Source organism: Geomonas anaerohicana (assembly GCF_016458305.1).
GTDB lineage: Bacteria > Desulfobacterota > Desulfuromonadia > Geobacterales > Geobacteraceae > Geomonas > Geomonas anaerohicana.
Genome location: NZ_JAEMHL010000012.1, coordinates 55,452 through 111,777 on the forward strand (window position 1 = coordinate 55,452; position 56,326 = coordinate 111,777).

Genomic DNA, 56,326 nt, shown 5'->3' on the forward strand with positions numbered 1-56,326 from the left:
ATCATGATCCCGGTTTTACGGTTGTCCGCACCAATCTTCCTGCGCCCGGTGAGCTTTGCGGCAGGAAAGGGAGTCACGACTGGGCTGTCATCTTTGCGCCAGCCCCAGGAATAGTACCGGTCGCAGATGGCAACCTCGTGCTCCTGCGGTTTCAAGCATTTCGCTATGCCATAGTTACCGCCGTGCTGTGAGCCCAACAGCAAAGCTCCCTTTTCCGCACAAGCGCCGGCCCAGACCTTAAAGGCCTCGTCGTAGAAGTAGGCATTGGCGGAAAAGACCGCCTTGGGATTGGAAGGATATTGCAAAGCCTCGTCCCGCAGTTCCCCGAAGCCCTCCAGGAAACAGCGCGGGAGGTCGAGCGGAACCACCTCTTGCAGGAAAGCCCTGAAATCGTCACCTGCCGGTAGGTACGACGCCAAGCGTTCACGCAATGTGCTGTCAATCTGGCCGCAGGCCCCTCTGACCGGCTTTCTCCCGACCGGGCGGAACTTACCGCGCGTCTTCAAGAACAGCTGCAGTTCAACGTCCGGAGAGAAGTAAGAACTCTTGTACAGGATTCCCGGCTGGTCCTTGATGGCCGTGCACACCTTCTTAACCGCAAAGTTGGCAGCCTTCAACAAGAAGAGGCGTGGTGTGAGTTTCTCTTTTGACGCCTGCTTAGCGGCCTGCGGTAAGTCCGGAGCCTCCACTGTTGGGAAGTCATGACCTAAAAAGGTGAAGACCCGGCTGTAAAGCTGCAGGTTGAACAGGTCGGTTTTGCAGAGATCGACTGCCTCCATTGTGTCGCGGGGGACAACAAAGGACCGCTCCGACAGGGCGATTGAGATCAGGTCCGGGTGTTGCGCAAAGACGTCCTTAATGCGCACGAACCGGTCCAGGTTGGTATGCACGTAATAGAAAAGCCACGGTCCGATTACGATACGCCAAAAGCGGGGCGAGTGAGACGTGCCGTGGATCTCGTTAAGTGCGTTTGCCAGAGCCGGCAGCAAATCCTCGCAGATCTCGGATGCGCAGGCGTAGTAATGCTCAACTGCAGCCAGTGTTCGGTAGGGACTTGGCGCAACGGTAGCGTTGAGAGTCGCCCAGTGTTCTTTCCGGCTAAAGAGCCGGCACCACTCGCCCAGGAACAGCATCGGCTTTTCCGTGTCCCAGAAAGCTTCCAGCGCGGTCGTTGCCAAAAAGACCTGCGCAGTGGCTTTTATATTGAGATTAGCAACCTCGGCCAGCACTATCCCTTGTACTCCGTGTCGTCTTCTTTAACGCGATAAATGATGTGATGAGCATCTGTATCTGCACGGTGGGCAGTCAAATCAGCAGCGACAGCATCTATTTTCCCGGCAAGACTCGATTCCACCCAGTCCAATTTTTCGGACACCATTTGGTGCCCCTCGACCACAAGATCCAGCTTATGTTGAAACTCCTCGCCTTGAATCCCGAGCCAGCGGTGGAAGTCTTCCGATTGGGATGCCAATTTCTGATCAAAGCTCTCAGACAGGGATGCCAACTTCTGATCAAAACTCTCAGACAGGGACGCCAATCCCGAGTCCAACTTCTGATCGAACTTCTCGGACAAGGATGCCAATCCTGAGTCCAACTTCTGATCGAACTTCTCGGATAAGGATGCCAATCCTGAGTCCAACTTCTGATCTAAGTTTGTTGACAGCGGGCGGAGCTTGGTATCCAAAAGCCTTCCAACCATTTCCTCTATTCGTTGAAAATCTTTCTCATCCATAGATGGTTGCTCTCCTTGAGCTGAATGCGAATACCGGCAGGGCTCGGTGCATTACTGGTGAGAGATCTTAATCAACTGGTCGGCCAGAATAACAGACCCTGTCGAAGTGGCGTCTCCCATGAGAGAAAATGATTTTTGAATCATCTTCTGCATTGCCTCGGGAGAGGCCATCACGTTCCTTATCGCTGCCGCTACATCTGCTGCGCTGATGTCTTCATACCACCCCAGGTTCAGAGTGGCGCCCCTATGACCGACGGCAGTGGTGGTCGCGGCCTGGTTGTCGGCGACGATGAGGGTGATGGAGGGGAGACCGAGAAAGCATCTCTCCCAGGTGGTGCTGCCGCCGGCACCGATGGCCAGATCGGCTGCGGCCATCATCTGGGCCATGTTGTTCACGTTGCAGTGGTACGAGACGCTAGGGAGCTCAGCACATAACTGCTGCAACTGCTCCCGGTGCGGATTGGCCCCACCGACAACGACATCGACCGCTATATCGTTGCGGCCTATCATCCGCCACGCCTCCAGGGCCTTCGCGGTCTCGTTACTGGCATCGCCGCCGCCAAAGGTGATCAGGATGCGCTTCACGGAGCCGTCTCGCTCCCGCAAAGAGCGACGTGCCTGCACAAACTCATCACGTAACAAGGCATAACGAGGTCCGAGAAACTTGGTGCAATGCTCCGGCACGAGACCGTCGTAGCGTGATTCCATGTTCTCGTAGAGGTTCTGGTCGAGAAGCAGATCGCAGTCATGGCGGCGATTGGCGACATCGTCGATCACCATGATTTTCCCGACCAGCGGGCGCAAGGGCGTTTCCCATGATTCGTCCACACCGTAATGGTCAATGACCAGCCAGTCGACGTCCTGCTCCTGCCGCAGGATCTCGGCCGTCCGGGCAATGTCCGCCGGTACATCCAGGGCAAAGGGGACATCAGGAGTAGGATTCTGCTCTACTGGAATGCAGAACACGGCATACCCCGCGGCCTCGACATTGGCGGAGATGTTCCCAGGAAGATCGCGGCTGATAAAAGAGACCGCACACCCGCGCTCGCGCAATGCGGCTGCCAGGGTGAGGCAGCGCATGACGTGGCCGGCACCTATGTCCACTGAGGAGTCAGCCCTGAAGACAACCTTCAAGGTTTTGCTCGATAGGCCGGACATCTCAGCTCCGCCCCGCCTGGTGGATCCGTTCGGGTTCCACTCCCATGCGCAGCAGTTCATCGCGCAGTGCATCGCCGCGCTTCATGGAAGTGATCACGATGTTGTGGTTGCCGGACAAGAGACCGATCGCCGGAGTTACTACCGACTTGTCGAAGAACTTGCGCCCTGCCGCTTCGGCGTCCATCGCCACCGTCAATTCCATTCCCGCTTCTTTTAAGGAGAGATAGGCGATCTCGGCGACTTCGTCGATGCCGCAGAAGGCGACCTGCTTGACGCCGTGCGCCGACATGGACTTGAACAGCTTCAGGTAATCCTGACGGGCAACCGTGTAGAGGCCGGAGAAGTAGCTCAGGTGCTGATAGGCAAGGCGACTTTTTTCGGCGAAGCCTTTGGGAGTGAGGAGGTAGGCGTAGCGATTTTTGGGGAAGTTGTTGACCCGGACGAACCCTTTGGCTACCAGGTTCTTCAGGTAGGAGTTGACCAGCCCCAAGGCGATGCCGAGACGTTTCGCCAGCTCGCGTTGCGAGAGCTGCTGATCACCGGAGATCTCCGAGAGAAGGAGAAAAGAGCGATAAGTATCTAAAACCTTTTCATCGTCACCGTTCATGAGCTGAACAGTAGTACAAAGTAAAATTGTTGGCAAGAGAAAATCAGATAACCATAAGGAAACAGCAAAAACGGTGAACGGCCATGCAGTTCAACAGACCCTTCCTGTTTTGGGCCCGCGCCCGCTGCACCAACACGTGCCATCCCGAACCGAAAGGGCTCGTCCCGTAAAAGAAGAAGTTGCCCTAGGGAAAATGGGCGAATGGAAGGACAATCGCTCCGATCTCGGGGAAATCCCCTTGATTGAAAAATCTATCGTGGATTCGCAAACCTCGGTCCCAAATGGCTGGTTTAAAAAAAAATATGTCGTATTTCAAAAAAATCCGGCGCATTTCAAAAAAATAAGCCCGATCTGAGAAAAATATGTCGTATTTCAAAAAAATCCGGCGCATTTCAAAAAAATAAGCCCGATCTGAGAAAAATAGGTCCGGTTTCAAAAAAATAAGACCGATTTGGAATTTAAATCGTCAAATCTGAGCGAGATGCGTCGATTTAAAATTCAAATCGTCAATCCTGAGCGAGATGCGTCGAATTGAAATTCAAATCGTCGATCCTGAGCGAGATGCGTCGAATTGAAATTCAAATCGTCGATCCTGAGCGAGATTCGTTGAATTGAAATTCAAAACGTCGATCCTGAGCGAGATTCGTCGAATCCCAAACCGCACGCGTCCTTACCCGATATGGGATCTCAGCATCCGGTAAATACCGGCAAGTTCTTTGCCGCGGGCTTGCCAGGAATGCAGCTTGACTGCGCGCTCGCGGCCTTCGGCTCCGAGGTCTTCACGGAGTTCATGGTCGCCGGCCAGCCGGCCGATGGCTCCGGCCAGATCTGCGGCATCGCCAAACTTCGCATAAAGGGCGGCATCTCCGAGGATCTCTCGGTTGACGGGGGTGTCGAATACGACGGTGGGGAGACCGCAGGCAATGTAGTTGAAGAGCTTGCCGTTGGCTTCGGTGAGGGAAACTTTGGGGGAGACGGCAAGATCGCCGGCACTGAGATACAGCGCCGCTTCGTCATACGGGATCCTGCCGGTGAAGGTGATGATGTCGGCAATACCCATCGCATCGGCCTTCTCACGATACTGCGCATCGGGAAAGCCCATGATGAGATAGTGGATCTTCGCCCCCTGCCCTTTCAGATACGCGGCCGCTTCGAGCAACAGATCCAATCCCTGATAGCTGTTCATCAGGCCGAGGTAGGCGACGACGGGACGCTTCTCTGGAAGCCCCAAACGTGCGCGGATCTCTGCTTTGGGCTGCGGGGCGAATACGTCGGTATCGACGCCGTCGATGAGGGCGCGCACCCGGTCCTTCGGAACTCCGTCTCTAAGAAGGAGGTCGACGGTAGGAGTGGCGCTGGTGACGATGAAGTCGGAACTGCGGTTGATCCAGCGCTCCAAAGTGGCGAAGAAGCGCTGCAAGAGGGAGCCGGGCTTGACGAAGCCGTGGTCGGTGATCTCGGCGGTGAGACTCCCCTGACAGTCGAACAGCATGGGAACGCGAATCAGCATTTTCAGGAAGGCACCGAAGAATGCGCCTTCGTGGAGATGAGCGTGGATCACGTGCGGCTTGAACTCGCGCGCAACCTTTAAGGCCTTGAGGAGGAGTTGCACGTCGAGGAAGGGCTTCACCCAGGAAGGGCCGGCCTCCAGCTTTTTGTACCAGGAAAACCCGGCGATCCTTTCGGTACGCACGCCGGGGACGTCGCGCCCGATGTGGTAGGTGACCAGGCGCACATCCGCCCCGCAGGCAATGGCTGCCCGTGCTTCCTCGAGGATGCGGACGTGGCAGCCGCGGTCCGCGAAGAACGGGGTCGGCGCCAGCACCAGTACGCGGAGCGCGGTGTCAGACAAAGTTGATCTTTTCCTTGATGTTGTAGATCGGTTTCCCCTGCGCCTCGTAGTAGGTGCGGGCGCTCAATTCCGCCAGCAGCCCCAGCACGATGAACTGGACCCCCATGAAGAGCAGGAACGCGGTCAGAATCAACAGGGGGTTCCTGTTCATGCTGGTGTTCTCGAACAACTTCATGTAGACGGTGACGGCGCCGCTCAGGAAACCTGCACACAGCGTGTAGATGCCCCAGCGGCCGAAGAGCTGTATCGGCTTGGTCGAATAGCTCAGCAGAAACTTGACGGTCATCAGGTCGAGGATCACCTTCATGGTGCGGGAGATGCCGTACTTGCTCTTGCCGTGCAGCCTTTCGTGGTGGCGGACCGGCATCTCGGTGACCCGGGCGCCGACCTGGTGTGCGAGCGCCGGGACGAAGCGGTGCATCTCGCCGTACAGGTTGACGTCGTCGAGCACCTCGCGCCGGTAGGCTTTCAAGGTGCAGCCGTAGTCGTGCAGGTGTACGCCGGTCATCTTGGAGATGATCGAGTTGGCCAGGATGGAGGGAAGCTTGCGGTTGACGAAGGTGTCCTTGCGGTCCTTGCGCCACCCGGACACGACGTCGTACCCCTCGTCGATGCGGTTTAGAAGCAGCGGGATGTCGAGCGGATCGTTCTGCAGGTCGCCGTCCATCGGGATCACCACCCGGCCGCTGGCGGAATCGAAGCCGGCGGCCATGGCGGCGGTCTGGCCGAAGTTGCGGCGCAGGCGGATCACCTTGACCCGGTCATCCTTGGAGGAGAGGCGCTTCAACGCCGGGTATGAGTTGTCGGAGGAACCGTCATCAACCAGGATCAGTTCATATTCCAGCCCGGTGTCGATGAGTGCCTCACTGATGCGCTCGTGCAGGATCGGGATGTTGTCTTCCTCGTTGTAAATGGGAACTACTATGCTCAGGTCCACTTTCATCTCCCTCAACACACAGAACATGTTCTACGTTCTACGTTCTATGTTCTACGTAAATTGCATTGCAGGTCTTCGCAACTGCCAAACAACCGTTCAACGTTCAACGTTCAACGTTCAATGTTCAACGTTCGACACGGTCAACCGTCTTCGCTTCAATTGCTCCGTGACGGCTAGATCAGTAACCCGTTATTTAGGTCACACGCCGCCGGGATGCCCCCCCGAAATCGGAGGATCGCCGTTAACGTTGAACGTTGAACGTTGAACGGCATCACCGCCAGGTTGAACGGCATCACCGCCAAAGGCCTTGACCCGGCGCACTTCGACGTCCCAGTGGGCCTGCTTGCCGCCGCGGTAACGGGGGCTGATCAGACCGCGGATGACACCGGCGCCGTAGACCAGGTGCAGCGTCGGGTACACCAGCAAAAGCCAGGGGAAGAGCGCTCCATCCTTGCCTACCAGGGCGCCCTGCAACGACGCCAGCAGCACGATGACAAGGTACGCCAACAGCGGCAAAGCCAAAAGCGGCGTACCGAGTATCAGCAACGGCACCAGCAACGCGTACACCAGGAACAGCGAAGGCGCCAGCGTGATCGGCTTCAGCGTCCCGGCAATCAGGGTTTGCTCGCCACGGCCGCGCCCGTAGCCGTACATCTGCCGGACGTAGGCACGGAAGGTGCGGCGCTGGCTGCGCTGCACCGCAAGATCGGGATCGTGCACCAACAGGTGCCCTTCCTGCTGCAGCCGGTCCATCAGCTCGTTTTCCTCGTTGGGATAGAGCCGCTCGTCCAAACCCTCGTGCGCCAGGAAGATCTCACGACGAAAGCTCAGGTTGCACAGGATCAATTCGCTGTCGCTGCTGTAGCGGGCCGAGCCGGACTTCCGGTAGCGATTGCGCACCCCGCCGCCACCGACCGCGGAGGAAAAAGCAATGCCGATGGCGCGCTGCAGGGGGGAATCGGTTGTCGGGGTGATCGACGGACCGCCCACGGCGGCGACGTTCTGCTCACGGTAATGCCCCGCGGCACGGTCGAGGAAGTCGGGCGCTACGGCGGAATCATCGTCCAGGAAATAGAGGACATCGCCCTGGGCCTCGCGCGCCGCCGTGTTCCTCTGCACGCTGGGCTGACAGCCGTAGGCAACCAGCACCTCGAAGAGGTCAGCGGGATAGCTCACCCGCGAGAGCCCCGCAAGCGCGCGCACCTCGCCCCCCGGCTTGACCGGGATTATGACGGAAAATTTCGGCTGCATCAGGAAACCTGCAGGTCGACAGGAAGGGCGGTGTGGCCTGGGTGGGGAGGCGTCGGAGGTTGGCTACTGCTGTTCAATGGCTTTCACCCTGTCGTAGCGCAAGGTCCTGTGGCAGCCCACGGAACAGCCGCCGCCGGTAGCGGTGGCCTCGAAGCGGATCGGGATCTCCCAGGTGCCAAAACCTTCCGTCTTGGGATAGATCAGGCGCTCCTGCACTTCCGCATGCGGGTTGTGACAGATCCTGCAGGAACGGGCCTTGGTCTTGTTGACGTGGACCGCGTGCAGGTTGCGCTCGCCGTTTCTGAACTTGGTGAACCGGTCGGTCTTCTCCTCCGCGGCAAGTTTCGGGTCGTGGCAGCGGAAGCAGATCGGGAACGCGTCGTAGCTGAAAGGCTTGTACAGGACGGTCGGGTAGTCGTCCTTGAGGAGCTTGCGGTAGGGACCGCCGTGGATCTGGTGGCAGTTGACGCAGTCGCCGTTGCGCACCGGCTGGTGCACTGATTTGCCCATGGCGAGTTTCCGGTCATGGCACATGAAGCAGAGTTCGGAACCGGGCTTTCTGAGCAGGGACTTGCTTTCGGACTGGTGCGCATCGTGGCAGGCGAGGCAGTCGCCGTCGGCCACCGGCTTGTGCGTGAAGGCACCGGTAAAGTGATCCTGGGGATGGCAGCGGAAACAAAGCGTAGGGGAAGGATCCTTCAGAAGCGACTTCACCTCGGCGCTGTGCGCCATGTGACAGTTGGTGCACTGCCCGAGCCCCACCGGCTTGTGCAGCACCGGCTTCTGGACCAGGCGGCCGTGGCAGGTGGCGCAGAGCTTGTCCTTGGGAACCTTGAACCCCATGCTGTCCTTGCCCATGGGGTGGTTGTCGTTGAACTGCTGGTGGCAGTCGAGGCAACGACCGGTGGCGACCGGCTTATGCGGCACACTCCCACGGATCAGATCCTTGTGACAGATGCTGCACTTGAACGGCTCGGCGAGGGCGTCACCCGGAGTGAGGGTGACGCCGACGCAGAGCAGATACAGAGCTACTGCCAAAGGATAGACCACGAGGGAGTGTCGCATCGATCGGATTACCTTTTCAGGGGACTACTTCCCGTAGCTGTGCAGACCGGAAAGGAAGAGGTTGACCCCCAGGTAGCAGAAGATGGTGGCGGCGAAGCCGATCACGGAAAGGATGGCCGCACGACGCCCGACCCAGCCGCGGGTGATGCGGGCATGGAGGAACGCGGCGTAGACGAACCACACGATCAGGGACCAGGTCTCCTTCGGGTCCCAGCTCCAGTAGGTGCCCCAGGCATAGTTGGCCCAGGCGGCTCCGGTGATGATGCCGAGGGAGAGCAGCGGGAAGCCGATCATGATCGCCTTGTAGTTCAGGTCGTCCAGGATCCTGATGGACGGGAACATGGAGAGCAGGCCGCCCGCCTGGACGTCGGCGCCACCTTTTTCCATGGACTCGCGGATCAGGTACATGATCGAGATGCCGCAGGCGACCGCGAAGGCGGCATAGCCCAGGAAGCAGGTGATGACGTGGTACATGAGCCAGTTACTCTGCAGCGCGGGGACCAGCGGCTCGATGCCGCTGTCGAGGCCGAGCTGCGCCCAGGCCATACCGAACAGCGCGAACGGAATGACGAAGAAGCCGATGGCGCGGTACTTGTACTTGAAGTCGATGATGAGGAAGATGAGGACGATGGTCCAGGAGAAGAAGACCACGGACTCGAACAGGTTGGACAGCGGCGCGTGGCCGTGCCCCTGGTCGTAGGATTCCTTCCAGCGCAGCCCGATGGCGGCGGTCTGAACCAGGAAACCGAAAAGAGCGGCATAAGTACCGGTAAGCCCCACAGCCTTGTTGCGCGAGGCGAGGAATGCAAAGAATATACAGGTGGAGACCATGTAGATGACCATGGTCACGTTGAAAAGCATAGAACTGGACATATCGATATTACCCTCCGGACGTTCAGTTAGAGCGGCATGGGGCAAGCCCCGTTAAGGTTTTTATCCTTTTAAGCCTTGCCGATTTTCTCGACCAGGTCATCAAAACAGATCTCAAAGCCTGCCGGGTTCTTGCTGGCGGAACCGCCCAGGGTGACCCCGGAATCGGTAACGCGTGCCCACACCCGCTTGTGGGACATGAAGAACGCCATGCAGATACCAAGCACCATCAGGAAGCAGCCGAACCACACCACCCAGACACCCGGGTCGTGCGCCACCTGCAGACCGGTGTAGAACTTCTGGTCCATACCGTCGAAGGTGATCAGCAGGTCGCCGCCGTGCTGCGCGTTGAAGGACTCGTACTTGTCGGAGAGGATCACGAACGGCTGCGGGTTGCCGCCGGCCGGGGTGAACTCGACCTGGGCGCCCGGGCCGTCGAAGCCCCTCATGAAGGGACGCACGTCCATGGTCGCTTCCATGACGGAGAGGAAGGCGCCGCCGGGAAGGGCCACGCGCTCGCCCTGACGGGCGTTCAGCTTGACCGGTGCGCCCCCCTTGCGGTCACGCACGGTGATGTGGTAGAGCGACCCCTCGTCGGACTGGCCGAAGCTGGACTGGTAGAAGGTGATCCCCTTGTAGGTAAGCGGATCGTTGACGATGATCGGGCGGCTCTGGAAGCCCGGCACCGGTTTCCCGTTCTCCAGGACGGTCAGCACGCTCTTGAATTCTTTCGGCGCGCCGGTGTCGTAATAGGATACGGAGAATTTCTCGCAGCGGACCTCGAAGCCGAGGGGGATCATCTTGCCGCTCTGGGTCTGCACCTGGGAAACGGCGCCACCTTCGGGGATGTTGGTGTAGGCCTTGTAGCCGGCGAAGGAGCCGATCAGCGCTCCGATGAAGATGACGATAATGGAGAGGTGCACCACGTAGACGCCGAGACGGCACCAGGGGCTCTTCTGGGCGAAGAGGTGGTACTCGCCGTTGCTCTCGGTGATCACCGGGGCGGCGAACTCAGCGCGGAGGAAGGAGGCCATGCGCTCCTTGAGCTCTTCCTTGGAGCCCTTGAGCTTGAGGTCCTTGACGTTGGCCAGCGACTTCTCGAAGTTGTCGTCCATGACCAGCACCGGCTCGGAAACCACCTTCCAGACGCGCGGCAGCCTCTTGATGGAGCAGCAGATCAGGTTAAGGGTGAGCAGGTAGAGCAGGAGGATGAACCACCAGGAGTGGTACATGTCAAAGAAGCCCAGGGCGCTGTACAGGCGAATCTTGGTCTCGGAGAGAGTCGCCAGGTATTCACGCTGCGGCCCCTGCTGGATGACGGTACCGATGATCGATACCAGTGCCAGGCCGATCAGCAGGAAAATGGAAAGTTTCAAGGAACAGAAAAAATCCCAAACCTCTTGTGCAAATCCTCGTTTGTTCGTCGTAGTCAAGGCCGTCTCCCGGTAAGGTTATGTACAGCTGTCGTAGCAGGTTTGCCATTATAGACAAATTGTCAATAAGCGCAAAACAAAAATTACGAATACACAAGGGAACAAAAAAAAGGGTAACAGGCGAACCTGTTACCCCTAACACTGCAATTTGATTCCCGTAAGGGAAGATTACTTCTTGTGGCAGTCGCCACACTTGGTCGGGCCGCCCTTGGCAGCGTGGCACTCTTTGCAGGCTTTGCCGTGAGCCGCTTCCTTGTTGATAGCGATCTTGGCCGGTGCGCCGTCGCCGTGGCAGACTTTGCACTCGTTTTTGCCCTGGTGAGCCTTGTGGTTGAAGGTGACGTTGCCGTTCTTAGCCGGGTAAACGACGGAATCAGCGGCCATTGCGGTAACGGCAAAGGCGAGGGTCAGAGCTACTGCAGCGAAAACCTTTTTCATGAGTGTTCCCTCCATTATTTTAGGTCTGAAAACGGCCCGAAGGTATACAAACCGGGGCTCATTGTCAAGTAAAATCAACCGCAAACCGGCGTCACTTCTGGAGTGCGGCCTGCAGCGCCTGGTCCTTCTCTTCCACCTCTTCCGCCATGCGCGTCTTGTAGGCGACGAACTTGGTGCGCAACTCCGGGCAGGCCAGGGAGAGCATCTGCACCGCGAGGAGTCCGGCGTTCTTGGCACCTGCCTTGCCGATGGCCATGGTGGCGACCGGCATGCCGCCGGGCATCTGCACCATGGCGTAGAGTGCGTCGACGCCGTTCAGTGCCCCCCCCGGCATGGGGACCGCGATGACCGGCAACGGGGTTTCCGCGGCGACGACGCCGGCCAGGTGGGCCGCCATGCCGGCAGCGGCGATGATGACCTGGATGCCGCGCCCTTCGGCCTCGCGGGTGAGCTTGGAGGTCTTGGCGGGGGAGCGGTGAGCCGAGGAAACGTGCATCTCGTAGGGGACGCCGAATTCGGTAAGAACCCTGGCCGTCTCCTCCATGGTGGTCAGGTCGGAATCGCTTCCCATCAGAATCAAAACGGTCGGATTGGACATTGTTGGTCTCCAGTTACTGTTTGGATGAAGTGTGTTGTGTTGTTGACAAGCAAAAGCGGGGCTAGGGGCTAGGGACTGGGGGCTAGTAAAAACAAACGCATCTGCACCTGTTTGCCTTTACTAGCCCCTAGCCCCTGTTTTGCTCTTGCTAGCCCCTGGTTTTCCCTAGCCCCTGTTTTGCTCTTGCTAGCCCCTGGTTTTCCCTAGCCCCTAGCCCCTGTTTTGCTCTTGCTAGCCCCCGGTTTACCGGTTCATGGCCTTGGCGCCGATGTCTTTTCTGTGGTGCATGCCGGGCCAGGTAATGAGCTTCACGCCGCTGTAGGCGCGGTCGATGGCTTCCTTGACGGTTCCACCAAGGGCGGTGACGCCCAGCACGCGGCCGCCGTTGGTGACGATGGCGTCGCCACTGGCCTTGGTGCCGGCATGGAACACGACCAGGTCCTCTACCTTGCCCGCTGCCGCGAGCCCCTCGATGACGTCGCCCTTCCTGTAGTCGGCGGGATAGCCTTCAGCCGCCAGCACCACGCAGACCGCAGCCTTGTCGTGCCACTCGATCTCGACGCCTTCCAGGCTGCCGGAGGCAACCGCCATCAGGATGGGGACGATGTCGGACTTCATGCGCATCAAGAGCGGCTGGCATTCCGGATCGCCGAAGCGCGCGTTGAACTCGAGGGTCTTCACGGAGTCGCCGTCGATCATGAGGCCGGCGTAAAGAACGCCCTGGTACCGGCGCCCTTCCGCCTTCATGCCGTCCACGGTGCGGCGCATGACTTCGGCCATGGCCTTCTCGTGGATGGGCGGGGTGACCACGGGGGCCGGGGAGTAGGCGCCCATGCCGCCGGTGTTGGGGCCTTTGTCGCCGTCGTAGACCGCCTTGTGATCCTGGGCCGAAGCGAGCGGGATGATGCGCTCGCCGTCGGTGAAGGCGAGGAAGGATGCCTCCTCCCCTTTCAGGAACTCCTCGATGACCACGCGGGAACCCGCGGCGCCGAAGGCGTTGCCGGAAAGCATGTCGGTGACGGCTTCTACCGCCTCATCGCGGGTCTGGGCGATGATGACCCCTTTACCCGCGGCCAGGCCGTCTGCCTTGATGACGATGGGGATCCCGGTCTTGTCGATGAAGTCGATGGCGGCCGGCACCTCGGTGAATACGCCGTAAGCCGCGGTCGGGACATTGTACTTCTGCATCAGGTCCTTGGAGAACGCCTTGGATGCCTCGATGATGGCGGCGTTCTTGCGGGCGCCGAAGGCCTTCAGGCCGTTCTCCTCGAAGAGGTCAACAAGCCCCAGGGAAAGCGGCAGTTCCGGGCCGACCACGGTCAGCGCCACCCCTTCCTTCTTGGCGAAGTCGAGCAGCCCCTGGAGGTTGTCCACGGCGATATCGACGTTCTCAGCCAGCGTTGCCGTGCCCGGGTTGCCGGGGGCGCAGAACACCTTGGTGACCAGCGGGGACTGGGCGATCTTCCAGACCAGCGCGTGCTCGCGGCCGCCGCTGCCTACTACCAATACCTTCATATCTATCTCCTTAACGGCAAAAGCTGTGAACCACAGAGGACACAGAGGATCACGGAGGGAACCCCAAAACCGGGGGGGGCAAAAGCAAAAGGCTTAAAGCTTTTGCCTTTGTATTTTCCTCTGAGTCCCTCTGTGTCCTCTGTGGTTAATGCTCTGCGTTTTTGTCTTTAGTGCCTGAAGTGCCTCATCCCGGTGAAGACCATGGCGATATTGTGCTCGTCGGCGGCGGCGATGACTTCGGCGTCGCGCATGGAGCCGCCCGGCTGGATCACGGCGGTGACACCGACGCTGGCGGCGTTGTCCAGACCGTCACGGAACGGGAAGAAGGCGTCGGACGCCATGACGGCACCCTGGACCGGTATCCCGGCGTGCTCGGCCTTGATGGCTGCGATGCGGGCGGAGTTGACGCGGCTCATCTGGCCGGCGCCCACGCCGACGGTGGCGTTGCTGCGGCCGTAGACGATGGCGTTGGACTTGACGAACTTGGCCACGCGCCAGGTGAAGAGGAGATCTTCCATTTCCTGGTCGGTCGGTGCGCGCTTGGTCACCACCTTCAGTTCGGCGAAGAGGTCGAGGTCGGCGTCCTGGACCAGCATGCCGCCGTTGACGCGTTTGAAGTCGTAGCGGGCAGCGGGCTGCTCGGGCCAGAAGCCGCACTCCATGAGACGGACGTTCTTCTTGGCGGCAACGATCTCGCTGGCAGCCTCGGTGACCTTGGGAGCGATGATCACCTCGACGAACTGGCGCTCCACGATGGCGCGCGCGGTGGTCTCGTCGAGCTCGCGGTTGAAGGCGATGATGCCGCCGAAGGCGGACTCAGGATCGGTCTTGTAGGCGAGGTCGTAGGCTTCCATGATGTTGCCGGCGACGGCGACGCCGCAGGGGTTGGCGTGCTTCACGATGACGCAGGCGGGCTGGTCGAACTGCTTCACGCACTCGAGCGCCGCATCGGTGTCGCCGATGTTGTTGTAGGAAAGTTCCTTGCCCTGGATCTGGCGCGCGGTGGAGATAGAAGCTTCCTTGCCCCCCTTCTCGACATAGAAGGCGCCCGACTGGTGCGGGTTCTCGCCGTAGCGCATCCCCTGGGCCAGCTGGTACTGCATGGTCAGGGTGTCCGGGTACTTGGCAACGCCTTCGCCGGTGCGGGCGCCCAGCCAGTTGGAGATGGCGCCGTCGTAGGCGGCGGTGTGCTGGTACACCTTGACGGCGAGGCGGAAGTTGGTCTCACGGGAGACGCTGCCACCGCTTGCTTTCATCTCGTCCAGGACCAACTGGTAGTCGGCGCAGTCGACGATGACGGTGACGTCGCGGTTGTTCTTGGCAGCGGAACGGAGCATGGTCGGGCCGCCGATGTCGATGTTCTCGATGGCGTCTTCCATGGTGCAGTCTTCCTTGGCAACGGTCGCCTCGAACGGGTAGAGGTTGACCACCACCATGTCGATCGGCTCGATACCGTGCTCCTGCATCTTGGCCACGTGCGCCGGGTTCTCCCTCATGCCGAGGATGCCGCCGTGCACCTTCGGGTGCAGCGTCTTGACCCTGCCGTCCAGCATCTCGGGGAAACCGGTGAACTCGGAAACGTCCTTCACCGGGATGCCTGCCTCACGCAGCAGTTTCGCGGTGCCGCCGGTGGAGAGGATCTCCACGCCGTAGCCGGCCAACGCCCGGGAAAATTCCACCACTCCAGTCTTCTCCGACACGCTTACCAGCGCGCGCCCAATCTTTGCCATTTGCCCACTCCTTTTTGTTGCTGCTCTTTGATGGTGATTAGATATTTAAAGCATAACCACAGAGGTCACAGAGGATCACAGGGGACACAGAGGAAAACTGTGGGGACTGGCTCCGCCAGGTGCCTGTCCCCCTTTATCTTCAAAAAGCATATCCACAGAGGACACAGAGGCTCACTGAGGACACAGAGAACGATTCGAGGGTGAAACCTTACGTCTTTATGCCTTTCCTCTGAGGCCTCTGTGGACCTCTGAGCCCTCTGTGGTCAGGCTTGTGCTTTGGGGAAATCTATATTGGCCAGGAAGTGCTTTTCGAAGAGCGGTGTGCCGGAAAGGGGGATGACACGGACCTTTTGCGCCAGGGCCTCCATCTGATCGCTGCCGCCCGCGGCGAGCAGTACTCGCTCCACGCCGGCCAGCGCCCCTTCCTTGATAAATCCGGTGATTCTTACCATTTTTTCGTTGAAAATTCCAACCTTTTTTAGCACATCCGGTGACAGCACGGCGCCAAAGGAACCGGTCAGCACCACCCGCGCAACATCGTCCATGGACAGGTTCGCCTTGCTCAAGAGGATCTCCATGCCGCCGCGCATCGCCCCCTTGGCGAGCTGCAGCGCCCGGATGTCGTCCTGGTCCAGATAGACGAAACTTTTGGCATCGCGATGCAGGACGAAGGCGGTCACGCCGTTCACCTCCTGCACCCGGTTGCCCAGATTGGAGTCGATCTCGGCAGCGGGGAGGAGCCTGCCGGTCGGATCGATGACGCCCTGCTCCAGAAGGGCAGCCACGGTGTCCAGAACGCCCGTGCCGCAAATGCCGCAGGGGGGAGCGCCGGCGATGGTGGATGACAGTAGCCTGTCCCCTTTTATTTGGACGCCGCTCACCGCGCCGGGGAGCGCGGCCATGCCGCACTTGAGGTTGCCCCCCTCGAAGGCGGGGCCGGCGGCGGCCGAGGTGGCGAGGTAACGCTCGCCGTCGAAAAGGGCGATCTCCGCGTTGGTGCCGACGTCCAGGAAGAGGGTCGCGGGCGCGGGCGCCTCAGGCAGTCCGAAGAGAAAGGCAAGCAGGTCGCCGCCGACGAAACCGCCGGGCAGGGGGAGCAGGTAACAGGGATAGTCACGGCTCCAACCGAGATCGAGGGTGGTTACGGATTTTCCGGCGGAAAAGAGGGGGCGAAACGGAGGATGGGCCAACGACTCTACCGGCAGGGCAAGGGCGATGGTTTCCATGGAGGGGTTGCCGGCGATGGCTACCTGCGCGAGATCCGCGGGCGACGCGCCGGCCTGGTCCAACAACACGCCGGTCATGCGCTCCATCTCGGCAGCCAGAACGGTCTGCATGGCGCGCAGGTTTTCGGGATCAGCCCCCGCGGTGAGGCGGGCGAGGACGTCGGACCCCCAGCGGCGCTGGGGATTCATGGCGCCGGTGACGGCCAGCCGTGCTCCGGTGACCGTATCGACAAGCGACGCAGCTATGGTGGTGGTGCCCAGGTCGAAAGCGGCGGCGAGCCCCTTAGACGAAGACAATAGTGCTCTCCCCGGCGGGCTCGACTGCACCGATCGTTACGGCGAACAGGCCGGACTCCCCGGCGCGGGCAAGGAATGCACGGGCGTCGTCGGGGGCAAGGGAGATGAGGAGACCCCCGGATGTCTGCGGATCGAAGAGCGGCAGCAAGGCATCGCCGCCGGAGCCGGTTACGTGGGATTGATAATGCTGGCGGTTGCGATAGCACCCCGCGGGGACCATGCCGTCGTCGATGAGGCCCGGCACGCCGGACATGACCGGAACGCGGGAGAGTTCGATGCGGAAGGTGACCTTGGCGCCGAGCGCCATTTCGCAGGCGTGGCCGATGAAACCGAAACCGGTGACGTCGGTGGCGGCGGTAGCGTTGCAGGCCACCATCAGCTCGCACGCCTTGGCATTGAGCGCGGTCATCCAGCCGATCGCTTCCTGCGCCAGGGCGTCTTCGATCATCTCCGCTTTGATGGCGGTGGAGATGATGCCGGTGCCGAGCGGCTTGGTGAGGATAAGGACGTCGCCGGGGCGGGCGGTGCAGTTTCTTACGATGCGGGAGGGATCGATGAGGCCGGTTACGGCCAGGCCGAACTTCAGCTCGTCGTCCTCCACCGTGTGCCCGCCGACCAGGCAGCAACCCGCCTCCTTGAGGGCGTCGGAACCGCCGGCGAGGATTGCGGCCAGCACGGGGGTGGGGAGCGAGCAGGCCGGGAAGAAGGCGAGGTTCATCGCCGTCACCGGTTTGCCCCCCATGGCGTAGACGTCGGAAAGGGCGTTGGCCGCGGCGATGCGGCCGAAGGTGAAGGGATCGTCCACCAGCGGCGTGATGATGTCGGTGGTCTCCACCAGGGCAAGGCTCTCCCCTATGCGGTAGATCCCCGCATCCTCGGCGCCCTCGACGCCCACGATGAGGTTGGGGTCGTCCGAGCGGGTTATGTCGCGGATGGCATCTTCCAGGCCCGCCGGGCCCAGTTTGGCAGCTCAACCCGCCGCCTGCACCATCGTTGTGAGCCGTACCTTGTCAGTCATAAAAACCTCGGAAAAACCAGAAATCAGAACCATTGGCCACGGAGAAAATCTGAGGCAATCTGAGAACGGCACCTCTTTTATTATCCTCGGTAGATCTCGCGCCTGTGCCCTACCCTTAGCACCAGCACGGTGACAATATCGTCTTGGATACTTGCAACGATACGGTAGTCCCCTTGCCGGTACTTCCAGAATCCTCCAAGCTTGGCACCGACCAGAGCCTCGCCGATGCTCCGTGGGTCCTTTAAAGCCGCAACACGCTCACGAAGAAAGCGCAAGATCCTCCGCGCCACCTGAGGATCAAGCCTTTCTAGCTCGCGGACTGCCCCTTGTGACAACTCAATCTTCCACCTTCATAGCGACGCATCACCTCCTCGAGAGGGACTGCTTCTTCGCTTCCTGAGCGGATTGCCTCCAGGCGCTTTTCGGCCAGATAAAGGTCTTCTATTTCATCGAGATGTTCCAGTATCGCTTCCCTGACATAAAAACTTTTGGGGCGATGCGTTTCACTGGCCAAACGCGCTAGCCTCTTGTCCACTTCTTCATCGATCCTGATTGTGACTGTACGCATGGGAAACTCCTCCCTTCCTCTGCGAAACTTCTTAGGCCCTGCACTTACCCAATATACACCCTGCGCACGCGGCGGGTGGCGATACCGCACATGATCTCGTAGGGGATGGTGCCCGCCTTCTCGGCCAATTCCTCGGCGCTGATGCGATCGCCCATGGGATCGGGTCCCAAAAGGGTCACGTCGTCACCCACGGCAACGCCCTCGATGTCGGTCACGTCGAGCATGATCCAGTCCATGCAGACGGTGCCGGCGACGCGGGCCCGCTGGCCGCGGATCAGCGCCTCCCCCTTGTTGGTGAGGCTGCGGCAGTACCCGTCGGCATACCCCACGGGAACGCTGGCGATGAGGGCGCGCTTGTCGGCCACGTAGCGCCTGCCGTAGCTGATGCTGGTCCCGGGCTCCACCCACTTGAGCATCGCCACCCGGCTCTTCAGCTTCATGACCGGCAAAGACGCCTGCTCGTCCACGAAGTCCCGGGAAGGTGCGGCACCGTAGAGGATGATCCCCGGCCGTACCAGGTTGCAGAAGGGAAGATCGGCGGCAAGGATGGCGGCGCTGTTGGCGACATGGACGTAGGCGGGATCGTATCCCTGGCGGCGGGCCTCGGTGACGGCGGCGTTGAAACGCTCGGCCTGCAGCTTGGTGAAGGCGAGGCCGTCCGGGTCGCGTTCGTCGGCGCTGGCGAAGTGGGAGAAGATCCCTTCCATCTCGAGGTTCTTGAACTGCTTCAACTGCTCGAGGAATTCAGGCACCTTGTCCCAGGTGACGCCGAGGCGCCCCATGCCGGTATCGACCTTCAGGTGGATCTTGGCCTTGCGGTAGCACTTGATTTCCAGGGCCGCACGGTCCAGCGCCGCGGCCTGCTCCAGCGAATAGAGCGCGGTGGAGATATTGAGGCCGATGCAGCGCCGCTCCTCGCCGGGATAGATGCCGCCCAGGATCAGCACCGGGCGGTAGATGCCGCTCATGCGCAGTTGCACCCCCTCGGCGAGGAAGGCGACCGCGAAGGCGTCCACTCCGAGCTTTTCCAGCTCCTCGGAGACGTACTGGAAACCATGGCCGTAGGCGTCGGCCTTGACCACGGCCAGGATGCCGCATCCCTCCGGCACCTTCTTCTTTACCAGCCCGAAGTTGTGCCTGAGTGCGGCGAGATCTATCTCAACAACCGTAGGACGACTGTCCATCTCGAAATCCCGTATCGGTATATCTGAATGAAATCAGGCCGGGACGGTCCCGGCCACAGATTTTTCTACCACTTTAGCCCCTGAGTGTAAAGGCAAAAACCCGAAAGCGATTGACTTTGCAAGAGGATTCCATTATGTTTACGGCCTCAGCAAAAGCCAGCTAGGGGAGTTCATCCGAACTGAGACAGGGCGATCCTGAACCCTTTGAACCTGATCCGGGTAGTACCGGCGTAGGGAAGCGGCGCGTACTCCGACCTTTTCATCGTGAGCCGTGACCCCGTCGCGGCTTTTTGTTTTAGTACCCAGAAGCTCTAACGTAAAGACGCGAAGGCGCTAAGACGCCAAGAATGGCTTGTTGGGGAACGACCTGGTTTTCCCGCTTTTCCTTTGCGCCTTCGCGGCTCTGCGTCTTTGCGTTAAATCTTTTAGAGGTGTGCCTTGTTAAGACTCGTGGTGGACCATAGCGGGAAGGAGCGGCGTGTGGCGGGACTGTACCTGATCACGGACCAGGGCGAACGCCTGGTGCCGCGGGTGCGGGAGGCGCTCGGGAGCGGCGGGATCTCGCTGCTGCAATACCGCGACAAGCTGCGCAGCTTCGAGGAACGCCTGTCGCTCGGCAACGACCTGAAACACCTCTGCAACGAGTTCCAGGTGCAGTTCATCGTCAATGACGACCTCGAGCTCGCGCTGGCCCTGGACGCCGACGGCCTGCACCTGGGCCAGGAGGACGGCGACCCGGCCGCGGCGCGCGCGGCCCTCGGCCCCAAGAAACTGATCGGCATCTCCACCCACTCCATGGAAGAAGCGCTCGCCGCACAGGATGCAGGTGCCGACTACATCGGCTTCGGCTCCCTCTATCCCACCGAGAGTAAGGAGGTCGAGCACCTGCAGAGCCCGGAAGCACTGGCTCAGTTGAGGGAAAAGGTGCAGATCCCCATCGTCGCCATCGGCGGCATCAACCGCGACAACGCCTGCGCGGTGATCGACGCCGGTGCCGATTCCATCGCGGTCATCTCGGCCGTGCTTGCCGCCCGCTCCCCCGGACTCGCCGCGACCGAACTCTCCCTCCTGTTCAACCGCACACTGACGCAGCCGCGCGGGGCGGTGCTCACCATCGCCGGCAGCGATTCCGGCGGCGGCGCGGGGATCCAGGCAGACCTCAAAACCATCACGCTGCTGGGAAGCTACGGCGCCTCGGCAATTACCGCCCTCACCGCCCAGAACACGCGCGGCGTCACCGGGATCCATTCCTCCCCGCCCGCCTTCCTGGCGGAGCAGATCGACGCGGTGCTGTCGGACATCCCCATCGACGTGGTGAAGATCGGCATGCTGTCCTCGCCGGAGAACGCGGAGATCGTCGCCGACAAGCTGACCGCGTACGAGATGAGGATGGTGGTGCTCGACCCGGTGATGAGCGCCAAGGGGGGCGTGGCATTGCTCGAAGACGAGGCGCTCTCGGTGCTGAAGAAAAGGCTGGTGCCGCTGAGCTACCTGGTCACCCCCAACATCCCGGAGGCCGAAGCCCTGACCGGCCTCACCATCACCGACAGCGCCGGCATGGAACTGGCCGCCCGTGCGCTGCACCTCATGGGCGCCAAGCACGTGCTGGTCAAGGGGGGGCACCTGACCGAAGGGGTGGTCACCGACATCCTCTTCGACGGCACCGGCTTCACCCGCTTCAGCGCGCCGCGCGTGCTCACCCGCAACACCCACGGCACCGGCTGCACGTTGGCATCTGCCATCGCCACCAACCTGGCCCAGGGCGAGCCGCTGCCGAGCGCGGTGCTGAGGGCGAAGCTGTTCGTGACCCGCGCCATCAAGTATTCGCAGCCGCTGGGCAAGGGGCACGGACCGGTGAACCATTTCCTGGCGGCGCGGGAGCAGGGGGAATAGTCCCCTCCCCCGGAGGGGGAGGGATAGGGAGGGGGCGCGCAGCGTCTTCATACCCGCATCCCCCCTCCCAGCCTCCCCCCTCCGGGGGGAGGAGCGATGAAAGACCTCACTAAAGACGTAGTCATAAAAAGGAGCAACCATGACCCAGCTGGAATACGCCCGCAAGGGGATCATCACCGACAAGATGAAGACGGCAGCCCTCGCCGAGGGGGTCGACGCCGAGTTCATCCGCGCCGGGATCGCCGCCGGGAACATCATCATCTGCCATAACAACAAGCACGTGAACGGCACCCCGCTTGCCGTGGGCAAGGGGCTGAGGACCAAGGTCAACGCCAACATCGGCAGCTCCGCCGACGATCTCAATTTCGAGAAAGAACTGGAGAAGGTACGCGTGGCCGTGGCCAGCGGCGCCGACGCCATCATGGACCTCTCCACCGGCGGCCCGGTCGACGAGATCCGCCGCGCCGTTATCGCCGAGACGTCCGCCTGCATCGGCACCGTGCCGCTGTACCAGGCCGCGCTCGATGCGGTGAGAAAGCACAAGAAGGCGATCGTCGAGATGACCGTGGAAGACATCTTCCAGGGTGTCATCAAGCACGCCGAGGACGGCGTCGACTTCATCACCGTGCATTGCGGCGTGACCCGCTCCACCGTGGAGCGCATGCGCAAGGAAGGGCGCATCATGGACGTCGTCTCCCGCGGCGGCGCTTTCACCATCGAGTGGATGGCGCACAACAACGCGGAGAACCCGCTCTACGAGCACTTCGACCGCCTGTTGGAGATCACCAAGGCCTACGACATGACCCTGTCGCTGGGCGACGGTTTCCGCCCCGGCTGCCTGGCCGACGCCACCGACCGTGCCCAGATCCACGAGCTGATCATCCTGGGCGAGCTTACCCAGCGCGCCCAGGAGTACGGCGTGCAGGTGATGATCGAGGGTCCGGGTCACATGCCGCTGAACCAGATCGAGGCCAACATCCTCTTGCAGAAGCGGCTGTGCCACGGCGCCCCCTTCTACGTACTGGGGCCGCTGGTCACCGACATCGCCCCGGGCTACGACCACATCACCTCCGCCATCGGCGGGACCATTGCCGCCGCGGCCGGCGCCGACTTCCTCTGCTACGTGACCCCGTCCGAGCACCTGAAGCTGCCGAGCGTCGAGGACGTGCGTGAGGGCGTGATGGCATCGCGCATCGCAGCGCACGCCGCCGACATCGTCAAGGGGGTCAAGGGGGCCATCGAGAAGGACAACCAGATGGCGCGTTGCCGGAAGAAGCTGGATTGGGAAGGGCAGTTTGCGCTGGCCATCGATCCGGTCAAGGCGCGTCGTCTGCGCGAAGAGTCCGGCGTTGCCGACCACGGTGCCTGCACCATGTGTGGCGAGTTCTGCGCCTACAAGGTCATGGACGACGCCACCGAACGCGAGCGTGCCAACGCCGCCTGCGCGTAGCAACGCCAGGGTGCCGAAACACCTGTAGGGGCGAATAATCATTCGCCCCCTTCGCTTCACGAAAAAAGCCGCTGCCCCCTTCAAGGGCCAGCGGCTTTTATTTTTTAAATCTTCAACGCAAAGGCGCCAAGGCGCGGAGGCGCAGAGACAGAAACAAAAGACAAGGCATGATGGGTTTAACAATACCCCTGCTTTTCTTTGCGCCTCTGCGGCTCTGCGCCTTGGCGTTGAGGCTTTAAAGGCTGTTGTTAACGCAAAGACGCAAAGGCGCAAGGACAACCCGAACTGCAAAAGCTTGAAGGTTATAATCCCTGTTTTTCTTTGCGACTTTGCGGCTTTGCGTTTCAATAGCTTTGGTCTTTGAATCTTTAACGCAAAGGCGCCAAGGCGCGGAGGCGCAGGGACAGAAACAAAAGACAAGGCATGATGGGTTTAACAATACCCCTGCTTTTCTTTGCGCCTCTGCGGCTCTGCGCCTTTGCGTTGAGGCTTTTAAAGGTTTTGCTGCTCTGCCCCTTTGCGTTGATGCCTCTGCTACGGACTCACCACGATGCTGAAGGAGTGGTCCGTGTAGGAAGCCCCCCTGGTCACCCTGAGGGTCACGGGCCTGGTCCCGACGTAGGTGGCGGTAGGCGTCCAACCGATGATGCCCGAGGTACTCACTATCATCGACGTGGTCGGCCGCGTTATGAACGTGTAGGTGAACGTCCCCCCCCCAGGCATGGTCGCAGTTACGGGATAGCTGTAGGCGACGCCTACCTTGGCGGTCGTCACCGGCGTCGAGGTGATGGTGATGGGCGAGGCAGCAACGACGACAGTGAAACTCTGCCGCTTCACATACCCCCCACCGGAGACCTGGACCACCACCGGGAACGAGCCCGCCTGCGTCGACGTCGGCGTCCAACTGATCACCCCCGCGCTGTTCACCACCATCCCCGTGGGCTTGGTAATGAGGGAGTAGCTGAACGTGGTCACCCCGGCGAGGCTCGCCGTTACCGGGTAGCTGTAGGCGACCTGCGTGCTCCCGGTGCTGGCAGGAGTGGAAGTGATGACGATCGGCGAAGGCGCGACCTGCACGTCGAAGCTCTGCGTCGCCTGGTACGCCCCGGAAGTGGCGATCACGGCCACAGGGTAGCTCGCGCCGGCCTGTACCTCGGTAGGAGTCCAGCTGATGACGCCCGTGCTGGAACTGATGGTCATCCCCGAAGGCGGCCCCGACAGCGCGTAGGTGACGGCGGGCATGCCGCTGGCCACCGCGGTCCGAACCGTGTAGCTGTAGGCTTTCAACTCGGTGGCGGTAGTGACCGGGGTAGAGGTGAAGGTGACCTGGGGCTCCTGGGCCGTTACGGTGAACTGCTGATCCGTCGCAAGCAGGTTGCCGCTGGCGACGCTCGCGACGACAAGACGGACCGGGGCGGGACCAAGCTGGTCCGGCCGGGGAGTCCACGTGATGACGCCGGAGCCCGAGACCGTCATCCCTTCCGGGGCGGTCGGCAAGGAATAGGTGAGCGCACCGCCGCCGGGCTCGGAAGCCTGGACCGTGTAGGTGTAGGTGTACCCCGGGGCGGCCAGGCTGGGCGGGGTGGAGCTTAGGCTCGGCAGGTGGCTGGCCGCCGCCGCGGCGTCCGGACAGGAACCGCCGTAACCGTTGTGGCAGCGCTCGCAGTCCATGGCAGCGCCCCCCTTGTACGGGGTGCCCCACTTGACGTCGGTGCGCAGCAGGTGGCAGGCGACGTTGGAACAGGTCTTGGTGCCAGCGTCGTAGCTTGCGTAGGTGAGCTTCTGCCCGGACCAGGTGCTGCCGTAGGGGTAGTCGATGGTCGGCACCGCCACCTGCTTCTCGAAGGCGACATCCTTCTTCCCGTTGACGTGGGCGGCGAAGTTGTCGATCGGGACGTCGCTCATGGTTGAGAAGGTCCCGGTGGCATCTTCGGTCCTCGTGTAGGTCCCCTTCTGCTTCACCGTGTCGTTATGACAGTACAGGCAGGCCAATGGCTCGGAGGCCCCGGTCTCGAAGTACATGTTGTTCTTGTGCAGGAAATCGACCGGGCCATAGCCGAAATCGTCGCTGCGCCAGACATGGCTGTCACCGGCGCCGCCGCCGTTCTCCGGGTACCGGGTCTCGGGCGGGTTGGCATGGCAACCGGTGCAGGCAAGCGGTCCACTCTCCCAGGTGACGCTCCGGTAGTTGGTGGTGGTGACCAGGTCGGCCGGTATGGGGGGCGTGCACGTGGTCGCATAGGACGGAACGTCGGTCGGGGTGGTCCAGGAGGTGTAGCTGTGGCAGTAGACGTTGCTGCAGGTCCCCTGGGTGTAGGTGAGCCCCCTGTCGTCCTGGTACTGCGTGTTGCCTGCAGCGTAGGAGGCGGTGGCGGGATGCTTCGCCTTCAGCGACCCGGCCGGTGCCTGCGGGTTGTAGAGTTCCACGTCGACGGTGCCGTTGCCGTGCTTCAGGCCGTCCATGGGATGGCAGTTGCCGCAGTTCATCACGTAGGCCGAGGAGGTCGCCCCCAGGTCCTGGGCGATGCCGGTGGAACCGTAAGCCGCCTGCGCCACGGTCCCTCCGTAGTGCTTCAGGTGCGAGGCGGTCGCAGGCGGTGCGCCGTGGCAGCCGTCGCAGCCGAGCGTGCCGCCCCAGGTGGCGCTGCCGTTGTTGTGGCAGCTGATGGCGCTGCAGGTGCTCCCCCCCGCGTTGTAGCTGTAGCTGAAGGTCCGCCCGGGCCCGGGCTCCACGTCGGTCCTGCCGTTTATGTGGGTGACGTTCGCCGGCCACAGCGCACGTCCGGTGGCGGTGGTTTCGTGGCAGTCGCCGCAACCAAAGCCGCCGTTGAGGTGGGCGGTGTGGCTCCCCGAGGTGTTGGCGTGGCAGCTCGTGCAGCCGGAGCCAGCCTGGTACGCCTTCAACCCGTCGGCCTGCTGCTGGGTGATCTTCTGCTGCGCCACCAGGTGGTTCAGGGCGCTCTCGATGGAGCCGGTGACCGCACCGTTGTAGAGGTAATCGATGGAATCGGAGATGAGCTTTCTGGTGTAGGCGGAGTTGTGCGCGTAGGCGCCGGGCTCGCGCAGCAGCATCACGTAGTTGAAGGCGGCCCCCATGGCGTCGGCGCCGCCCTGGCCGCTCCCCCAGTTCAGGTCGGTGAAGTACGGATACGTCTCCCGGTACACGTGCCCCTTGTCGGCAAGCATCGCCTTCAGCACCTCGAGCCCGTTAAGATAGGCATCCCGGCTTGCGGCAAGCGATGCCGCCGTAAGCGAGGTGCCGTGGCAGTTGGCGCATGGGGATTCCGCCGCAGCAATGAAGCTGTGACCGCCTTGCCCGGTCTTGTGGCAGGCGACACAGGGGCCGCCGCTGCCGGTCGCACTACGGTCGCCGATGCCGATGCCGCGGTGGCTGTTGCTGGAGTAAAAGGCGTAACCGGAAAAGTTGTACCCTCCCCTGCCGTGCAGCACGCCGCCGGCTGCCAGGTAGTGGGGCGCGACGAAGGGGGTGTTGCCGAAGTCGGCGCCTGCGGCAACCTTCACCGTTATGCTCGCCCCGTTATTCAGGCCGCTGTGACAGGACATGCAGACGTTGGACGTTCCGGTGTCGCGGTTCACGTAGGTGTCGTCCGGGTAAGGGTGAACCGGTGCCAGCGTGCGTACCACACCGTTGGGGACGTCCTTGTGACAACCGATGCAGGTGAGAACCTCTTTGGTTTTGTCCGAGGCGACTCCCCAGGCAGTCACCACCTTGCCCGTCGAGTAGGCGATGAAACCGGTGGTGGTGTGGCACTGCACGCAACCGGTGCGGGTCTTGAAGTCAAAGGTGGTCCATGCCGCGGCGTTGACCCGCGCGTGACCGGAGCTGTACCACTGCTGGCGCACCGCCGCGTTGGCGGGACTGTTGAAATGGCAGTCCGAGCAACTCGCCCGCGAGGTGACGTAGGATGCGGGGTACCCGGCGCTGGTCACGTTGTTGTAGTGCAAAAGTCCCAGCGGCCCCGGCATGGCGCCGCTGGTGGAACCGGGGTTGTGCTTGTTGTGGCAGGTGGTGCAGTCGGTGGCCCCCATCGGAAAGGGATGCCCCACCACCTGCCCCGACCCGTCGATATGACAGCCGTTGCAGGCGGTGACGGAGGCGGCCGGGTCGTGGGGCGCCTGGAGGTGGCAGGAGGTACAGGTGACGCCGGACCGGCTGTGCAGCGACGCGCCGTAATCGGTCGCGATCTGCGAGTTATGGCAGGTGACGCAGTAGTTCGACCCCACGGTGCCGGCGCTCGCCGCGGTAATGACAAAGGTGGTGCGGTTCACCGAGGCCGAGTTTACCGGTGTGGGCATGGCGCCGCTGGTGTGGCAGGAAACGCAGGAAATCGCCACCGCCTTGTGGGCGGAAGCGGACCAGCGCGTGAACACCAGGGGAGCGGGATAGATGCCGGCAGCGCCGTGGCACCCCATGCAGTCGTTCCGCATGCTGTCGGTGAGAGAACCGACCACGGTGACCGTGGTTGTGGCCGAGGCAACCGGAGTGCTGCCCAGGAAGTTGGTGAGTTTGAATTGGTAGGTCCCGGTGGCGGTCGGGGTAAAGGTCGGGCGCAGCGTGCCGGCGCCGGACAGGGTGACGGCAGGTCCGCTGATCTGGCTCCAGAGCTGGCTGTCTCCTCCGACGCTGGCGCTGCCGTTCAGGATAACCGGCGTGTTGATGGGGACGCGCTGGTCGGTGCCGGCATCGGCCCGCACCGTGGTGTAGGTCGCCACCACGCTCCCGGGGCCGGTCACGTTATTGACCGTGATCTTCACCGGCTCCGCAAAGGGCAAGGTGACGGGACGCCCCGAGAGGTCAGTCAGGCTGCCGCCGGTCGCGGCAATCAGGAAGCTCCCGGCTCCCCCCGGGGTGGCGGTAAAGACACCCGTTCCGCCGTAGGCAACCGTCATGCTGGCCGGGGTTATGGTACCCCACCCCGCCACCGTCGCCGTAACCGCGTACTTCTGGAGCGTGAACTTCGCTACCAGGGACTGGATGGCGCCGCCGCTTTTCTGGAAGGTGGTGGAATAGTGCGAAGTGTAGTTGCCGATGGGGATCGTGGCGCCATTCCTGGTCAAACCGCCGATGTTGTAGCCGGCATTGGCCGCCACCACGACCGGGACTGCCGCAGAGGTGGTGAAATTGGCATAGAATACGGTGCCCGCCGTGGTCTGGGTCGGGTTGTTGCGGACCTTGATGGTCCCGCCTACCGTCGAAAGCTTCGTTTGCAGTTGCCATGAGGTTGCTGCCCAGGCTCCCAGTGCATACATCGTGACCAGACAAACCACTGCACACAACACCCTCTTGAGCATGTGTCCTCCCCAGTTGTTGCCGTCGCGTCCACTAAGCGAAGCTTATAGTTTTCAATTAATTAGCAAATTCTGTACCGCAAAACTCCTGTTCGGTCTCGAGGAACCACACCCACCGCAGGCGATGGGGGGGACCCGAAGGGAGATGCTGACTGGGCGAGCCGGGAGGGCGGCGACAGCAGATAAAATTATTTTTCCGGCAGGTTAGAGCACATTCAGCAAATGATGCGCCCCAGCGGGTGGAAGGCCAAATGACAGCTTCGGGATCGGTTGAATGGCAGGAGGTGCGGTCAAAGCACAGAGGAGAAGCGGCAGTGCAAACAGCAACGCGGGGCCGCAAAGAGGCAGGACCAGCAGGTTCTCTCTTGGCGACTCCGCGTCTGCGTCAAAAGGACTTCGGCCACCTGGCCTACTTCGCCCTCTTCGCTCCACGAAAAAAGCCGCTGCCCCCTTCAAGGGCCAGCGGCTTTTGTTTTATAAATCTTCAACGCAAAGGCGCCAAGGCGCGGAGACGCAGGGACAGAAACAGGCAGACAAGCGTGAGAGGTTTTACAATATTCCTGCTTTTCTTGGCGACTTTGCGGCTTTGCGCCTATGCGTTAAAAGCAAGGCTATCCCCCCGGACCACCGCCAGGATCTCCTCCGCACTGCCGGCCTGGCATGTTTCGCATCCCAAATCAGCCACGATGCTGCTCACCAACCTGCGGTACTTCTCATCGTCATCGACAAACAGGATCGATCGTGTCGGTGTTTCCATGTCTTCCCCGCTGGTAAAAAATGGAGGATGGCCCGTGCCCAGGCCATCCTCCGGAAGAGGCGCCTCAAAGAGGAGGAGAGAGGCGCCCTGGAAACGTGTTGGGGATGTAAGCGCCGCGATGCTACCCACCAAATAAGGAAGAAATGTGGAGCAAATGTGAAAGTCGGCTCCGATGGGCCGCGGTCGTAGCCCGCCGTCCACAGGCCACAGTCCCCCCTCGCCCACCGCCTCCCTCACCCGCCCTCCGGGCACCCTCTGCCAGAGAAAGAGGGGACCAGTCGGACAACAGGGGCCGGTAACGCCGGCACTGCCGGTTCGATCATAAAACCTGACTTTTCAGCCTTTTAACGGACGGATGGTAACGATTCGGCAACAAAAGAATGGATTTAAACCAATGCAGAATCGGCAGAAAGGCGCCGGGGCGGCACTGGCGCCGCCCCGGGGGGGGGTAACTGTCAGCAGACGTCGTGGGTCCCGGCTTTGGCCAGCGAGGGATGTTGCGGAAAATGGAGAGTCACGGTGGTCCCGTGTCCCGGGCGGCTCCAGGCGGAGACGTCGCCATTGTGCATTTCCATGATCGCCTTAACTATGGCGAGCCCAAGGCCCGTGCCGCTGTGGTGAGAGCCGGATTTCACCCGGTAAAACCGGTCGAAAAGAAAGGGAAGGTGTTCGGAATAGATGCCGCAGCCGGTATCGGCGACGGCTATCTCGACCGCGCCGTCACTCCCCATGGACGAGGAAATGACGATGTCCCCTCCTGCCGGTGTGTAGGCGATGGCGTTGCCGATGAGGTTACTGAGAGCACGGCGGAACAGGGTCCGATCCCCCCAGAAGGAGGCGTCGCCGCGGCACACGAGGGAGATCCCGGCAGCGCTGGCCTCGTCCGAGAAGTAGTCCACCACCTCGTCGACCTCGGTCCCGGCGTCGAGTTTCTCGAACATGAGGTCGTTTTTCTCGTTGTCGGCGCGGGCCAAAAAGAGCAGCTTGTCGATCACCGCGGCCAGCCGCTCGTACTCAGTGAGACTGGAAGCGATGATCTCCTGGTACTCATCCGCCGTGCGATCCTGGGAGAGGGCGATCTCCGCCTCGAGCATCAGGTTGTTGATGGGGGTGCGCAGTTCGTGGGCGAGGTTCCCCGAATAGTGCGAGAGCCTCTGGAAGGAACTTTCGAGGCGGGCCATCATGGCGTTCAGCGACTCAATCACGGGATGCATCTCGTGCGGGAACCGTTCTACCTCCAACCTGGTATTGAGCCGGTTGCCGGTGATGTTCTTGATCGAACTGCTGAACTCCTCCAGGGGCCTGAGCCCCCGTCTGACGACGATATAGGAACTGGGGATCGCGAAGAGAAACGCCCCCAGCCCGAAGAGAACGAGATAGGTGCGGTAGACGCCTATAAGCTGGTCATGCTGGGCGAGATCTATCCCTATCTGCAGCCGCCAGCCGCGGGCCTCAGAGACGGGATCGGTGAGCTTGGCGGTCCTCAACAGGAAATTGCTGCCCTTCGCTTCGAACTTTCTGGACCTGGTATCGCCCGGGAGAGGGAACACGGACGGGGGTAGGACGCCCCTCATGTTGGGGCAGTCGACGACGACCTTCCCCTCACGGTCCACGATGCGCATCAGGATGCAATTGGTACCGGCGTCTTCCCCCCGTACTTCCGACGCCATCACCTGCTTGATGGCGTCGAGGCCGGAGGGGGTTGACAGCAGGGCGCGCACCGAGGTGATCTCACCCTGCAGTTGCTCGGTGCCCGATTCGTTGATGTGCTGCACCAGCTTGAAGTACAGCAGCAGTGCGCACAAGGTGAAGCCGACTACGATGGAAATGATGTACAGCACGGCCAGGTTGTGCGCCATGGACCGGATGGATCGCGCCGGGGTTCCTTCCGTGGAAGGGACGGCATCACTCATCGCGGTCCTCGAGCACGTAGCCGACGCCGCGCACGGTGTGAATCAGCTTCTTGTCGAAGGGGCCATCGACCTTGGCCCTAAGCCCGGCGAGCTTCACGTCCACGATCTTCAGGTTGGCGTCGAAACCGAGGTTCCATACCGCCTCCGCTATGCGCAGGCGCGACTGCACCTCACCGGCACGGCGGATCAGCATGGAGAGGAGCGCGAACTCCTTGGGGGTCAGCTCCAGGTGCTTACCGGAGCGGGTCGCCTTGCGGGCGAAGAAGTTGACGGTGAGGTCGGATACCTGCACCTCGTCCTGCTGCAGCACCTGCCCCCGGCGCAACAGCGCCTGGATGCGGGCACAGAGCTCGCCGAAGGAGAACGGCTTGACCAGGTAGTCGTCCGCCCCGGACTGCAGGCCGCAGATCCGGTCGTGTACCTCGTCGCGCGCGGTGAGCATGATGATCGGCGTGCTCTTCCCCGCCTGGCGCAACCGCTTGACCACCTCGAACCCGTCGATGCCCGGGAGCATGAGATCGAGGATGATCAACTCGTACGCCTTCTCCTTCGCCATAGCGAGGCCTTTCAGGCCGTCACCGGCGATGTCGGCGTTGATGCTGACCTCCGCCAACCCTTTCCGCAACTGCTCCGCGGTTTTCTCCGAATCTTCAATGACAAGGAAATTCATACCAGACCCTTTCTAGGCTTGGCCGGCGCGTACCTAACTGAACGCCGTGCAATACCCCCAATAGCTCCCTCCGCCGACCACGACGAAGAGAACCACATGCTTGATCACCAACATCCTGCGCCTGGTCCGCTCGGTCTCGGCGCCGTAGAAGTTGTCTACGTAGGTGAAGCTGCGCATCCCGCCGGTGGCGAAGATGGCCACCGCCGCACCGATGCTGTTCCAAAAGAAAAAGCGCTCTATCTGGGCGAGCGTCCCCGCGAGCTGCTGCGCCTCCAGCCTGTAGCCGTGCAACAGGTGGATGGCGATCAGTGCCGAGAGCCAGTACCCGGTCATGAAATCGTGGATGAAGCCGTTGAACACCACGGCGATCTTTTTTACTCTGTCCATGCTCTCCTCGCCCGCGTCAGGGGATCGGCGCGAAGGTGTGTGGATGCGACTGGGCTTCATCCTGCCCGCGCTGCATTCCCTTCACGCTCCTGACCAGCGCCTGCACCTCGGGCGGCATCTGCCCCCCCTGCTTCATCATGGCCCGCATCTGGCCGGCTAGGTAGGAGTTGTTGATCAGGATGTCGAACACCGCCAGCATGAACTCCTGCTTCCAGGGCGAAAGCTGGTGCAGGTTCTGGAACTTGTGCATGAAGAACTTCTGGCTTGCCTTGCCCAGCTCGCGCTCCAGTTCCTCCAGCGTCATGTTTTTGGGCTTGATGACCGGCTCGACCAGGTTGTATTTCCGGAAGTCGGTAGTGGCGACGTACTGCTCCAGCTCGGGGTAGAGCTCCGCGTAGGGCCACGGCGCGATGGCCAGGAAGAAGGCCATGTCCGGGTTGTAGTGCTTGGCGAGCTCGATGGTCTTGGCAATGCTCTCCGGGGTATCGTCCGGCATCCCCAGCACGAAGGAGGTCTCCGACACGATGTCGGCGTTGTTGATGATGTCGATGGCCGCCTTGGACTGCTCCACCTTGGTGTTCTTGTTGAAGAGGTCCAGGGTCTCCTGGTCGCCCGCCTCGACGCCGACGTAGATGTGCTCCACGCCCGCCTCGCGGTACTTGTCCATGATGTCCGCATCGCGCAGGATGTCGTCCACGCGGGTTTCCATGAGGAGCTTCACGCCCACCTTGCGCTCGATCATCAGGTCCAGGATGCGCACCCAGCGCTCGCGGTCGAAGGTCGGAATCTCGTCGGAGAGCATGGCGACTTCGACGCCGTAGCTGTCGCGCAGAAGTTCCAGCTCGGCCACGAAGTTCTCGGCGCTGCGGGCACGCCAGGAGCGCTCCCAGAAGAGCTGCTGCGAGCAGAACGAGCATTTCTCCATGCAGCCGCGCGACGAGGAGACGATGGCGAGCCGCGCGTTGTTCTTGGCGCGGTAGCGGTAAATGGGCCACTCGACCAGGTCCCACGCCATGGGGAGCGAGTCGAGGTCGGCGATGGGGGCCGCCTTCGGGGTGGCGAGCACGGCGCCGTCGCGCCAGAAGGAAAGCCCGGGCACGGTGGCGGGGTCGCCGCCGGCGTTCAGGCAGTCGAGCAGCTTGACCAGGGTAACTTCCCCCTCCCCGCGCACCACGAAGTCGACCGTGTCGTGCTCCGCCTTCAGGATTTCGTCGTAGCAGAAGGTGGCGTGCACATTGCCGTGCACCGTGACCACCCGGGGATTGATCTTCTTGGCCAGTGCGGTCAACTCCAGCGCGTGGGCGATGGAGGCGGTGAAAGATGTGGTGGCGACCACGTCGGGCGCGAAGGCGCGCAGGCGCTCCTCGATCTCCGGCCACTTGTGCCACAGGCTCATTGCATCGTAGTAGTCGACTTCATATCCGGCGGCGCGCAGCGAGCCTGCTATGTAGACGAAGCCGACGTTAAGCCAGGTCCCCGCAGATTCCACGACACCGGAGTGGTACGGCGGCGTGACCAGGGCTACTCTTTTTATGCTCATAACCTATCCCTTGTTTATGTGAAAGCTGTAATTCAAGAAAGGATTCTGCTTATTATTTCATAACAATATGCCATAGGTGGCGAGAAAATCAAAATGAAAAGGTCCAATGCCTATGTCTTTAATTTACTCATTACACAATTGAAACCTGGCGACGCAGAATCTGCCTAAATAATAGTCTTTCACGCCGCCAATACTGCTTAAAAAGTGAACAGAAGTCCAGTTCCAAAAAAGAAGATTGCTTAACTAATAGCCACAACAATAGTCTTGACTGCTATACAACCAGTAGTTAGTATAGTGAAAATCGCAATACCCTTCTTTTATAGGAGTTTTTCATGTCCGAGACACAGAGCCTGAGCCATCGTCTCACCGACGAGATCGTCGCCATCATCGAAGCCGGGGTCGACGCCGAACTCAGCGACGAAAGATTCAACGACTACTGCATGCAGCTCTTCGACCTGCAGTACAACAGCAACGCCATCTTCCGCGAGTTCTGCGACCTGAAGAAGGTCCGTCCCGGCGACATCAGCCGCTGGCAGGACGTCCCCATGGTCTACAACGACGTCTTCAAGACCCACCTGGTCGCCTCGTTCCCGCTGGAGCAGTCGGTGATGGCCTGCCTGACCGGCGGCACCACCAGTCTGACCCAGCGCGGCCGCATCTTCCGCGACGAGGACGGCAAGAGGCTCGTCTTCGGCGCCAACAAGATGATGACCAACTCCTTCCTGTTCCCCGACTTCGAGGAAGGGAAGCGCTGCCGCATCCTGATCCTCGCGCCCAGCCCCGAGATGGCCCCCTCCATGGGGATGGCCATCGGCATGGACCAGACCCGCCAGGCCTTCGGCACGCCGGACAGCATGTTCCTCTTGGGCAAGACCGGCATCGACGTGAAGAACCTTCTGAAGGCGCTGCGCGAATCCGAGGCAAGCGGCGTGCCGGTGGCCCTCATCGGCGCAACCGCCGCCTACGTCTACTTCTTCCAGGCCTGCCGCCGCAAGAAGATCACCTTCAAGCTCCCCGCGGGGAGCCGCGTCTGTGACGGCGGCGGCTACCGTGGCCGCTTCGGTGTGGTCACCCGCGACGACTACTACAACATGGTCCAGGAGATCCTCGACGTGCCGCGCCACTACTGCGTGAACGTCCTGGGCGAGGCGGAAACGGCCACCAACCTCTTCGACGACGCGCTGCGCCGCCACGTCAAGGGGCTCCCCGAGAAGAAGCTGGCCCGCCCGGTGCCGCCGTGGTCCCGCGTGCTGGCCATGAACATCGACGACCTCTCCCCGCTTCCCGACGGCGAAGTCGGCCTGCTGGCCCACTGGGACCTGGCCAACGTCCCCACCGTCCTGGCCGTCATCACCGACAACCTGGGCTACACCACCGACAACGGCAGGAGCTGCGAGATGGTCGGCCGCGCCAAGATCGAGAACGGCAAGGTATCGCCGCTTCCCGACGAGGAGCGCACCATGGGGCCGATGGGTGATTCCGCCATCTTCCGCATGCTGGAGACCTACACCAACTTCTCCATCGACCTGAAAATGCGTCTGGCCAAGGACCCTAAGGTGGCCCCGAGCGTGCGCGAGGAGATCGAGGCAAGGCCCGGTTCCGTCGCATCCTGTCCGCAGGTGGTGGACGAGATCCTGGTCTCGCAGGCGGACAAGGAAGCCGCCGAGTTGCGTGACCGCTCGCTCGGCGCCTTCAAGGACCAGACCGAGCGCCCGCTCGACTGGTTCCTGGCCGAAGCCGAAAAGCAGAAGCTGGTCGATCACCCCGAGGGGCTCCAGTCGGAAAAGCCGGCTGCGGAGCAGAAGAAGTAGGTTGATGTAAAGAGAGCATCATGCCCCCGCAGGCGCCCAAGGCGCCGCGGGGGCTTTTTTGTGTCTTCGTCGGCGACGCCGCGAAGGCTTCCCCCTCCCTGTCCCTCCCCCTCCGGGGGCGGGGACGCCGGGGTCTTGTCTTCTTCTATACTGGGGGCAGTTACGACGAGGCCGCAGTCCACTCTCCTCCCCCAGGAGGGGGGAGGTTGGGAGGGGGGAAGGTTTTCCCCAGCCCAGCCCAGCCCAGCCCTACCCTACCGCTGCCTTTTCGCCCGCACCGACTCCCGGTTCGCCTTCCACTGCTCGAAGGCGATCTTGACGCCCTTTCTCACCGGCAGCTGAGACATGAGAGACAGGATGTGCGCGTAGGGGAAACCGGCCATGGGGACCTTCATCATGTGCCGCAGCACCCGGGGCAGGCTCAACTGCTCCAGGAGGCTGATGTAGAAATGCTCCTCGCGCAGCTCCGGCGTCATCATCGGATCGGGATGATCGAACAGCGCGTAGGAGCCGTTGTAGTACTCCCAGCCGAGATCCTTGTAGATGTAGGGCTCATACTCGCGGGAGAGCACCGTGCCTGGGTAGGGGACCACGAGCGACGGGTGCATGGAAACGCCCAGCCTATCCGCCACCTCGATGGCGCGCTTGAAGTCGTCGAAAGTGTCCTCGCGCGATCCCAGCATGTAGAAGAGCGAGACGTCGATGCCGTGGTCCTTCAGGGTCCTGACCGCCCGCTCGCGGTCCACGCCGATCTTGCCGTTGGCCTTGTACGCCTTGAGGCTGTGCTCGGAGATGGCGTCCCACCCCACCCAGACCGACAACAGCCCGCTCTCACGCGCGGCGTTCAGCATGCGCGAGCCTTCCGGCGCCAGCACGGGGCCGAGGCTGCCGAAGGCCATGTACTTCTTGGGGCTACCCTTGAGCGCGGTGAAAAGCTCGATGGCGCGCTTGGTTTCGCTGCTCCACCAGATGTTTTCGTCGCCGATCTCGTACATCTTCTCGGGAATGGCGGCAACGTCGCGCACGACATCCTCGATGGGACGGAAGCGGATCTTGGCGCCGAAGAACGGCTTCACCGAGCAGAAGGTGCAGTTGAAGGGGCAGCCGCGCGAGGTGTTGACGATGCGGAACTGGTGGTTGTTCTTGAGCATGCCGTAGAGCGGCGTCGGCATGCCGGTGAGCTCCAGTTGCTCCCCGCGGTAGAAGGACTGCAGCGTCCCCGCGCGGAAGTCCTTTAGGACCCGCGGCCAGCAGCTCTCCGCCTCGCCGATGACGACGGCGTCGCCGTGCGTCTTCGCCTCCTCGGGCATGGCCGAGGCGTGCATGCCGCCGAAGACCACCTTGATGCCACGCGCCCTCAGCGAGTCGGCAATGTTGTAGCCGGAGACCGCGGTCGGGGTCAGGATGCTGATGGCGGCAAGGTCGCACTCGACGCTCTTGTAGGCCTCGGGTGTGGCGCTGCCGCTGATCAACTGGATCTCGATGGAGGGGTCCGCCTGGCGGGTCAGCGCCGCCAGGTATTCGAGGATTGGAGGTGCTACCGGTGTCCAGCCGAAGGGAAGCGGCGGAAAGATGATGCAAAGTTTCATGTATTACCTTGGCTTGCGTTGCCCCGCCGGGATTACAGGTCGAGCTTCTTGTTGGCGTAGATGGCGTCCACCACCCCTTTGATGTTGGAGATGGGGGTTGCCGTGGTTTTGCCGTCCTTGGTCTGCACGGTCTTCGACGCCATGACGATGCCGTACTCGCCGCTGGGGTAGATGACGAACTTCAGCACCACTCCCTTTTCCGCGATGCCGGCCCGGCGCCCCTTGAAATCGAACCACCCGGTCGGGCTGGAGCCGCGAAAATCGACGTAGAAGTTGCCCCCCGTGCCCCTGGTCTCGTACCAGTGTTTTTCCTTGAAGTAGCCGTACTTCTCGAAGGCGGTGCCGATCTTCACGTCGGGGTATCCCGGCAGTGTGGCGTCCTTGATGACGTCAGCCATGGGCCGGGCGGGGCCGAGGCCGGCCGTGCCGTCGCCGTGAGGGCTGATCATGGATGGCCGGTTCATCATGATTTCCGGTGACGGCGACGCGAACACGCCGGGAACGACAAAAAGCGCCAGTAAAAGGGGGACGAACACGATACGCATGCTGTGAATCTCCTACCAAAGAAACTGAATCAGTGCTGAATCCTGAAACCGGCGTGGAAGGTCTCGACGCCGAACGGAATGCCCCAGTAACTCACGATCATCACCACGACGGCGATCAGGGAATACCAGGCGAGCCTGGTGCCGCGCCAGCCGAAGGTGACCCGCAGGTGCAGGTATATGCCGTAGATGAGCCACGAGATGAGAGACCACACTTCGACCGGATCCCAGTTCCAGTAGTTGCCCTTTACCGTGTTGGACCAGTAGGCACCGGAGATGATCATGAGGCCGTACATGATGAAGCCCCCCGCAACGAAACGGTAGGACAGCCGGTCGATGGTCGCGAGCTCCGGCAGCTTCGCCGCGAGCCCCGCGTCGTTTCTCTCCTTGAAAAGATACAGAAAGCCCATGCCGGCCGCGAGGAGGACCGAGGCAAAGCCGATGGTGGCGCCGGTGATGTGGACCCAGATCCAGCCGCTTTGCAGTGCGGGGGCGATGGTGGCCGCCACTTCCTTCAAGAGTGTGCCGGCCCAGCCCAGAAGGACGAACGCCACCGGCATGACCAGCGCGCCCAGCGGCAGTACCTTCTTGATGGTGAACTCGGAAATGAGGAAGATGAGGACGGTCATGAACACGCCCAGGCTGAGCGATTCGGAGATGGAGATGAACGGGGTCACCCCGGCCCCCGAAGCGGCCCAGCGCATGGAGATCGCTATGACGTGCGGAAAGAAGCCGGCCAGTGCGCTGAAGAGACCGGCACGGAACAGCTTGTCATAGTTCGCGATGAACCCGAAGATGTAACAGAATGTGCTCAAGCCATACAGTGCAACGGCAGTCCAGAAAAACAAGAGTTCGGCTTTCATCCATTCACCTCCAGAAGTAGGTTTCCGACAGTACTGTCCACTCAGGCTGCAGCGCCGGACCACCCATTAAAACATGCACCATCCTGCCATGTCAAACCTTATGATTCCCGCCTGGTTTCAGCTTTTCCGCACACTGTAGCTCTTCTATGACAACCAGGACGAGCCCCCCAAAGAGTAACGATTGTCACCTGTACCAGGCCCTCGGTTCTGACGAAGAGGAGACTCATGCGCCTTGACGAAAAAGCCCTGTTCATTCATAGTGTGGCAGCGGTTCAGGACGCTGTTCTGCCGGCAGGAACCGCCGCGTCACACAGTCGTGCGCAACAGCCTGTGCGACCTGAAACCACTCCCGGGATTGCAACCATGTACCGACACAAAATCGCCTGGTCACTGGCAGCTACCGCCTTGCTTATCACCACCATCGTCGTCGGGCACGATCACGGCACCGGCCACAGGCGCTTCGCGCAGGCAAGAGAAACCGTGTCCGTCGACGCCCCCGAAAAGGCCTACGCCGTGTGGCAGCGCACAGGGGTCAAGGGGAGAACGCTGGTTCTTTTCGACCGGTACCCGCACATGCACGGTCGTTTCAACTACCAGGGCGAGCCGCAACTGGAGCATTCCAACCTGATCGAGTACTCCATATTCCAGAATGTCATCAGGAAGCTCTATTTCATCGTCCCTGACGAGAACTGGGTGGAGTTTCTGCAGCAACCGACAACCAAGGTCATAAAGCCCATCGCGGGGTTGGAGAGGGGCGTCTCACTGTACGACCTGAACGGCCTGCCGATGATCGGGACCACGCCCTCATCGCTTCCGCATCTGTCAGAGCCGGTCCTGGTCTATATCAATGGCGACGTGTTCGACGCCAGACAGGCACAGGATCTGCTCACCCGCAAAGGCATCTCCAGCGACATCACCGTCATCTACCAGGGCAACCGCAAATGAAGAGAAACGAGATAATCCTTGTCTGCCTGCTGTTCCTGCTCGCCTTCGGCCTGAGGTTCTACGACATCGGCTATCCCAGCTTCAGATGGGGCGATGAGATGGCTCACGTCCCCGCCGGAACCAACTATTGGCTCAACGGCCAGTTCGAGCCCGACAACTGGGAGCACCCGCCGCTGCGCCACATACTCATGTACGGTTTCCTGCAGCTTTTCGGCGACAACCCGTACGGGTGGCGCATGAGAAACATCCTGTTCGGAGCGGCCGCCTGCGTGCTCACCTACCTCTTCGCGCGCAACGTGAGCGGGGGGAGAAAAGCGGCATTACTGGCGGGGTTGCTGCTCGCCACCGACCCCCTGCACATCGTCATGTCCCGCTACACCTTCGAGGAGATCTACGGCGGGGCCTTTTTCCTCGCAGCAATCGTGCTCTACCAAAGGCACGCGGGGCGAAGCTGGCTGGTCGCGGCGAGCGCCTTCCTCATGGGATGCGCCCTGGCCACCAAGTGGTATTACGTCCCTTGCTGGCTGCTGATCTACCTGCTGCTTCTGAAAGAGAACCGGAACTATCGCAGCGTGGGGACCGCGTTCTTCATCACGGCGACCTATCTCTTCATTCCGGCCAGCGTGTTCATCGGCTCCTACTACTTCTGGTTCATGCGCGGTTACGCCTTCCCCGAGTTCCTCCAGTTCATACAGGACGCCTACTTGTCGCTGCAGACCTACCGGCCGGAGAACTACAACCCGGACATGGTCTTCTTAAGCCACAGCTCCGCGTTGGAATGGTTTATCCGCTCCATCACCGTCGGCCAGGGCACCTTCATCGGCGCCGACCGCGGCGAATTCATCCTTTACATGAACAGCCTGCCGGTCTGGATGCTCACCTTGCCGTCGATGATTGTCCTCGCTGTGCTCGCGCTGCGCCGGAAATCTCTCGCGCTCGGCCTGCCGGTGCTGCTGTTCTTCGGAACCTACGCGCTCTTCGTGGGGGTAAAACGCCCCACCTTCATCTACTCGGCAGTCCCGCTGCTCCCCTTTGCCTTCACCGCCATAGGCTGCCTGGTGACTGAGGTGGCCGGGCGGGTCAACGCCCGTCTGTACCACCTGGTCCTGGCGGCGATGCTGGCCTGGAACCTGTATCTATACCCGGTCGCCACGGCGAAAAACGTCCCCGTGGTACCCTACCGCTACCTGCTCGACAACTCGGACGCCAAGCTGTACCGGCAATAGGTTCCGCTTCGCTGGCGGCGTGCGCGCCCCACCCTTTCCCGCGGAGCGCCCTCGCCTACCCTTTCGCGCTCTCCCGCCGCCCTCTCAGCATCCTGCCGGCCGTGGTCAGGATCATACCGAACAAACCAACCCAGAGGCTGCTGAGGACGATGATCTGACCCGGTTCGTAGCTCACCTTCATGCTGACCCAGTAACGGACCTCCCGCGCTGACAGGCGGTAATCGCCTGCATCGTACATCGCGCCAAGAGGAGTCCCGCTTTTTTGGAAGGCTTGCTGGTCCATGTGTTTCATGGCCGAACCGAGAGGCTTCACCATGAAAAACGCGGTACCCGACTTCTCCTGCACCGGGTCGGGACGATAGGCCACCTGGAGATCGAAAAGCGGCTTCTCGGGAAGGTACGGAAAGGCGAGGCTCCCGGGACCGGTCTTGGTACCGGTGGTGTAGAAGATCGAATTGTCCGAGTGCTTCAGGCTCTGCAACGGCAGGTAGGCGCCGTACATCTCCCGTCCCTGCTTGTCGTAGAGGACGGTCAGCACGGAGTACCCCTCCTGGTCCGGGAAGAACTTGAAGCCCTTGTAGTCGAGGTTCTTGGTGAGGTAGATGGTTTCCTGCTTCTTGGCTTCCCCTTCCCCCACCGTGATGTCATAGGCCCTTTTCTTGTCGACGCCGTCGAGCTTATAGCCCAGGTGCAGCGCGTTCAAGGTGGTATTCCCCTTGAGCCACAAGACGTTGAAGAACCGTCCCATCGCCACCGCGTCGTAGCTACCGCGCTCCCCGTTTTGCACGGTCTCCCCTTCGGTAAGCCTCATGGAACCGCGGAAGAAGAACAGGCTGTTGTAGATGATGCCGATGAACATCGCCACGAAGCTGAGGTGGAACAGGATCATTCCGAAGGAGATGAGGGTGATCCTGCGCCCCCATATCCTGCCGAAAAAACAGCAGGCGACGTTGACGATGAGGAGCACCAGCAGGCCGTTGAACCACATGGTGTCGAAGATCATCTCCCCGGAGCGCGGTCCACGGAACACGGTGACCCCCACGAGGCAGCACACAAGAATGGTGACCAGCAAGACCATGGCCAGCCTGGCCGATGCGAAGAAGTCGTAAATGGCGCGCGGAACCTTTCGTATCGGGTGATAGCGGGGCTCCAGCGGGAACTGTTCCGTCTCCGGTCCGTTTTCGGGCGCTTCTATTTCGGGCATTACAGCTTCTCCACGTTCCAAACCAGTTTTGCGCCATCCTTCACCCCGTAGGCGAGGAGTTTCCCATCATTCGAAAACACCGGTGGGAAGACCATCTCGTGCACGGGGTCCTGCCTGACGATCTTGCCATTAAGGTCCGAGACCACCACGAAGCGTTTCCCGTCCTGGCGCGCGCGATAGGCCACCAGCCGCCCGTCGGGGCTGAAGGTAGGCCCGGTCACCTTGTCGAAACGCGCCGTTTCCTTGCCGTTCACCACCGCAAAGATGCTCTTGCCGATCTGCCCCGGGGTCACCTTGCGCCCCAGGTATACGCAGCTGTTGCCGTCCTTGCTGTAGGCGAGTTCCCCCACCTCGTCGTAGGGGCGTTTCTCGGTCTGACCGCCCGACTGGTAGAAAGTACAGCTCCCCTTGGAGGCGACCAGGAAGCCGAACCCTTTGCCGTCGGGGCGGAAGGTGATGGAACCTACCAGTTCCCCGGCGGGAAACGGCTTTTCCACCCCGTTATGGACGAGCAGCCTTGCCCCGCCCTTCTCCGCAATGTAGGCCACGGATGCCCCATCGGGGCTGATGGCGAGGTCCCGGACGTTGTCGTAGAGGGGGCCTTCCTTCACGGAGTCGGGCTGCGCGAAGCTCAACTCGACCACCCTTTTTTTGCCGCCCGCATCGGATATCGCCGCGACCCGGGTCCGGTTATCGCTGATGACCATGGCGGAGCCGGTGGCCTCGCGGACCGTCTGCTTCTTGAAGTCGAGGTCCGTGACCACCAGCCGCGGCGGCGCCCCTTCGGACATGGCATCAACGTAGGCGATACGACTGCCGTCGGAGTTGAATCCGAACTGGTTGTGTTGGGTTTGGTTGCCGGGGAAGCTGCGCCCGTCGACGACGAAACACCAGCGCCCCCCCATTTTGGCCTGGTACACGAGATGCCGGCTGTCCGGGCTGAAAACGGGAATCTCAAGTTCCTCGGCGACCTCCCCTTCCCGGCCGTCAACCACCATGCGTGGCTTGTCGTCGACGTAGGCCTGGTAAGCGATGCGTTGGCCGTCAGGGCTCAGTGTGGGGGTCAGTATGTTGGTGTACGAGGTGTGCGTCTTGCCGTTGTGGACCACGTGGAACTTGCCGCCTTGTTCGGCTATGTAGAAATAACCTCTGCCGGTAGCGCTGAAATCCAGCTGGGGGACGTTGCGGATCGGTTCGGAGTTCCAGGCGCTCCCGGCTTGCTGCAGGCCGGCGATTTCCGCGACGACCGTAGTCGTGGTAAGCAATGAAAGGTCCTTTTCTTTGCCGCGTTCCTTGCTGCACCCGAAGAGGCCGCCCAGGACCACCACCGCGAGCGCTACTGCTTTGATACGTTTCATACCGTGATTCCTTGTCGCCCTGCCGCCGGCACGGGCATTGCCGCTTGAGATCCCCTCGCCGCCGGTTGCGAACAACCGGCGCGCGGGCCCCAGAAAAAAACCCCGCCCAGTGTGGGCGGGGTGTTGGCCTTTCGAACTGACAGTTGGGCGATTTAGTACACGCCGCCCAGGCCGTTGGAGCTGTTGCTCATGTTGTTGTTGCAGGTGCCGCCGGTGCCGGTGCAGGTGGATGGGTTGGTGATGGTATCGCCAACCGCGGACTTCGGCGCCCAGCCGCTGAGCGTGTTGCGGATGAATGCGTACGGCCTGTTGCCGTTGGACCACTTGGAGCCTACGGTGCCGACTACCCTGTCGTTGAAGCCGTGCGCTTCTTCCATACGCTGCGGACGGGCGACGCTGGTAGCCGAGTAGGTTGCGCCGACCACACCGTAGCCGTGGCAGTAGGAGCAGTTGTTGAAGGTCGTAGTGCCCATGTTGCTCTTGCCGACGGTGAACGCGGAACCGGTACCGTGCTGCGAGCCGGTCGTGGCGTACTTGGTCGCGTGGCAGTTGATGCACAGGTTGGTCGTGGTCGTGGTTCCTGCAGCCCTGATCGGGCCGCGCAGGGTGACGGCGCCGCCGTGTGCGGTAACCGTGGCAGTCTGCACCCCGGTCTGCCCCAAGGTTGCATGGCAGTCCCAGCAGGAGATCAGGGCACCGTACGAAGTGTTGTTACCGTTGGTCTTCGTTATGTTGCTGTAGGGGGCCAGCATCTGAGCACCCTGCACGTAGCTGTTGTTCTGCTTGCCGATGACCGGATGGTAGGAGGCGTTGGTGGTCGTGAAGCCTGCCACGACGTTGACTACGTTGCCCGCGCCGTTGCTGTTGTACGGAGCGACGTGGCCGGTGATCGCGACGCCGAAGGGCTGCATCGCAGTGCCGGTGGTCGGAACCTGAGCGTTCGCGTTTTGTGCACCGTTGGCATCGTGGCACTTCAGGCAATGGTTCTGCTGTATGGCGGCGATGATAAGCCAGTTGGGGTCGCTCTCAAGCAGCTGGCTCAGGTCGCGCCGGAACTGGGTGAACTGCACGTCCGTCGTCCCTTCGACGTACGCACCCGGCGTCGCGCCGTTCCAGGTGACGTTCTTGATGTTGTTACCGGTGTCCGGGTCGCGCAGGTTGATGTAACCGTTGCCGTGGACCGCGGTCGTCTTGCCGGTGGTCTTGTCGCCTTCCATATGGCAGACGATGCAGTCGGCGGGATTGACGACGGTGTTGGCCGGCGTTCCGCCGCTGGAGGAGCGCTTGTGGCTCCAGGTGCTCTTCATTTCCGCGACCACGTTCCTGCGGGTGGTCGGTCCGCCCAGCGCCTGGGTAGCCGCCGAGGTATTCAGCACCCCGTTGTGGCAGGTGACGCAGTTGAAGACGGACACCCCCCAGATGGCGTTGCCGTGGCAGGAAACGGTTGAGCAGGTACTACCAGCGGCGTTGTAGGCGTACGTGAAGGTAGTGCCGGTCTTGGCAACCAGGCTATAGCTGCCCGCCGCATGGTTGGCGGGAGTGGCGATGGTGGTGCCATCGGTGGTGGTCGCGTTATGGCAGACGTCGCAGGTCTTTGAGGTGTGCGACGCGTGGCTGTTCATCTTCGGCTCGGCGGCGGTGTGCACTACCACGGTGACCGAGTCAATCTGGATGTTGGAGGCGGTAGTGTCGTTGTCCTTGATGATGACACCGAAGTTTGCCGACTGCAGGTCCGCGACAGTCCAGGTGGTCCCCCAGAGGTCAGTCGGGGTCGTGTTGACCATCACGGTGCCGTCGGTGGTGGGGAGCGTGGCGGTCTTCGCGGTGCCCACGGCGGTGGCGGTGCCGGTCTTGGTCAAGGCCACGTTGATGAGCCCTGAAGCGGCCAGACCGTGCACGGTGACCGAGATGCCCGTGATGGTGTCCCCAGCCGTAAGCCCGGCTGCGGTGGTGTTGAAGCCGGTCAGCACCAGGGGCTGCTGCGTGGTGGTGTTGTACACCGCGTAGACATTGTCATCGGCGTAGGCGTTGGCCGGGGTGGTCCAGCCGGTGCTGACGGGAGACGCCGACGGATAGACCCTGACGTTCACGTAGGCCGGAGCGCCCGTGGTCCCGCCGCTGCCGTGGCAACTGGTGCAGGTGGTCCCTGTGGTCCCCCAGTTGGGCGAACTGCCGGTGGAGGCGCCGCCGGTGGCCACCGAGGTGCCGTCAGAGTGGCAATAGGTGGCGGAACAGGCTTGGCCGGCCAAGGTGTTGTTGGAGACCGGGAAGCTGCTCCCCTTGCCGTACGACGCACCGGTATTGCCGTTGAGCGGCACCGCCATGTCGATGTTGCCGTTGGAGTGATTCGCGGCGGTGTTGTTCACGTGGCACTTGGTGCAGGCGTACCCGTACTGCCCGGCCGCGGAACCCGCGTGCTTGTTGTGCGAGCCGGGGAACTGGCCGGTGGTTCCACCGACGCGGCTCGCGTTATCGACCGGCGGATTGCCGTGGCAGTCGACGCAGGTGAGCGCGGACGCCTTGCCGGGGATGCCGGCGCAGGCGGTTATCGCGCCTGCAACCAGCAGTATCTTTCCATATTTCTCTTTAAAAACGTTCAGCATTATATCTGCCTCCCCCCGCTGGATACTACCAGGACGGCGTCTCTTTGTAGTGGCAATCGACGTTGGAACAGGTCTTCGGCTTGATCGCGGAGGCTACCCCGACGGTGCCGTTGTAGACCGGCAGCAGGCCGCCGAACTGGCGGGCCGGCGTGATGGAAATGGTGCGCCCGGTGCCGGGGATGGCTTCGCCCATGTTGTGGGAGGCGCCATTATGGCATACACCGCAGACCTGTGTCCACGAGTTACCGACGCCGAAGGCATCGGAGGCGGGGGTCAGCGTGACGTTGTAGCGCGTCTTCAGGTACGCAATGTGCTTCTCGTGAGCGCCCTTGCCGGTGATCACGCCGGAGCGCTCGGGGAAGGCGGACCAGGTGCCGACGTCGTAGCCGTGGCAGGTATCGCAGTTGCCGGCCCCGAACTTGATGCCGTCCATGTGGCGGCGGCCGGCCACGGTGCCGCTGCCGTCGCCGTTGTGGCCGTGGCAGCCGGAGCAGTCGGTCACGTCGGTGTTCATGCCGGAGTGGGTCCCGGCCGGCTCGAACCCGGTGACGCCCGGGACCTTGTGGCAGACGGAGCAGTTGGCGACCGACTTGGTGCCGCTAACCACGTAGCCCGCGGAGGTCCAGGACGGGAATACCGAGCTGCCAGCGTTGGTGGCGAGGAGCGTCCCGCCGGTGGCTGCCGGGTTGTGGCAGTAGGTGTTGTTGCAGGTGGTGCCGCTGTAGGAGGCGGACATCGCACCGTTCTTCGTCGCCAGCCCCTGGAAGACGGGGATGGAGTTGGAGTTGATGTGGCTGAAGTCGGTCGGCAGCGGGCCGTGGCAGGCCTGGCACGTGTAATCGATCGTCGAGTAGTTGCTGAAGCCGTTCAGCCTCTTCAGGTGTGTCTGGTGCGCACCGACCTTGGGATCGTTGCTGACCTGGCCGATGCCGGTCAGGGTACCGGTGAGCCCGTTGGCGTTTCTCGGCGGCGCCACCACGTAACGGTTGTCCGGGGTGATGGTGGCGGTCTCGGTGCCGTGGCAGCCGGTGCAGCCAAGGCCCGCTACGCCGAAGCCCTTGCCGTGCTTGTGGCAGTCGATGCAGTCACGGCCGTCGGTACCGAAGTGGTTGCCCAGGGTGGCCGCGGTGGAGTACGGATGTGCCTTGGTACCGCTGGCGCCGGCGGCGTCATAGGTATGGCAGATCTCGCAGATCTTGTCGGAGCTGGCCCTCGGCGTCGCGCCGCCGTCCCAGCCCGGAACCGGCTGGGTTTTGCTGGTGCCGGCGGTCCTTCTGTAGTTAATCGGCTGCCCGGCGCCCGGGAGCTGCCCCTTGCTGGTGTCGGGTGCGGTGACGGTCTCGCGGATGCGATTCACGTTGCGGGTCGCGGCGCCGCCCTGCACGTGGCAGGTGGTGCAGTCGAACTCGCCGTAGCGTGCACCGGGGATACCCCAGCCACCGTTGGCACTCCACTTGGTGGAGCTGGTGCTATCCGAGTTGTGCAGCATCGGGTTGTTCACCGTCGAGGTGACCACCTTGTTGGCCGGCGCCGTATGCGATATTGCGGAAACGCCTACCGTCGTCTGGTTGATGACGTTTTTTGCCGCGGTCGACTTGGCGGAAACGGTAAGGGTCACCGAGCCGAGCTGGCCGGAGCCGAGCGAGAGACTCGGCGCACTGAAGGTCGACGCATTGAAGTCCGTTGAGTTGCTCTCCGCCGGAATTGCCAGGTTGTAGGTGACCGCGCTGCAGCCGGCGCCGGAGTCGGTGTTCTTCACAGTGACGGTGTACTTCATGGTGCCGCCGCGGTTGAGGTAGCCGGAGTTGGGGCCTACGATCAGCAGCGGGGTCTTCGGCGTACACGCCACCACGTTGAGGGTGGTCTGCACGTCGCCCGTAGTCACCGCGGCGTGGTTTGCGTCGGCCACGGTGAAGGCGCGGGTCTTGCTCATGCCGCCCACGTGGTCAACGGTCGCCTTGACGGTAACGGTGGTGGTGACCTGGCCGCCCGGCGGCAGGGTCAGAGCCGAGTTGCCCAGGGTCGGCGGATCGAAGACGTCGAGCGCGTCGGTGTCGGAAACGCCGAGGTTGAAGGTGGTAGCCCCGCACCCGCCGTAGTCGTTGTTGATCACCTTCAGGTTGTAGACCGAGGTGCCGCCATCGGTGCTGATGGTGGAGGCGATGCCGCCGGTCGGGGTCAACAGGGTCAGGGTCGGGTCGTTGCGCACGCAGGCCGCCCCGGTGGTGAAGGTCATCGGTGTGGTCAGTGCGGTCTGGTTGCCGAGGCTGTCTTTCGCCCTTGCCTGCCAGGTGTAGGTGGTGCCGTAGCCTAAGCCCGCCGGCGCCCACGAGTTGGTGGCGACCCAGCCGGAGTTGGCGTTGTAGCCTGCCCCGTCGGTGATGGTGAAGTAGTAGGTGACGCCGCCTACACCGGCGTCGGTGGCGGTCGATGCCTGCAGCGCCACGTTAAGCGGCTGGTCGATGGAGGTGTCGACCGGCGATACCGCGGTAAGGCCGGTCGGCGCGGTTGCGTCGACCACTACTGTGCGGGTGAGGCCGGAGACCAGGGAAACGTTGCCGGCCGCGTCCTTAACCCACGGGTAGAGGGTGTAGGTGCCGTCGCTTGCCACCGTGTAGGTGGTCGGAGCGGTGGCGCTCCACCCTGCCGCGCCTGCGGCGGGCTGGGCGCTCGTGGTGGTGATCAGGTAGCGGGACACCGAGGTGCCCACGTCGGTGCCGGTCAGTGCCGCGATCGGAATGTTGCGGCTCGCCGACGGGGTGTTCACGGTGAAGGTGGCGACCGTCGGAGCGGTCATGTCGACCACCACCGTGACCGGGGTGGCGTAGACCGGCGAGACGTTGCCGCCGCCGTCCTTGGCCCACGGGTACAGGGTGTAGGTGCCGGCCGCGGCGACCGTGTAGCTGGTCGGCGCGGTGGAGGTCCACGCAGCGTCGGTGCTCAGCGGCGCGGTGGCACTGGTGGTGATCATGTAGCCCGCGATACCGCTGCCGCCCACGTTGTCGGTGGCGCCGAAGGAGGTGATCGGCACCGTGAGGGTGTTCACCGGGGTGGTGGCGGCGAAGCCAGCGTTGACGGTCGGCGCCACCGCGTCGGAGCTCAAGGGCGTGAGCCCCGCGGTCCAGACATCGGTAGCGTTGTAGTAGTTGGTGTAGGTGTCGTACTCGAAAATCTTATAGTAGTAGGTGGTGCCGGCCACCAGTCCCACGCTGTCGGGGATGGTAGAGGCGTTCCCCACGTAGCGAACGGTGCCGCCGCTGCCGAACGCCGTGCCGAGGCCGTAGGTCGTGCCGTCGACAGGCTTCGTGGTGTCGGTCTTGGCGCCAGCGTAACGGATGATGATCACGTTCTGCCCGGGGGTGCCGTAGGTCCAGTTGAGCGTGATGGTAGTGCTCGTCGCCGTATTGGTCCCCCACGTGGAGGCGGCATGGGTGTTGATCAGGGTGAGCGTGGTGTCCGCGGTGTCGCTACCGGCGAGGACGTTCCCGCTGGTAATGGCGGAAACCTTCGCCGTAGTTGCAGTGTTGCCGGAGGGAGCCCCTGCCGCACGGGTCTTGTAGGTGACCAGGATCTTGTAGTTCGCGGCGGTGTTGGTCACCGGGATCGCGGTGCCGCCCGAGAAGGTCCAGGTATCGGAGCCGGGGTTGTTCACCGTGGCGAAGTACTGGGTGGTCCCCGCCTCGTTCCAGATCTGCATGCTGGCGATGGCGGCGTTGTTGGTCGTGGTCACGGTGAGGCCGGTGACGGTATCGGTGGTGCCGGCGGAGCCGGTCACCAGTGAGAAGCCGTCGATCTTCTGGCTGGCGGCGCCAGGCGCCACGTTGGCGGTGGTGCCCACGGTGCCGTTGCCCAGCGTGGTGGTAGCCGGGTTGAGTCCGATGACCGCGAAGCCGTAGCGCTGGGTGGACCAAGTGGGGAGCGGGTTTTCCGTCCCGGTGGCGGTGATCTGCTTGGAACCGACCGCGTCCTCGTAGAGGGTGCCGTTGGCCGTATCGAAGTGCTCGGTGTAACCGGCCGGGACCGTGGCGGTTAGCGCCGTGTTCACGTTGGAGCCGTAGATGGCCCAGCCGCCGTTGGTCACGTTGATGGTTCCGGAGGTCGGCGTGGTAGCCGAGGTATCCGAGGCCACCGCACGCGAACCGGTGATCGGCGTGGTCTGGTCGACGTTGGAGTAGAAGGCCGCCGAGAGGCCGCAGCCGGTCTGCGGCGTGGAGTTCCAGGTCACCGCGAAGTTGGTGCTGGTCGCCGCGGCGATGCCGGTCTCCTTAAGGTAACCGAACCAGACCTTCTGGCGGCTCGTGGTGTCGGTCGCCACGATCTTGGTCAGCGTCTGCCCGCCGTAGGTGACCGTCGGGGAGAAGGTGGTGATGGCCGTGGAGTAGTCGGCCACCACCTTGACCACCAGCAGGCGGTTGCTCGCCGTCGGCTTGGCCAGTGTCATGGTGCTGAAGGTCGAGGTGGTGCCGGTGCCGAGGATGGCCCACTGGGTCTGCACCGCTACCGCGGCCTGGGCGTCCCTCACCTGCTTCATCTGCAAAAGGAGCACGGTCGCCAACATGGTGAACATCGCGATCAGGCAGGCTCTAGCACCCCACCCCATACCCTTTATATTTTTAACGATCACTTTTCCCATGTCAGTTCACCTGCCTTTGCACTCGATGTGTCGTGGTTGCGTGCTTCTTGGTTATACACATTCATGCCCCCCTATTGCGGCAGCCCGACGTGGCAGGCTGCGCAGGCCAGCGGCCCCTTGGTGCGCCACTCCATCTGCGTGCCGTTGTGGCAGGCGACGGTGGAGCAGGTGCCGCCGACGTAGCTCGGGGTAGTCCGGGCCTGGTCGTAGGAAGCGGCGGTCTTGTAACCGTTCACGCGGGTCCAGGAGGTGTAGACCGACTGGACTGCGTCGACACCCGGCCTGAGCTGCGCCTTGGACTTGATGTTGAACGGACTCATGAATACCACGTCGACGTCGCCGTTGATGTGGGTCTGGTTGGTGGCCAGTACCTGCAGGTTCCCTTTGAGCGGTGCCGAGCTGCCGTGGCAGCTGGAGCAGGCGTTACCCTTGTCGTTGTAGGACACGGTGACGGTCGCGTTGTGGCACAGGTTGCAGCTGAAGGTGGTCGAGGTGTTCGGGTCGCCGTGTGCGGCGCCGGAGCTTACCCCGCCGGCAACCGGGATCCTCGCGCTGTAGCCGTCGAAGATGTCGGCGTAGTGGTTGCCGATCACGTGACGACCGTGGGCCGCGGAACCTTCCTTGCCGCCGCTGTTGGGCGAGTTGCCGTGGCACTGGGCGCACCTGTCGACGCTGCCCCACGGGTCGGTCGCGTACCAGTTCGGGGTGGTCTGGAACTGGTACTGGCTGGTGGTCTCGGATACGAAGCCGTTGGAGTGGCAGTACACGTTGGAGCAGACCACGTTGCTACCCATGGTGTAGTTGACGACCCAGGGGCCGCCCGCCTTGTTCTTGGTCTTGACGGTGCCGGCCAGGCTGTGGCTCGGGTCGAGGTCGAGCTCGACGGTACCGTTTTTGTGCGAACCGGAATCCATCGGATGGCAGAAGCCGCAGCCGTATTTCGGGAAGCCATCCTTGTACTCGATGGAGTAGATCCAGGAGGTGTCGATGAAGTCGCCGTTGGAAAGCTTCTTACCGGCCAGGAACAGTTCCGCGTCGGTATGCATCTTGTGCGCGCCGATGAGCTCCTTGTTGACGCAGGTCGGATCGTTCTGTCCGCAGGCGTTCACCGAGGAGTGGCAGCCCAGGCAGTCGTCGACGGTGACCTCGATGGAACCGTCCAGGTGTTTGCTCTTGTCCACGAAGGCCACGTTGGACTGCGCCACGTGGTTGTGGCAGGCGCTGCAGTTGGTGCTGGTCGTGTGCGGGTATGCCGGCGGGTACATGTGGCACTTGTTGCAGCCGGTGCCGCCGAGGTAAGCCGGGTCGTTCCAGGACGGGGCCGAACCGGTACCCTGAGCAGAGCCATCGCCTTTTCTGAGGCCGGCGTGGCAGTAAGTGTTGTTGCAGATCCGCCCACTGGCGGTGTAGCTCGGCGCCATGGCGGCACCTTCCACGCCACCCGCGATGCTCGGGTGCGTGGCCAGCGAGCCCCAGGTGAGGGTCGCCGGCAGGCCGTCCATGTGGCCGGCTGCGTCAACCGTGGCCGGTACCGAGTGGCACTGGTCGCAGGTGATCGGGTTGGAGTAGTTGTGGCTCCCCGCCAGGTGCGAGACGTGGGTGCCGGTGTAGGGGCTCGCCGGGCTCCCCGCGGTGTCCTTGAAGGTGGCCGAAGTCTGGGCGGTGTTGGCCGAGCCGTGGCACTTCTCGCAGGTCGGCAGCGTGGTCGAGACGCCCCAGTTGCGGGTCGCGCGGCCGTGGCAGGCGCTGGTGGAGCAGGTGCCGTAGCCGTCGCCCGGGGTGTTGTCCACCTGCTGCGAGTAGGTGGTGCCGGTCGCCTTGGCGGTGAAGGCGAGGTTGATGGTGCCGTCGGCGTGGGTTGCGCCGGTGCTGCCAGCCGAGTAACCGGTGCCGTGGCACATGGAGCAGCTGTACGCGGAGTCCACGGTGTGGCGCTTGTGGCTCCCCAAGTTCAGGTCGTTGGCGTTCTCCTGCAGGGTCGACATGTCCTTGTGGCAGGAGGCGCAGGTCATGGAGCCGTTGGCGCCCCAGCTCGGGTTGCCGAAGGTGGTGGCGGTACCGTTGCCGCCGGGCGCCTGGACGTTGCTGTGGCAGTAGTTGGTGCAGGTCTTGGTGTCCTGTGCGTAGCTGCCGCCCATGGCGAAGTCGACGTCGCGGACGCGGTTCACGTGGTTGGAGGAGTAATCGCGCATCTTGAAGGCGACACCCTGGTCCACGGTGGTGTTGTGGCAGTTGGCGCAGCCGCGGGAGTCGGTCATGGAAGCGGTGTGCTTCTCGTGGCTGTTGGCGGTCTTGAGCGTGCCGTCGTACTTGTTTGCGTAGTTCGGAGCGCCTGCTGCGCTTGTCCAGGTGGCCCCTGCCGCGCGGCCGTGGCAGCCGTTGCAGGAGAGCTTCGCGTTGCCGCCCCAGGCCTTCTGGCCGGTCATGCTGACGAACACCGGCACCTGCTGGCCGGAGCTGTGGCAGTAGGCGTTGGAGCAGATGCCGCTCGACGTGCTGTAGCTCGAACGCCCACCCGCCTTGACGCCGGAGTAGTCCTTGAAGTTGTCCAGGTGGCCGGTGCCGGTGACCACGGTGTTGCTGGCAAGCGATACGGTGAGCGCATGGCACTCGGCGCACATAAGGTTGTTGCCGCGTCCCATGGTGGTGTAGTTGTTCATGTGCGACTGGTGCTTGCCGGTCGCCATCATCGGGGTGCCCAGCCCTGCGGCGCCGCCGTGGCAGCCCGAGCAGTTGGCCGGCATGTTGCCGCCCCAGACCGGGGTCTGGGCCTGAACGCCGTTGCCGTTGGAGTGGCAGGAGTTGTAGCAGGTGCCGTCATAGGTGCCGATCGGGTGCTTCGTGACCGGGGAGGCGCTGTAGTTGATCGCCTCGACGGTGCCGTTGGCGTGGGAGAGTCCCCCCGAGACGCCGGCAGCCGCGCCGTTGTGGCACTTGTCGCAGCCGGTACCCGGCTGGGCCAGGTGCTTCGCGTGGCTGCCGGTAGCCGGCGCGCCGTTGGCGGCGAAGGCGCCGGTCCCCTTGTGGCAGGAGGCGCAGCCGGTGCTGCTGCCCCATACCGGGGACTCCAGCGCGGCGGTGCTGTAAGGGTCGGCATGGCAGGATGCAGTCAGACAGGTCCCGGTGTAGGTGCCCGGGGCATGCTTGGCAACCGGCGTCGCGGTGTAGTCGTTGGCGACCTCGACGGTGCCGTTGGCGTGGGAAAGACCGCCGCTGGTGTTCTTCACCGCGCCGTCGTGGCACTGGTTGCAGGCCGAACCGGCAAGCGCCATGTGCGAGTCGTGGCTGCCGGTGGCCGGAGCGCCGCTGGCGGCGAACTGGCCGATGCCGTTGTGGCAGGCGGCGCAGCCGGCCGAGGTGCCCCACACCGGCGAGGTGGTGGAAGCGGTCGAGTAGGGGCTGGCATGGCACGATGCCGTGGAGCAGCGGCCGTAGCCGTTACCCGGGGCGCCCGCCTTGTCGTAGCTGCCGGCGGCCACATCAATGTTGCCGTCCGCATGGGTCGGCGCATTGTAAGAGGTGGGCGACGCGTTGACGTGACAGTTGCTGCAGTCGCCGTTGGAGGCCAGGTGACGGCTGTGGCTACCGGTGGCGAGAGTGCTGGTCCTGTGGCAGGTGCTGCAGGCGCCGGAGGACGGGTTGCCCCAGTTCGGCGTCGCGTAGTCGCCGGCGCCCAGGGGGCCGCCGGTCGCGTTCTGGCCCGGGCTGTGGCAGTACATGTTGGAGCAGCTACCCACTACCCGCGTTGCGCTCTGGCTCGGCAGGTAGGCGAAGTTGGACCCGGCGTAGGAGCCGACGGTCACCGCTATGTTCCGCCCGGCGCTGGTGGCGTGCTGGAACGGCTTCGCATTCTGGGTGTGATCCACGTGGCACTTGGCGCAGACGGTAAGATCGCTGCCGTACACCGCCAAATGCTGGGGATGGGCGTTACTGGTGGGTGCCGCCAGGTGGCAGACCCCGCAGTTGGTCGCGTTGGGTAGATCGAGGGCCGTGATGCCCCATTCCGGAGTCGTTTGCTCGAAATGGCAGTTCACGTTGGAGCAGGTACCAAGGACCGCGGGAGGAACCGAGGTCTGGTTGAAGAAGCCCCTGCTGTAGCTGGCACCCGCGTGACCATTCAGGTTCGGCTGCACCTGGATGACGCCGTCGCGGTGGCCGGTGGTGGTCACCTGAGCGCCATGGCACTTGGTGCAACTGATAGCCGACGCTGTCGCATGCGTCTGGTGGTTGCCGCGGAATGCACCGGTGTCCGGCTCGCGCTCACCCGTAGCCGAGTCAAGCGGAGGCATGGTATGGCAGTCGACGCACGTGAGGTTGTATTGCGGCGCGGCCAGCGCCTGCGATGCAGCGAACATCACAATTCCGAACACCAAAAGCGGAAGGAGGGCTCGGAAATTGCCATATCCAGGTCTGCGGTAGCTCTTCATGTTAAGCTCCTTCTGTAAACCCTTATCTAAATGCCTGAGACTGCCAATTTCCGGCGGGGGGGGCACCCCCCGCCGGAGTTTTTAACATGCTTCTACTGCATTGGTAAAGCCAATTTCAGTCTTAACTAATCGAAAATAATTATCTTTCGATGCTCCACTTCGGAGTCGGTCTGAAGTGGCAGCTCACGTTGAAGCAGCTACCCGACTTGTTGGTCCCGCCGGAGACCAGCGTGACGCTGGTGTAGGTGGCGAGGGCCTGGTCGGAGAAGCGGTACTGCGGGTCGATCTGGACGGTTACGCTCTCCACGTGGGTCCTGATGGGCAGGGCACGGGCGTGGGTAGCGTCGCCACCCTGGTGGCAGGGGAGGCAGTTAGCCCAGCCCTCGCTCGGCTTGGCGTCTTTCTTGATGTGCGCCAGAACGAGGTGAGCACCACCGCCGCCGGAGTAGTCTTCGAAGCGGGCCGAAGACCAGTTACCCTGCACGCCGAAGGTGACGGCGCTGAGGGTCTGACGCGGTGCCGGCGGGTAGCCGTGGCAGGCGTCGCAACCACCATTGGGCACGAACGCGAGGCCGGTGGCCGGGTTGTGCTGGTGGCACTGGGTGCAGTCCGTGGTGGAGGCTACGTGGTCCTGAGCCGGCTGGCCGGCCTTGGTGAAGTACTTGGTGGTGGTGTGGCAGACCTGGCAGACGCCGGTCTGAGCCGGGTTAGCAAAGGTGTTGTTGCCGGTGAAGCTTACTGCAGTGCCGTTGATGGTGCCGTTCACCATCATGGTGTTGACGGTACCGTGAGCGTTGTGGCAGTCCGAGCACAGGGAGCCCAGGCCGGAAGCCTTGTGAGCCTTCACGTTGAGCTTGGTGCCGCTGACCTTGCCGGCGTCGGTGTGGCAGTAGTTACACTCAAGGTTAGTGGAGCCAACCAGGGCGGGAAGCAGACGCTTCTGGTCGCCGAGTACGCCGCTGATGTGAGCTGCGGTGTTGTCGTGGCAGGCGGAGCAGGCCTGGGCGATGCCGGCCTTGCCGTGGCCCTTGGTAGCCGCGATGGTCTTGTCAGGAGCGGTGATGCCGCCGATGACGGAGAGCTGGCCGCCAGCAGTGCTGTGGCAGCTTTCGCAGGTGACGCGACCGGTGGTCCAGTTGGTGCTCTGCTTGTGGCAGGTACCGCAGGCGCCGATCTTGTTCATGCCGGCAGCAAGGTTCAGCGTGCCGTCGACGTGGGTGATCGCGGTGTTGGAGGTATGGCAGTTGGAGCAGGAGGTAGCCAGGGTCGAGTTGAACTTCGGACCGTAGGCTGCCGAGAAGTGCTGCGCGTGCGCGTTGGAGCTGATCAGGCCGCCGGTGGTGTTGGAAAGCGCGGTATGGCAGGTACCGCAGGCGCCGGATGCCGTGTTGTTCCACTGCGGGGTGGCCGACATGTGGCAGGAGGTGGCGCAGGTCTTGGTGGTGGTGCCGCTCCAGGTCACTACCTGGGCGCCGGCAACCTCGACGGTAGCGTCACCGTGCAGGGCCTTGTTGGCGAAGCTGGAGCTGCCCACAACGGTGGAAGCGTGGCAGGTGTCGCAGGCATAGGCCTTGGTGTTCACGTGCTTGAAGTGGGCGTTGGTGGTCAGGGTCTCGGAGTCGCCGTGGCAGCCGTTGCAGCCAAGGGAGGCGCCCCACTGTACGTCGGGCACGCCGGCCACGATACCGTTGCCGCTGTGGCAGGTTACCGCGGAGCAGGTGTTGCC

The 56,326-nt window shown here is 62.4% G+C and carries 40 protein-coding genes and 1 riboswitch (1 of these 41 running past the window's edge); of the genes, 6 read left to right on the plus strand and 34 right to left on the minus strand.

Going from position 1 to position 56,326, the window contains the following annotated elements; genetic code table 11:
- The 4 genes in view from JFN91_RS18410 to JFN91_RS18425 are tightly spaced (at most 51 nt apart) and all read right to left on the minus strand, a layout consistent with a single transcriptional unit that may run on beyond the window.
- Positions 1–1,229, minus strand: the 5' portion of a protein-coding gene (locus tag JFN91_RS18410; RefSeq protein WP_199390613.1) for an LIC12162 family transferase. 598 nt of this gene lie to the left of the window's left edge; the window shows 1,229 of its 1,827 coding nt (coding positions 1–1,229); it begins with the start codon at positions 1,227–1,229; its stop codon lies off the left edge, out of view.
- Complete coding sequence (locus JFN91_RS22100; protein ID WP_236015239.1) at positions 1,229–1,732, minus strand: hypothetical protein; 504 nt, start codon at positions 1,730–1,732, stop codon at positions 1,229–1,231. Before JFN91_RS22100 ends, JFN91_RS18410 begins: the two co-directional genes overlap by 1 nt.
- A 51-nt stretch (positions 1,733–1,783) precedes the next feature.
- Positions 1,784–2,890, minus strand: a complete 1,107-nt coding sequence (gene pseG / locus JFN91_RS18420; RefSeq protein WP_199390614.1) for a UDP-2,4-diacetamido-2,4,6-trideoxy-beta-L-altropyranose hydrolase — start codon at positions 2,888–2,890, stop codon at positions 1,784–1,786.
- A gap of 1 nt (position 2,891) precedes the next feature.
- Positions 2,892–3,497 carry a winged helix-turn-helix transcriptional regulator gene (locus JFN91_RS18425; RefSeq protein WP_199390615.1) on the minus strand — a complete coding sequence of 202 codons (606 nt, stop codon included), beginning with the start codon at positions 3,495–3,497 and terminating at the stop codon, positions 2,892–2,894.
- 73 nt (positions 3,498–3,570) lie between these two features.
- Between JFN91_RS18425 and JFN91_RS18430 the strand changes: the two genes are divergently transcribed.
- The gene (locus tag JFN91_RS18430; RefSeq protein WP_199390616.1) at positions 3,571–3,852 is read left to right on the plus strand and encodes a hypothetical protein; all 282 of its coding nucleotides are present in this window, start codon (positions 3,571–3,573) and stop codon (positions 3,850–3,852) included.
- Between the two features lie 315 nt (positions 3,853–4,167).
- Here the strand turns inward: JFN91_RS18430 and JFN91_RS18435 are convergent, their stop codons facing one another.
- From JFN91_RS18435 to alr, 15 genes are all read right to left on the minus strand, one after another.
- Positions 4,168–5,349, minus strand: a complete 1,182-nt coding sequence (locus JFN91_RS18435) for a glycosyltransferase family 4 protein (protein ID WP_199390617.1) — start codon at positions 5,347–5,349, stop codon at positions 4,168–4,170.
- On the minus strand, positions 5,342–6,286 hold the full coding sequence (locus JFN91_RS18440; protein WP_199390618.1) for a glycosyltransferase family 2 protein: 945 nt from the start codon (positions 6,284–6,286) through the stop codon (positions 5,342–5,344). The genes JFN91_RS18435 and JFN91_RS18440 overlap by 8 nt, the downstream gene beginning before the upstream one ends.
- Positions 6,287–6,484: 198 nt before the next feature.
- Positions 6,485–7,537, minus strand: a complete 1,053-nt coding sequence (locus JFN91_RS18445) for a glycosyltransferase family 2 protein (protein ID WP_199390619.1) — start codon at positions 7,535–7,537, stop codon at positions 6,485–6,487.
- A gap of 63 nt (positions 7,538–7,600) precedes the next feature.
- Positions 7,601–8,602, minus strand: coding sequence for a cytochrome c3 family protein (locus JFN91_RS18450; protein WP_199390620.1), 1,002 nt, complete (start codon positions 8,600–8,602; stop codon positions 7,601–7,603).
- Between the two features lie 24 nt (positions 8,603–8,626).
- Complete coding sequence (gene ccsB / locus JFN91_RS18455; RefSeq protein WP_199390621.1) at positions 8,627–9,475, minus strand: c-type cytochrome biogenesis protein CcsB; 849 nt, start codon at positions 9,473–9,475, stop codon at positions 8,627–8,629.
- A gap of 68 nt (positions 9,476–9,543) precedes the next feature.
- Entirely contained in the window at positions 9,544–10,905 is a 1,362-nt protein-coding gene (gene resB, locus JFN91_RS18460) for a cytochrome c biogenesis protein ResB (RefSeq protein WP_199390622.1), read from the minus strand.
- 168 nt (positions 10,906–11,073) lie between these two features.
- Positions 11,074–11,343, minus strand: coding sequence for a cytochrome c3 family protein (locus JFN91_RS18465; RefSeq protein ID WP_199390623.1), 270 nt, complete (start codon positions 11,341–11,343; stop codon positions 11,074–11,076).
- Positions 11,344–11,434: 91 nt separating this feature from the next.
- Positions 11,435–11,941 carry a 5-(carboxyamino)imidazole ribonucleotide mutase gene (gene purE / locus JFN91_RS18470; RefSeq protein ID WP_199390624.1) on the minus strand — a complete coding sequence of 169 codons (507 nt, stop codon included), beginning with the start codon at positions 11,939–11,941 and terminating at the stop codon, positions 11,435–11,437.
- A 243-nt stretch (positions 11,942–12,184) separates the two neighbouring features.
- Entirely contained in the window at positions 12,185–13,456 is a 1,272-nt protein-coding gene (purD, locus tag JFN91_RS18475; RefSeq protein WP_199390625.1) for a phosphoribosylamine--glycine ligase, read from the minus strand.
- Positions 13,457–13,623: 167 nt separating this feature from the next.
- A complete protein-coding gene (gene purH, locus JFN91_RS18480) occupies positions 13,624–15,186 on the minus strand; it encodes a bifunctional phosphoribosylaminoimidazolecarboxamide formyltransferase/IMP cyclohydrolase (RefSeq protein WP_199390626.1) in 1,563 nt (520 codons plus the stop codon).
- 263 nt (positions 15,187–15,449) lie between these two features.
- Entirely contained in the window at positions 15,450–16,709 is a 1,260-nt protein-coding gene (locus JFN91_RS18485; RefSeq protein WP_199390627.1) for an ASKHA domain-containing protein, read from the minus strand.
- Complete coding sequence (selD, locus tag JFN91_RS18490) at positions 16,696–17,727, minus strand: selenide, water dikinase SelD (RefSeq protein WP_199390628.1); 1,032 nt, start codon at positions 17,725–17,727, stop codon at positions 16,696–16,698. The genes JFN91_RS18485 and selD overlap by 14 nt, the downstream gene beginning before the upstream one ends.
- 80 nt (positions 17,728–17,807) lie before the next feature.
- Entirely contained in the window at positions 17,808–18,017 is a 210-nt protein-coding gene (locus tag JFN91_RS18495) for a type II toxin-antitoxin system RelE/ParE family toxin (RefSeq protein WP_328747545.1), read from the minus strand.
- 17 nt (positions 18,018–18,034) lie between these two features.
- Positions 18,035–18,295: a type II toxin-antitoxin system RelB family antitoxin gene (gene relB, locus JFN91_RS18500; RefSeq protein ID WP_199390629.1), complete on the minus strand. Its 261-nt coding sequence runs from the start codon at positions 18,293–18,295 to the stop codon at positions 18,035–18,037.
- 44 nt (positions 18,296–18,339) lie between these two features.
- Positions 18,340–19,479 (minus strand): alanine racemase, encoded by a 1,140-nt coding sequence (gene alr, locus JFN91_RS18505; RefSeq protein WP_199390630.1) that lies wholly within the window; start codon positions 19,477–19,479, stop codon positions 18,340–18,342.
- A 152-nt stretch (positions 19,480–19,631) separates the two neighbouring features.
- Positions 19,632–19,733: riboswitch (TPP riboswitch) on the plus strand.
- A 184-nt stretch (positions 19,734–19,917) separates the two neighbouring features.
- On the opposite strand from alr, the gene thiD reads away from it, so the two are divergent.
- Together thiD and thiC are read left to right on the plus strand one after the other, a co-directional pair.
- Positions 19,918–21,372: a bifunctional hydroxymethylpyrimidine kinase/phosphomethylpyrimidine kinase gene (thiD, locus tag JFN91_RS18510; RefSeq protein WP_199390631.1), complete on the plus strand. Its 1,455-nt coding sequence runs from the start codon at positions 19,918–19,920 to the stop codon at positions 21,370–21,372.
- Positions 21,373–21,511: 139 nt separating this feature from the next.
- Positions 21,512–22,822: a phosphomethylpyrimidine synthase ThiC gene (gene thiC, locus JFN91_RS18515; RefSeq protein WP_199390632.1), complete on the plus strand. Its 1,311-nt coding sequence runs from the start codon at positions 21,512–21,514 to the stop codon at positions 22,820–22,822.
- 534 nt (positions 22,823–23,356) lie between these two features.
- On the opposite strand, the gene JFN91_RS18520 is transcribed toward thiC, so the two are convergent.
- The 6 genes from JFN91_RS18520 to JFN91_RS18545 all read right to left on the minus strand — a co-directional run bounded on the left by JFN91_RS18520 (position 23,357) and on the right by JFN91_RS18545 (position 33,399).
- Positions 23,357–28,135, minus strand: a complete 4,779-nt coding sequence (locus tag JFN91_RS18520; protein WP_199390633.1) for a putative Ig domain-containing protein — start codon at positions 28,133–28,135, stop codon at positions 23,357–23,359.
- Positions 28,136–28,724: 589 nt separating this feature from the next.
- The gene (locus tag JFN91_RS18525) at positions 28,725–28,889 is read right to left on the minus strand and encodes a hypothetical protein (protein WP_199390634.1); all 165 of its coding nucleotides are present in this window, start codon (positions 28,887–28,889) and stop codon (positions 28,725–28,727) included.
- A 455-nt stretch (positions 28,890–29,344) separates the two neighbouring features.
- A complete protein-coding gene (locus JFN91_RS18530) occupies positions 29,345–30,802 on the minus strand; it encodes a heavy metal sensor histidine kinase (RefSeq protein ID WP_199390635.1) in 1,458 nt (485 codons plus the stop codon).
- On the minus strand, positions 30,795–31,472 hold the full coding sequence (locus JFN91_RS18535) for a response regulator (protein WP_199390636.1): 678 nt from the start codon (positions 31,470–31,472) through the stop codon (positions 30,795–30,797). Before JFN91_RS18535 ends, JFN91_RS18530 begins: the two co-directional genes overlap by 8 nt.
- 33 nt (positions 31,473–31,505) lie before the next feature.
- On the minus strand, positions 31,506–31,859 hold the full coding sequence (locus JFN91_RS18540; RefSeq protein WP_199390637.1) for a hypothetical protein: 354 nt from the start codon (positions 31,857–31,859) through the stop codon (positions 31,506–31,508).
- Positions 31,860–31,875: 16 nt separating this feature from the next.
- On the minus strand, positions 31,876–33,399 hold the full coding sequence (locus tag JFN91_RS18545; RefSeq protein WP_199390638.1) for a B12-binding domain-containing radical SAM protein: 1,524 nt from the start codon (positions 33,397–33,399) through the stop codon (positions 31,876–31,878).
- Positions 33,400–33,731: 332 nt separating this feature from the next.
- On the opposite strand from JFN91_RS18545, the gene JFN91_RS18550 reads away from it, so the two are divergent.
- A complete protein-coding gene (locus tag JFN91_RS18550) occupies positions 33,732–35,210 on the plus strand; it encodes a LuxE/PaaK family acyltransferase (protein ID WP_199390639.1) in 1,479 nt (492 codons plus the stop codon).
- A gap of 254 nt (positions 35,211–35,464) precedes the next feature.
- On the opposite strand, the gene JFN91_RS18555 is transcribed toward JFN91_RS18550, so the two are convergent.
- From JFN91_RS18555 to ccsA, 3 genes are read right to left on the minus strand one after another with little or no spacing between them, the layout of a single operon-like run.
- Positions 35,465–36,799, minus strand: coding sequence for a B12-binding domain-containing radical SAM protein (locus tag JFN91_RS18555; RefSeq protein ID WP_199390640.1), 1,335 nt, complete (start codon positions 36,797–36,799; stop codon positions 35,465–35,467).
- Between the two features lie 32 nt (positions 36,800–36,831).
- Entirely contained in the window at positions 36,832–37,344 is a 513-nt protein-coding gene (locus JFN91_RS18560; RefSeq protein ID WP_199390641.1) for a hypothetical protein, read from the minus strand.
- Between the two features lie 29 nt (positions 37,345–37,373).
- Positions 37,374–38,204, minus strand: a complete 831-nt coding sequence (gene ccsA, locus JFN91_RS18565) for a cytochrome c biogenesis protein CcsA (protein WP_199390642.1) — start codon at positions 38,202–38,204, stop codon at positions 37,374–37,376.
- Between the two features lie 363 nt (positions 38,205–38,567).
- On the opposite strand from ccsA, the gene JFN91_RS18570 reads away from it, so the two are divergent.
- Positions 38,568–39,149: a hypothetical protein gene (locus JFN91_RS18570; RefSeq protein WP_199390643.1), complete on the plus strand. Its 582-nt coding sequence runs from the start codon at positions 38,568–38,570 to the stop codon at positions 39,147–39,149.
- Entirely contained in the window at positions 39,146–40,375 is a 1,230-nt protein-coding gene (locus tag JFN91_RS18575; RefSeq protein WP_199390644.1) for a phospholipid carrier-dependent glycosyltransferase, read from the plus strand. Before JFN91_RS18570 ends, JFN91_RS18575 begins: the two co-directional genes overlap by 4 nt.
- Positions 40,376–40,430: 55 nt before the next feature.
- Here JFN91_RS18575 and JFN91_RS18580 read toward each other — a convergent pair whose 3' ends face one another.
- The 6 genes from JFN91_RS18580 to JFN91_RS18605 form a co-directional block, all read right to left on the minus strand.
- Positions 40,431–41,579 carry a cytochrome c biogenesis protein ResB gene (locus tag JFN91_RS18580; protein WP_199390645.1) on the minus strand — a complete coding sequence of 383 codons (1,149 nt, stop codon included), beginning with the start codon at positions 41,577–41,579 and terminating at the stop codon, positions 40,431–40,433.
- Positions 41,579–42,937: a PD40 domain-containing protein gene (locus JFN91_RS18585; protein ID WP_199390646.1), complete on the minus strand. Its 1,359-nt coding sequence runs from the start codon at positions 42,935–42,937 to the stop codon at positions 41,579–41,581. The genes JFN91_RS18580 and JFN91_RS18585 overlap by 1 nt, the downstream gene beginning before the upstream one ends.
- A gap of 152 nt (positions 42,938–43,089) precedes the next feature.
- Complete coding sequence (locus tag JFN91_RS18590) at positions 43,090–45,540, minus strand: CxxxxCH/CxxCH domain c-type cytochrome (protein ID WP_199390647.1); 2,451 nt, start codon at positions 45,538–45,540, stop codon at positions 43,090–43,092.
- A 25-nt stretch (positions 45,541–45,565) separates the two neighbouring features.
- On the minus strand, positions 45,566–50,173 hold the full coding sequence (locus JFN91_RS18595; RefSeq protein ID WP_199390648.1) for a CxxxxCH/CxxCH domain-containing protein: 4,608 nt from the start codon (positions 50,171–50,173) through the stop codon (positions 45,566–45,568).
- Between the two features lie 71 nt (positions 50,174–50,244).
- Complete coding sequence (locus tag JFN91_RS18600) at positions 50,245–54,528, minus strand: CxxxxCH/CxxCH domain c-type cytochrome (RefSeq protein ID WP_236015240.1); 4,284 nt, start codon at positions 54,526–54,528, stop codon at positions 50,245–50,247.
- 211 nt (positions 54,529–54,739) lie between these two features.
- A partial coding sequence (locus tag JFN91_RS18605) for a CxxxxCH/CxxCH domain c-type cytochrome (protein WP_199390650.1) occupies positions 54,740–56,326 on the minus strand: 1,587 nt, incomplete at its 5' end.

Excerpts from the sequence above, each read along its gene's own strand:
- JFN91_RS22100 (WP_236015239.1), bottom strand. The coding sequence starts at position 1,732 with ATGGATGAGAAAGATTTTCAACGAATAGAGGAAATGGTTGGAAGGCTT.
- pseG (WP_199390614.1), bottom strand. The coding sequence starts at position 2,890 with ATGTCCGGCCTATCGAGCAAAACCTTGAAGGTTGTCTTCAGGGCTGAC.
- JFN91_RS18425 (WP_199390615.1), bottom strand. The coding sequence starts at position 3,497 with ATGAACGGTGACGATGAAAAGGTTTTAGATACTTATCGCTCTTTTCTC.
- JFN91_RS18445 (WP_199390619.1), bottom strand. The coding sequence starts at position 7,537 with ATGCAGCCGAAATTTTCCGTCATAATCCCGGTCAAGCCGGGGGGCGAG.
- JFN91_RS18450 (WP_199390620.1), bottom strand. The coding sequence starts at position 8,602 with ATGCGACACTCCCTCGTGGTCTATCCTTTGGCAGTAGCTCTGTATCTG.
- ccsB (WP_199390621.1), bottom strand. The coding sequence starts at position 9,475 with ATGTCCAGTTCTATGCTTTTCAACGTGACCATGGTCATCTACATGGTC.
- JFN91_RS18465 (WP_199390623.1), bottom strand. The coding sequence starts at position 11,343 with ATGAAAAAGGTTTTCGCTGCAGTAGCTCTGACCCTCGCCTTTGCCGTT.
- purE (WP_199390624.1), bottom strand. The coding sequence starts at position 11,941 with ATGTCCAATCCGACCGTTTTGATTCTGATGGGAAGCGATTCCGACCTG.
- purD (WP_199390625.1), bottom strand. The coding sequence starts at position 13,456 with ATGAAGGTATTGGTAGTAGGCAGCGGCGGCCGCGAGCACGCGCTGGTC.
- purH (WP_199390626.1), bottom strand. The coding sequence starts at position 15,186 with ATGGCAAAGATTGGGCGCGCGCTGGTAAGCGTGTCGGAGAAGACTGGA.
- relB (WP_199390629.1), bottom strand. The coding sequence starts at position 18,295 with ATGCGTACAGTCACAATCAGGATCGATGAAGAAGTGGACAAGAGGCTA.
- alr (WP_199390630.1), bottom strand. The coding sequence starts at position 19,479 with ATGGACAGTCGTCCTACGGTTGTTGAGATAGATCTCGCCGCACTCAGG.
- thiC (WP_199390632.1), top strand. The coding sequence starts at position 21,512 with ATGACCCAGCTGGAATACGCCCGCAAGGGGATCATCACCGACAAGATG.
- JFN91_RS18520 (WP_199390633.1), bottom strand. The coding sequence starts at position 28,135 with ATGCTCAAGAGGGTGTTGTGTGCAGTGGTTTGTCTGGTCACGATGTAT.
- JFN91_RS18525 (WP_199390634.1), bottom strand. The coding sequence starts at position 28,889 with ATGGAAACACCGACACGATCGATCCTGTTTGTCGATGACGATGAGAAG.
- JFN91_RS18530 (WP_199390635.1), bottom strand. The coding sequence starts at position 30,802 with ATGAGTGATGCCGTCCCTTCCACGGAAGGAACCCCGGCGCGATCCATC.
- JFN91_RS18535 (WP_199390636.1), bottom strand. The coding sequence starts at position 31,472 with ATGAATTTCCTTGTCATTGAAGATTCGGAGAAAACCGCGGAGCAGTTG.
- JFN91_RS18540 (WP_199390637.1), bottom strand. The coding sequence starts at position 31,859 with ATGGACAGAGTAAAAAAGATCGCCGTGGTGTTCAACGGCTTCATCCAC.
- JFN91_RS18545 (WP_199390638.1), bottom strand. The coding sequence starts at position 33,399 with ATGAGCATAAAAAGAGTAGCCCTGGTCACGCCGCCGTACCACTCCGGT.
- JFN91_RS18550 (WP_199390639.1), top strand. The coding sequence starts at position 33,732 with ATGTCCGAGACACAGAGCCTGAGCCATCGTCTCACCGACGAGATCGTC.
- JFN91_RS18555 (WP_199390640.1), bottom strand. The coding sequence starts at position 36,799 with ATGAAACTTTGCATCATCTTTCCGCCGCTTCCCTTCGGCTGGACACCG.
- JFN91_RS18560 (WP_199390641.1), bottom strand. The coding sequence starts at position 37,344 with ATGCGTATCGTGTTCGTCCCCCTTTTACTGGCGCTTTTTGTCGTTCCC.
- ccsA (WP_199390642.1), bottom strand. The coding sequence starts at position 38,204 with ATGAAAGCCGAACTCTTGTTTTTCTGGACTGCCGTTGCACTGTATGGC.
- JFN91_RS18570 (WP_199390643.1), top strand. The coding sequence starts at position 38,568 with ATGTACCGACACAAAATCGCCTGGTCACTGGCAGCTACCGCCTTGCTT.
- JFN91_RS18575 (WP_199390644.1), top strand. The coding sequence starts at position 39,146 with ATGAAGAGAAACGAGATAATCCTTGTCTGCCTGCTGTTCCTGCTCGCC.
- JFN91_RS18580 (WP_199390645.1), bottom strand. The coding sequence starts at position 41,579 with ATGCCCGAAATAGAAGCGCCCGAAAACGGACCGGAGACGGAACAGTTC.
- JFN91_RS18585 (WP_199390646.1), bottom strand. The coding sequence starts at position 42,937 with ATGAAACGTATCAAAGCAGTAGCGCTCGCGGTGGTGGTCCTGGGCGGC.
- JFN91_RS18590 (WP_199390647.1), bottom strand. The coding sequence starts at position 45,540 with ATGCTGAACGTTTTTAAAGAGAAATATGGAAAGATACTGCTGGTTGCA.
- JFN91_RS18595 (WP_199390648.1), bottom strand. The coding sequence starts at position 50,173 with ATGGGAAAAGTGATCGTTAAAAATATAAAGGGTATGGGGTGGGGTGCT.
- JFN91_RS18600 (WP_236015240.1), bottom strand. The coding sequence starts at position 54,528 with ATGTTCGCTGCATCGCAGGCGCTGGCCGCGCCGCAATACAACCTCACG.